This is a genomic window from Agrobacterium sp. CGMCC 11546 (assembly GCF_013365515.1).
GTDB lineage: Bacteria > Pseudomonadota > Alphaproteobacteria > Rhizobiales > Rhizobiaceae > Agrobacterium > Agrobacterium fabrum.
In genome coordinates, this window is sequence record NZ_CP047389.1 from 57314 (window position 1) to 114477 (window position 57164).

Genomic DNA, 57164 nt, shown 5'->3' on the forward strand with positions numbered 1-57164 from the left:
GACATTACTGCCCGTAAGGATGCCGACCGGCTGAGATCCATTCTCGTGAATGAACTCCACCACCGCGTCAAGAACATCCTTGCGACAGTGACCGCAATCGCAAGACAGACGATCGGTCGCGACAAGGCAAATCACGAGGATATGGAAGCCTTCACTAGCAGGTTAGGGTCGCTCAGCAGAGCGCAAGACCTTTTGGTGCACGCCGATTGGCAGCACGCGGATTTAAGAGCCGTCTTGCAGCAGGCCCTGTCGCCCTATCCTGCCGAATCCTTTCAAATAAGCGGACCGGGCGTATCTTTGCCGCCACGAGCAGTTGTGTCGCTTTCCCTCGCGCTTCATGAACTGGCAACGAACGCAGCCAAATATGGTGCCCTGTCTGTGCCTGAAGGCCAAGTATCCATCTCGTGGCAACGCCAGGGGACCGATGGTGAACGCCTCCGGGTAGTCTGGGAGGAGCGAGGTGGTCCGGAGGTCATGTCACCCCAGCGAAAAGGCTTCGGTTCGACACTTGTCGAGCGGCTGCTATCGGCCGAATTGAACGGGGAGACAAAATTGTTCTACGAGAAGAACGGCGTGATCTGTGTCATTGAGGCGGAGATAAATCACGTATGATTCCTGGTGCACGAGCGACAGCAGACAAATTGAGTTCCAATTCGATGTTGGTCCCGGAATCCAGCTTCCCAAACAATCCGCCAGCCTCCATCCGGCGATAGGCTTCTGATGTGGCCGTAAGTGGGTATACCGCCCTAATTGGCAGCTTAAGCTCGCAACCACGCCTAACATCGTCTCCCCGACAAGCTTCATAGGCGCGCCGACAGGCGAGGCATTCGAGAGCGTCTCAGTCTGACAATTTTGAAGTGCTGAACGGTGCTGCGACGCCGGGATGGGTGTGTCGCTCCTGCCGAACTGGCTCTCTGGGCCCTCCGTCCACGCGGGGTGATCTCATACGCTTTTCGCCGGGCGAAGAGTGGAATGAAGGCCTCTCGGAACCCACCTTCCCCACGCACTTCAGGTGGCATTTACGAGATTCGGGACATTTGCCGAAGCGCTCAAAAATCATATCGGGTCTCCGCCGCGCTGGAGCTGAGAGAGGCAGTGACCGGAAAAGCTCCTCACACTACCGATTAAGCCAAAGCAGCGGCCGATAATTGCGAGTCACACGTTCGCATGGGTTCACAACCGCGAAATTAGACGAACCCGCTCGGCGGATGACGAGGTATTAAAACAGTTCGCCGCTCAGCCCATTGCGCCGGAGAGCAAATTCACAAGATTGGTTTTCTCAAAGTGCCCTCAATTTGGAATTTGCATCTTTGATTATCTATCAAAACTATAGAAATTAGAGGCAACAAGGATGAGGCGAACGATGAACGTACTTGGTATAAGCGGCAGCGTAAAACAACCGTCACGCACGGCGCGTGTTGTCTCGGACATCCTGGCCTCGATCGAAAGACGAGCAAGCGTCTCCGTGGATACGATCGATCTGGCTGTGGCAGCGCCGATCCTGTTCAGGGCTCTTCGCGCTGATCAACTGGATGAGGCTGGCCGCAGGATTATTGATGCCGTGGAAGTTGCCGATGTGCTTGTCGTCGGCTCGCCGGTCTACCGTGCATCCTACACCGGCGCGTTAAAACATCTTTTCGATCTCGTCGATTTCCGTGCACTTCAAGGCAAGCGCGTGGTCCTTGCGGCAACGGGCGGTACGCCGCTGCATGGCCTCATGCTGGAGCATCAGTTCCGGCCACTGTTCGGCTTCTTTGGCGCCGTTACCGTGCCAACGACAGTCTACGCCGTCGAGGCGGATTTCACCGGATACACGCTCTCGAACCCGGAGGTTGAGGCGCGCATCGAGCGCGCCGTCGCCGAATTGATCGATCTTCTACCGGCGAGAGATGTCGCTGCCGCAGATCACCATTCGGCCCTTCGCGTCGTTTCGAACGAGGCGGTCGCCAACTAACATCAGGAAAGAGGAGATTTCCATGACTGAACACCATGCCGAGCCCGTGAAATTCGCCTATTGGGTGCCGAATGTTTCCGGCGGCCTCGTCATCTCCAATATCGAGCAGCGTACCAGCTGGACCATCGATTACAACCGCAAGCTCGCGCAGATCGCTGAAGCGAGCGGCTTCGATTACGCGCTGAGCCAGATCCGCTTCACCGCCGGCTACGGCGCCGAATTCCAGCATGAATCCGTGTCCTTCAGTCACGCTCTTCTGGAATCGACGACGACGCTGAAGGTCATCGCCGCCATCCTGCCTGGTCCGTGGAATCCGGCGCTTGCCGCCAAACAGATTGCCACGATCAATCACCTCACCAACGGTCGGGTCGCGATCAACGTCGTCAGTGGCTGGTTCCGCGGCGAGTTCCACGCCATTGGTGAACCGTGGCTCGATCACGACGAGCGCTACCGCCGTTCGGAAGAGTTCATCCGGGCTCTGCGCGGCATCTGGACGGAAGAAAATTTTACCTTCCGCGGCGATTTCTATCGCTTCAACAATTATTCCCTTAAGCCAAAGCCGATCGATCCGCAGCCGGAAATCTTCCAGGGCGGTTCCTCGCGCGCGGCCCGCGATATGGCCGCCCGCGTTTCCGACTGGTACTTCACCAATGGCAATACCCCGGAGGAGATCGCCAAGCAGGTTGACGACATCCGTGCCAAGGCCAAGGAAAACAACCACTCTGTCAAGGTCGGCGTGAATGCCTTCGCCATCGTGCGCGAGACCGAGGAAGAGGCGAGGGCCGTGCTCGCCGAGATCATCGAGAAGGCCAATCCCGAAGCGGTCAATGCCTTTGGCCATGAGGTGAAGAACGCCGGCAAGTCTTCTCCCGAAGGTGAAGGCAACTGGGCGAAGTCCAGCTTCGAAGATCTCGTTCAGTACAACGACGGCTTCCGCTCCAACCTGATCGGTACGCCGCTTCAGGTGGCCGAGCGCATCGTCAACCTGAAGCGCGCGGGCGCCGATCTCATTCTGTTAGGCTTCCTGCATTTTCAGGAAGAAGTCGAATACTTCGGCAAGCATGTCATTCCGCTCGTACGCGCGCTGGAGCAGGCCGAAGTCGGCGCTGCAATCGCCGCCGAATAACTAGCAAACCGGAGAGGCAGCGGCCCTAAGCCGCTGCCCGCAACGCGGGGCCTGATAGCCTTCGCGGTTGGAAATCTGTGCCCTTTCGGGCGGAGCATGGACTGAACGATGTCGGCATCGAATTTTCTGCTTGCAAGTCTTGGCGCCGAGGTGGCGGTCCCCGCGGACATCCGCGAGTACGTCGCCCTCCACGGCGAGCGCGTCGAACATGATCGCCGCGCGCCGCACCAGGCTGAAGGGCTCGCGCTGGAACTTCGCGGTATCGACCTTTCGTTTGGAGGCATCGCCGCTCTACAGGATATCGACCTTGCCGTGCGGCATGGCGAAATCCGTGCCATCATCGGCCCTAACGGTGCCGGCAAGAGTTCGCTGATCAACGTCATTTCCGGCGTCTATCGGCCGGATCGGGGCTATGTCGCGATCGATGGCACAGCCTATCGACCCGTGCCGACGCAAAAGCTCGCCCGTCTCGGTGTGGCGCGAACGTTCCAGAATCTTGCACTGTTCAAGGGCCTTAGCGTTCTCGACAATGTTGCAGCCGGACGGGCTTACGTCAGCCGCGCAAATTTTCTGAGCCAGGTGGCCGGTCTGCCGCTCGCACGCCGCGAACAGGCCGATGCCCGCGAACGGGCAGGGCGCATCCTCGAGTTCCTGCACCTGACGCCCTATGTCGACCGGCTTGCCGGCACGTTGCCCTACGGCCTGCAAAAGCGGGTGGAGCTTGCGCGCGCGCTCGCCGCCGAACCGCGCATCCTGCTGCTCGACGAACCGATGGCCGGCATGACGGCAACCGAGAAGAACGAGCTTGCCGACTACGTGCGGCTCGCACGCGACGAATATGCGATCACCGTCGTGCTGATCGAACATGACGTTGGGGTGGTCATGGGGCTTTCGGACCGTATCGCTGTGCTCGATTACGGTCGCAAGATCGCCGACGGCACGCCGGCGGAGATCGCCAGCGACCAACGTGTCATCGACGCCTATCTCGGCGTTGCGCCGGAAAATGAAGATGGGGAGGGAATATGATGGCCGAGTTCGACTGGCTTTTCTTTACCGAGGTGCTGATCGGCGGGCTGCTCTCCGGGGTCATGTATTCGCTCGTCGCGATCGGTTTCGTGCTGATTTATAAGACATCGGGTGTTCTAAACTTTTCGCAGGGAGCGCTTCTCCTGTTCGCTGCGCTGACTTTCGTCAGCCTCGTCGAACGTGGCGTACCCTTTGCCCTCGCGTTTGCGATTACGTTTGCTATCATGGTGGTCATCGGTATTGCGATCGAACGTGTGGTGCTCCGGCCGCTCACCAATAAACCGCCGATCACGCTGTTTATGGCAACGCTCGGTCTTTCTTACATCATCGAGGGTGCGGCCCAGCTCCTCTGGGGGACGCAGGTTCACGGCCTTGATCTCGGCATCGAGGATATTCCCTTTGATGTCGGCGGCGTGTTCATCAGCCAGTTTGACATCTTTGCCGCGCTCGTCGCGGCCGGCATGGTGGCGGCTCTCTCGGCCTTTTTCCGTTATACCCGCATTGGCCTCGGTTTCCGTGCTGTCGCCGATGACCAGTTCGCGGCTCTGGCTGTCGGTCTGAGGTTGCCCTGGATATGGGCGAGCGTCTGGGCGGCGGCAGGTCTCGTTGCTCTGGTTGCGGGACTGCTCTGGGGCGCGCGCGTCGGCGTGCAGTTCTCGCTGTCGCTGGTGGTGCTGAAAGCGCTGCCGGTGCTGGTTCTCGGCGGCTTCGATTCCATTCTCGGTGCGATCATCGGTGGTCTGCTTGTCGGCGCGTCGGAAAAGCTCGCCGAGGTCTATATCGGCGAATATTTCGGCGGCGGCATCGAGGGCTGGTTTGCCTATGTCGTGGCGCTTGCCTTTCTGCTGATCCGTCCCTCCGGCCTGTTCGGTCAAAAGCTCGTGGAAAGGGTCTGAGATGTCCGCCATTGCAGCCGATCTTTCATTTCCTTTTTCCCTACCACGCCGTGCCGGAACGGTCGCGGTGCCTGCCATCGCCTATCTTGTCGTGCCGTTCGTCGGCACCAGTTATCTCTTCGAGGCAATCCTCCTGCCGTTCCTTGCCCTCAGCCTTGCCGGGGTCGGTCTCAATCTGCTCACCGGCTATGCGGGTCAGGTGTCGCTCGGTTCGGCCGCTTTCATGGCCGTTGGTGCCTTCGCGGCTTACAATTTCAACCTGCGGGTCGATGGGCTGCCGCTCATCGTTTCTATCGTGCTCGCCGGTCTTTCCGCGGCAATCATCGGCATCGTCTTCGGTCTGCCCAGCCTTCGCCTGCGTGGTTTCTATCTCGCCGTTTCGACCCTTGCCGCGCAGTTCTTCGTGCAATGGGCGTTGACGAAATTCAGCTGGTTCTCGAACGAATCCGCATCGGGCGTCATCGATGCGCCGACGCTGTCTCTGGCCGGGATTTCCTTCGAGGGACCGGTAGGGCGTTATCTCTTTGCGCTGACGATCGTCGCGGTCCTCACCTTCCTCGCCTACCGCCTGGTGTCGTCGCAGACCGGCCGTAACTTCATCGCGGTGCGCGACAACGAGACCGCCGCGCGCATCATCGGCGTCCCGGTGCTGCGCACGAAGCTGCTCGCCTTTGCGATCTCGTCCTTCATCATCGGCGTTGCCGGCGTGATCTGGGCCTTTGCCTATCTGCGCACGGTGGAGCCGGCTGGCTTTAATCTCGACCGTTCGTTCCAGATCCTGTTCATCGTCATCATCGGCGGGCTTGCCTCGATCCGCGGCGCCTTTTTCGGTGCGGCCCTGATCGTCGTCTTTCCGCTTGTCCTCTCCCGGCTCGGCTCTTTGTTATTGGGGGACGTGTTCGATTCCGGGGTGCTCGACATGACGCAGCGTATCGTTATCGGCGCCTTGATCATTTTATTTCTGATCCTCGAGCCCGACGGCCTCGTGTCGTTGTGGGATCGCTTGAGGTCACGCATTGCGGCCGCCGTCAGGCGGGCGCGAACCCCTCGAAGCCTGGCCCTGAAGGCTAAAGGGCTTCCAACAAGAAAAGCCTGACAGCCATTGAAGTCCTGAAACCAACGCGGATGGCAAAGCGCCAGCCGACAGACGGAGTGTGTCCAGATATGACCCTTTATACCAAGATCAAGGCAGCAGCCTTCGCCGCCGGCATCAGCCTTTCAGCCGTTGCCTTCCCGGCCGTGGCAGACGAACAGCACTTTCCCCTGCAGAGCTATCGCGTCGGCCCCTATGCGGCTGGCGGCACGGGCTTCTTCGGTGGTTTCATCGACTATCTCAACCTCATCAATATCAGGGACGGGGGCGTCAACGGCGTCAAGTTGACCTGGTCAGAGGCCGAAACCCAGTACGAGGTCGAACGCGGCGTCGAGGCCTATGAACGGCTGAAGAGCAATCACGGTATCGCAGCCTGGAACCCGCTCTCGGTTGGCATCGCCTATGCGATGATCGACCGCATCACGCAGGACAAGGTGCCGCTCATTACCATCAACCATGGCCGCACGGATTCGACCGACGGTCGCGTTTTTCCCTATGTTTTCCCGTTGTTGCTCAACCCCTATAGCGAGACCTCCGGTATCGTGAACTACATCGCCTCCAAGGAAGGCGGACTTGAGGGTCTGAAGGGCAAGAAGATTGTCGTTCTCTATCACGGCTCTCCCTACGGCAAGGAAACGATCCCGATCTACGACCTGCTGGCTAAGAAATATGGCTTCGATCTGCAGCAGATCGAAGTTCCACATCCGGGCAATGAGCAGCAGTCACAGTGGCTGACGATCCGCCGTGCCAAGCCAGATTACGTCGTGCTGCGCGGTTGGGGCGTCATGAACCCGGTGGCACTGAAGACGGCCGCAAAGACCGGCTTCCCGGTCGATCACATCATCGGCAATGTCTGGTCCAACTCGGAAGAGGACGTCATTCCCGCCGGCGCCGCGGCAAAGGGCTATACCGCCATAACCACCCAGGCATCGGGTGCCGAATATCCGATCGTCAAGGAGATCGTCAAGACGCTTTATGACCAAGGCAAGGGCAACCTCGAAGACAAGAGCCGCATCGGTTCCGTCTACCACAATCTCGGTATCGTCAATGGTATCCTGAATGTCGAGGCGGTGCGGATCGCCCAGGACAAATTCGGCAAGCGGACGCTTACCGGCGACGAGGTTCGTTGGGGCTTCGAGCATCTGCAACTGGATCCGGCCCGCGTCGAGGCTCTGGGCGCCAAGGATCTCTTCCACTCGATCAACGTCACCTGGGATAACCATGAAGGCAACGGCTACGTGACGTTCCAGCAGTGGGACGGCAAGAAGTGGAAAGTGGTTTCCGATTGGATCGCGCCGGATTGGGCCTTGCTGCGCCCGATCATCGAGAAGTCGTCCGAAGCCTATGCGGCTGAAAAGGGCATCAAGCTTCGCACCTCGGAAGACGCGGCTTCCGTGACGAATTGATGCTTGCGCGGCCGGGCAAGGGCTTTTCCTCCTGTCCGGCCACGACATCCGAAAAGCGCCAAGGAGATCGAGATGACCGAGGATAACAGGCTGCTCACGGTGGAGGGTCTCCATGCAACCTACAATCATGCCATCACCGCCTTGCATGGCGTCACGCTTTCGCTTGGGCGAGGGGAAATCCTCGCCATTCTCGGTGCGAACGGCGCGGGAAAGACCACGACGCTGAAGGCGGTTTCGAACCTTTTGCCAGCTGAACGAGGGCAGGTGGTCGCCGGCCATATCCTGTTCGACGACCGCGCTGTCACGCACGAAACCCCGGCACGCCTCGTCCGTCTCGGGCTCGTGCAGGTGCTCGAGGGCCGCCATTGTTTCAAGACGCTGACGGTCGAAGAGAACCTGGTGTCCGGCGGTCTCGGCCGTTCCGCCTCACGTGCCGAAATCGCGGTTGATCTTGAGAAAATTTATACGCACTTCCCGCGACTTAAGGAAAAACGCCGGGTTCTGTCCGGCCTCACGTCGGGCGGCGAGCAACAGATGACAGCAATCGGCAGGGCGCTTATGTCGCGACCCCGGCTGCTGGTGCTCGATGAGCCATCGATGGGGCTTGCGCCGCGTGTCGTGCAGGACATTTTCCGCACGCTGAAACACCTCAATCGCGAGGAAGGCCTGTCGATCCTCGTAGCCGAGCAGAATTCGGCGGTGGCGCTCAACTATGCGGACAGGGCCGTCATTCTGGAGAATGGCGTCAGCGTGCTTTCGGGCACGGCTGCCGAACTCAGGGCGCGGGATGATGTGAAGGCTTTTTATCTCGGCCAGAAACCAGCGGCATCTGCCGCCGCGCATATTCATTGAAAACCAGATCGAAGAGGAGACATGAAATGACCATTTCCAACGTCAATACAAAGGATGCCGTCGAGGGCGTTCCGGCCGTGCCGCGGCCAACCGAGCCCGCGCACATCATCAGGAGTGATGCCGAGGCGATCGAAGTCGCGAAGATTGTGGCCGCCGAAATCGCGCCGGGCGCTGCCCTTCGTGACCGCGACCGTATCTGGCCGGTGAAGGAACTTGATGCGTTTTCGCAAAGCGGCCTCTGGTCGATCAACGTACCGAAAAAATTCGGCGGTCCGGAGGTCTCCTATGCAACACTGGCCAAGGTGATCGAGATTGTCTCTGCGGCCGATTCCTCCATTGGCCAGATTGCGCAGAACCATCTCGGCGTCGTTGCGGCGATCCGCACGGTTTCCGACGAGGCCCAGCAAAAGTTGCTGTTCGCAGAGGTGCTGCGCGGTACGCGCTTCGGTAATGCCTTTTCCGAGTTCGGCTCCAAGCGGGCCGCGGATTTCGAGACGAAGTTCGTGGATGCCGGCGACCATGTGATCGTCAACGGACAGAAATTTTATTCCTCCGGCGCACTTCTCGCCCATCTCGTGCCGATCGTCGCGCTCGATGATGAAGGCCGTGCATGGTACGCTATCGCCGAGCGGGACGCACCCGGATTGACCGTCATCGACGACTGGTCGTCCTTTGGCCAGCGCACGACGCTATCCGGCACCGTGATCCTCAACAACGTCAAAGTGCCGAAGACCTATCTGGTTCCCGGCTACAAGGGTTATGCCGAGCCGACGGCGGATGGCGCGATCTTCCAGATCATCCAGGTCGCGGTCGATACGGGGATTGCGCGGGCAGCTATTGATGAAACCGTCTCTTTTGTCCGCACCAAGAGCCGTGCCTGGGTGGATAGCGGTGTCGATCATGCCTGGGATGATCCCTACACGATCCAGGCCGTCGGCGATCTGACGCTACGCCTGCATGCGGCTCAGGCGTTGCTTGAGAAAGCCGGTTATGCCATCGACCGCGCCATCCAGAACCCGAATGCTGAAACGGTCGCCGAGGCGCAGGTCGTTACGGCGGAGGCGAAAATCCTCGCGACCGAGATCGCGATTGCGGCCACCAACAAGCTTTTCGAGCTAGCTGGCACCCGCTCCACGCTTGCTGAGCATCATCTTGATCGCCATTGGCGCAATGCCCGTACCCACACCCTGCACGATCCGGTCCGGTGGAAGTATTCGATCCTCGGCAAGTATTTCCTCAATGGCGAGAAGCCACCTCTTCACGCCTGGAGCTGAGAAACTTTTGGAACCCGGGGCGCGCAAAGGCGCCCCGCCTCGCATTCTTTTAGCTACCTCGGCCAAACCAATGAAAGAGATTGAACAAATGGCGTGGAAGCCGCCTCGATCCAATTTTCAATCGAAACGCTTTAGGGCGAAGTGCTTTGCCGGGAACCGAAGAAAAATAGAACAGTAATCTTGAGAGGATGACCCAGAAGCCTTCCCTCGCGAAGCTGTACACCTCAGCAGAAGAAAAACGTGACATGCCGACCGGTTTCAATCTGCTTTCGGTTGATCCGTTCAAGGTATTTTGAACCGGGTGAACATTTGCGACATCGCAAGCGGCTATCACAATAACGAGCGATATCATGAGCAGGAAGCGGAAAGTGCCTATTGGCATCTCGCTTATTACCTTGTCATATAACCCATAGCTCTCCTAGGGGAGAACACAGAGGCAATGAGTTCTTTTGTTCCTATAGCGTCTGCCCGTGTAACCGTGGCCGTTGTTGGCGGCGGCTTTACAGGCGCTGCGATGGCAGTACATCTGGTTGCGGGCAAGGCAATTCCGGCTGATATGTCCGTCGTGGTCATCGAGCCCCGACCGGAACTGGGCCGTGGCTTGGCTTATAGCGCCACTGATCCAGCGCATCGGGTCAACGTCCCCGCAGGAAGAATGACGTTGTTTCCGGATATACCTGATGACTTCGAGAGTTATCTTAATGGTGTTTCCGGCGATGATGACACCGAGCTGATGGGTCACGATGGTTCGCCTTATCCGAAGCGGTCTGTCTTTGGCGACTACGTCTCTGCACGGATCCAACCGTTTTTAGATGACGGCCGTATCCGGCACTGGCGGACAAAAGCGATTTCCGTTTCACAAAGAGGGAGCCGTTACGAGATTATCGGGTCTGACGGGACGGCGCTTATTGCAGATATTGTCGTGCTGGCCGTCAGCCATCCTCCACCCCTTCTGCCTCGGGTGCTTCAACCATTTAAAGATGATCCAAAGCTGATTGCGGATGTCACCGTGGCCGATGCAATCGACGTTGTCGAGCGTGGAGACCATGTTCTCATCGTTGGAAACGGCTTGACATCTGCCGATGTGGTTGCCTCTCTCAAGAGGCGCGGACATGTCGGCCAGATAACGTCTATCTCTCGCAGAGGGTTGCGGTCTCGCGGCCATGGACCGGCAGAGCAGGGGCCTTTCGGCGATTTCCTGTCTGAGCCGTTCAACTCTGCAAGCAAGCTGCTTCATCACGTTCGCCACCTTCTGCGGGAAGCAGAACAACAAGGCATGACGTGGCATAGCGTCGTGGATGCGCTGAGGGGGCAGGGTAACGAAATATGGAAAAACCTGCCGGTCGTTGAGAGAAGGCGCATTGCACGGCACCTTCGACCCATCTGGGATGTGCATCGCTTTCGCATCGCGCCGCAGGTCGAGGCTGCTGTGGAGCAGGCGATCGCAAGCGGCCAAATGGATGTTCGGGCTGCCTCGCTCTCATCCGTGGTGCGGATTGATGCCGGCTACAGGGCGATGTTGCGACCCCGGCGCGGCGGCATTGCCCAAGTGCTTGATGTCCATGCGATCGTCGTCACCACTGGCCCGGCGCATGGCGGCATTCTTCAAAGCCAAGCCTTGCTTCGAGACCTTGAGGAGGCCGGTCTGTTGCAACCCTGCCCGACCGGACTTGGCATTTTGGTCGATGCCAAATCCAATCCCGTATCGGCTTCAGGCGTAAGCACCACTTCACTGTTTGTTGCCGGGCCGCTTGCGCGCGGAACCTTTGGAGAGCTGATGGGGTTGCCGCAGGTTACCGAGCACGCAATCTTCGTCGCGGAACAAATTCGCGGCTCGCTCGATGAGCACAGGATTTCGTATCCCCCGGCTCAGGTGGCCGAAACGCATCCAGAGAGCGATCGGACAACAGGCCTCCGGCAGTCTAAGTCGCAAACGATTGTTCCGTAGGTTTAACCGCGCCTGAAACCGCAGTCATCAAGTGCGATGTCCTTTATCCCGTTCGGGCTTCTCGCAGTGACGGCGCGATATTGCGTTGTACAGGGCTATCGTCTTGCGTCCATCTCGATTGTCGGCCCGGTTGATTATTCATTGTTGATTTTTGCCTGCCTGATCGGCTTTCTGTTTCTTGGCGAGCAACCGAGATTTTGTGTCGTGGCAGGATCTATAATTATCACCATAGGCGATATCACGGTTGCGATCGTCAAGTCGCGGCGCAGGGAACATGGAAGCACATCGCAGGCGTAAAGCGTGACCACAATCCGGCTGGCTCTGTATCGGGAAGCAGGGCTTTTGCCATGATGGGTTTGCAAGAGTCCGCTTCTAGATCCATCACGGAATGCTTGGAATGGCTGGTGTCGGTCGGATTCCGAAAGTCGTGAAAGCCTTCATACTGGCCGTTCACACCACGCGCATTTGTTCCTGGAATCTGTCGGTGGGGCCGATCTCCCACGGCCTGGCATTTCCCTGGATTGTAGGAGCAACAGAGACTGACTTCACGTTTTGAAATGAACAGTCACCGAAAATGAGTTCCAATTCTGCGCCAACACGGTCATGTCTTTGTGAAAGTTCGTAAGAGCCATTGCTCGACGACACACGAATTAAAGAGCTGACAGTATGGAAAATCCCGTTGCACTGAATCATCTTTCCGAGAACACGGTCTTCCGTAAGGGCGATGTTTTCGTACTCTTCGGCGAACTGTTCGGTCGCGGATACGCCACCGGCTTGCTTGACGAAGCCAGACGGGCTGGAATGGAGATTGTGGGGATCACCGTCGGGCGGCGCGACGAGAATAACGCACTGCGGCCGCTTAACGCCGAGGAACTGTCTTCGGCGGAGGCCCAGTTGGGCGGCAGGATCATCAACATACCTCTTATGGCAGGCTTCGATCTTGACGCGCCCGCAGGCGGCCCAACTCCCACCGATCTCCTGGCAAAGATGACGCTTGAGAGCTGGGAGCACGACAAGCTCGACTGGGACTATGTCGAGCAGTGCCGCGATATCGCCACTGCGCGTTTCACGGAGTCGCTTTCTAAGGTCATGACCGTCCTGGATGGAATGATCCCCGACGGCCGCAATGTATTCTTCGCTCACACAATGGCCGGCGGCATTCCGAAGGCGAAGGTATTCCTGGTCATCGCCAATCGAATCTACAAGGGAACTGGTACTCGCCACATGTCGTCGCAGACCCTGATCGACAGTGACCTGGGGAAACTCATTCTGCAGAATTTTGACGATGTCTCCGCGAACACCTTTCGCCATCTGATTGATTTCAGCGCAGCGATCCGCGAGCGCGTGGAAGCTTCGGGTGGTCAGGTGCGATATACGGCCTATGGTTATCATGGATCGGCGGTCCTCATTGACGGAAGCTATCGTTGGCAGACCTACACCAACTACACCCAGGGTTACGCGAAGATGCGGCTCGAAAGCATTGCAGAGGAAGCCTGGGCGAAAGGGATCAAGGCAACTGTCTATAACTGCCCCGAAATCCGGACCAATTCGTCCGATGTGTTCACGGGTATCGAGCTGCCCCTGATACCGCTGCTGCTTGCGTTGAAGAAGGAAAACGGGAGTGAATGGGCAGACGAACAGTGGCAAGCCTGCGAGCAGTTGCTGGTTGATGGCTTAACCATGAAAGACGTCTTCAGCAAGATCGCCACCATGCAGGCCAGCGATGTCATGCGCCCGTTCTATGACTTTTCGGCATGGCCGATGGCAAACAGTCAGGCACAGGCCGATCTGACCATCGGCACGTCAAACGAGATCACCCGGATGCATCGGGATGGCAAGGTGATGATCAGCGACCTCCTGAGCGGTCTTGTTGTGAAGGCTACCGGGCAGCTAATTTTTCGCGAATCCTCCAAACCCTCCGGTCCCGTTCTGTGGCTCAACCACGATATCGTGGCTCAGCGACTTAACGCTTCCCACCAGCATTCGAAGTCTCCCGCGTCGCTCGTCGCGCAGGGAATGGAACCCTCACAAATTGAGATGGCGTGAAGGCTTCCCAGCCTAGCTTGGAGGCAGTTCAAATACCGACCAAAGACATAGCCGCCTCATCATCGATGACCCCATGGCGCAGGTGAACCGGCGCGTCTGTTTTATCGCGCCAGATTCATGGCGTGGCTGCCGGATGGCGCAGCTATATGCTCCACCAGTCGGTCGATGATTTCCGCATAGGTGATCCGCTCACAGCCATCGCCTTGGGATACATGCTAATGTCGACGGTCGTCATGAGAACCACAGCTTATACGAATGTTTTAGGAAACCACAGTGGCTGAGATGTCCACGCAGCAAAAGGCGATAGGGGGTCGGCCATCACTTCCGATTGAACGTTCTGGCCAGAACAGGAAATCGGATAACCTTCAAGGCGGGTATCATGAGCTGTCAAAAAGGTTTCAGCAAAAACCGTTCAGTTTAAGGATTCTATACGCCTCGATCGAGGCGCGAAGTGCGTCCTCTGAATTGCGATCGCCGTCGTTGGCGTCGGGATGGTGCATTTTGAGCCTCTCCTTATAGCGGCTCCTGATTTCGCTGGATGTCGCGTCTGGCGAAAGGCCAAGCGTGTCGAAAGCCTTGGCTTCAAGCACCTTCAGTTTTCTCTGCTGGGCACCGGCCTTTGCCTGTCCCGACCTGTCGGCCCTGCGCGCATTCAGCGTCTTTGCCGAGCCCGAACGAACCGAAGACGGTAGCGGAGTTTCGGTTGCTTCACTCACCCGGGTTCCCCAAGTCGGGCGAGCGCCGCTTGTCGCCTCCTTCTGGTAACGGGCGACGTTGGGATTGGGTGGGGCCGTGGTGAAGCTGTATCCCTTGTTATAGGCCGTCACATGCTCAAGACAGAACATGAGATAAAGACCTTCTGCACCCGCGCCCACGGGCGCGCGGTGAACGCCGGTCTTTTCACACCCGTCCCATTGGCATTTTGGACCTGTGGATTCGCTGGCCGAAGGCGATCTTTTGCGAGCGGACCGAAGGCCTACGAATATTTTCGAATCATGCGTCATTGTAACTGTATGGACGCAGAGGACCGCTTGGGCAACTGCGGTGGTCTTTTGAAATGCCATTCGTGGATCGTCTCTGCGGAATCCAGTCCCGCAGCTCAGGATCACGACAGCTTTCCTGTCAACGTGGCCGTAGGCTGAGACACTCCGGGAGGGCGGTTTTGGCCATGGGAGGCAGGATCGCGTAACAGGCGCCGAGAATTGAACCAGGTTGCATTCCGGTCGCGCCCGAGGGATGCAACCAATGGACGTAAATTGCGATTTTGAAAACTAAACGTTGACGTGGCGACCGCAGTTCCGTATAGATGCGGCATCGATCTTTTGCTTGCCGAGCTTTGTCTACCGCGCGATTGGCACCGCGCTTTAAGCGAACTTCCCTCTCAAAAATAGTCGGTTTTCCTCTGCGTGGCATCAGCTTCGCGGTTCCTCAATCTATGCTTTGAAAGGGTTCATCATGACCACTGGCACAGTAAAATGGTTTAATTCCACCAAGGGCTTCGGCTTCATTCAGCCTGACAACGGCGGCGTTGACGCTTTCGTTCACATCTCGGCTGTCGAGCGCGCCGGAATGCGCGAACTCGTGGAAGGCCAGAAGATCGGCTTCGATCTCGAGCGCGACATGAAGTCGGGCAAGATGTCGGCCTGCAATCTGCAGTCCGCATAATCGGTATCTGCTTCCCTTTGACCACGGATGTACTGGCACTGCCGGAAGCACGTTATCATTTAAGGCCAGGCGGTTTGCCTGGCCTTTTTGTTTCGACTCCAAGCCTCTGAGGACCTATGACAGAGAGATACAGTAAATCCCGCCAACAGGCAGAGATTGCCTTCAGCAATCTGCAGACAGAGTTCTTTTCCAAGAACAGCGCTGTGGAAGAGCTTGAATCGGCAACGCAGGTCAGGGATGCAAAGACTTTAAGACTTCGAGCGGCGCGTCTTTCCAAAGAGCACGCCGAGCGGACATCGGCGACGAATGCCTTGCTTGCCAAACGTGCAAAGAAGGGCTGATCAGTCCCGTCTGCTGTCGTGGCTTCAGGCCTTATCGAAGAGCGTGGCGCAAAATGCGACACTCATTCCAACGCAGGAGATTTCATGGCATCGGATACAAACGAACTGCAGACGATCAACACCGCTTGGCAGATCGCGATCCAGGAGATCCTGCGCATGGTCGTCCGCGACATGTATCATGCCGGCGGGGAGGCAGCCTTCAGCGGCCACATCAAGCGGATCGAAGAAGCGGCCGTTGACAGCATCTACACGGACTTGAGGCTTCGTGACACCGACGAATGGACGGAAACACTGGTCAAGGAACGAGCCAGCAATTTCGTAACGTCCCTTCTGACGTCCTTTACATATGACCGGGCCTGATTGCACCACGCAATCACTGCGATCATTGTTTTCCTGGTAAAGAGGACGATGCCGCTCATTGGCGAACCCGTGTCGCTGAAATTAGCTTTGCAGATAAACCTCCTACCTCCAAAAAAAGGAAAGAAGGCCTCTAAAAAATCCAGGGGCTACTCTCCACCTTCTGACCCACGGGCTCTATCTCCACACTGAATGGACGCTTACAATCGTGCCCGCTCCGGGGCAGCGTTTGCCTGTGATAGTGGAACGAATCTCCCGGTTCCAGCGTCTTCTCGTATAGGAAACCAGAGCGTTTACCGTAATTCAGAGGTAGCCATGGAGGATGCATGACAGATAATTCAGGTGCAAAAGCAAAGACCGGGGTAGAGGGCCTCGATGACATTCTCTCCGGCGGCCTCTCCCGGCGTCATGTCTTTCTGCTTGAAGGGGCTCCCGGCTCCGGCAAGACGACGATTGCGTTGCAGTTTCTTTTGGAGGGAGCCAACATTGGCGAGCGCTGCCTCTACATCACGCTTTCGGAAACGGAGGAGGAACTGCGCGACAGTGCTTTCTCGCACGGGAAGGACATAGGCGATCAGGTCGAGATTTTTGAGCTCGTTCCGCCGGAAAGTCTTCTGGATGCAGACCAGCAACAAAGTCTCCTGTATTCTTCCGACCTGGAACTCGGGGAGACGACAAAGCTGATCTTCGAAGCCTTTGAACGGGTAAAGCCCCATCGTGTGGTGATCGACAGTCTCTCGGAGATCCGGCTGCTGGCGCAGAGTTCGCTTCGCTATCGCCGCCAGATACTGGCACTGAAGCACTTCTTCTCGCGCTCCGATGCAACAGTTCTACTTCTCGATGACATGACCTCGGACGCAATGGACAAGACGGTCCACAGCGTGGTGCACGGCGTAATCCACCTTGAGCAGCTGGCTCCAGACTACGGGTCGGAGCGTCGGCGGCTTCGGGTTCTGAAATATCGAGGGCAGGCGTTTCGTGGTGGTTATCATGACTTCACCATAAAGACTGGTGGCGTCGAAGTCTTCCCGCGACTCCGCGCACTTGAACACAGGGTGGCGTTTGAGCGGACTCTCGTGGCGAGCGGCATCAGTGAGTTTGACGATCTCCTGGGAGGCGGCGTTGCCCGCGGCTCCAGCACGCTTCTGATCGGCCCCGCCGGCACCGGCAAGAGCCTGTTTGCGCTACAGTTTGTCGAGGCCGCCGTCAGTCGCGGCGAGCGGGCGGCAATCTTCGTCTTCGATGAGGAATTGGGACTACTATTTGACCGCACAAAGGAGATGGGGCTTGATCTGGAGGCCATGCGCAACAAGAACCTGCTCCATATCGAGCAGCTGGATGCGGCCGAACTGTCACCTGGCGAGTTCTCCCAGCGCGTAAGGGACAAGGTCGCCAGCTTCGACGCCAAGACAGTCGTGATAGACAGCATAAACGGCTATCAGGCTGCGATGCCGGAGGAGAACGCACTTATCCTTCACATGCACGAGCTGTTGCAATATTTGAACCGGCAGGGTGCCAACACCTTTATCACTGTCGCGCAGCACGGCCTGGTCGGCGACATGAAATCCCCGGTGGACGTGACGTATCTTGCCGATACAGTCATCCTGCTGCGCTACTTCGAAGCGGAGGCCCGAGTTCGCCGGGCGATCTCGGTCATCAAGAAGCGTACTGGACGACATGAAGATACCATTCGCGAATATAAAATTGGAGCCAATGGGTTGACGCTCGGCGAACCGCTCTCCGCGTTCCAGGGAATCCTGCGTGGTGTTCCTATCTTCGTGGGAGACCGACAGCCCCTTTTGCAAACACTTGACGAGGATGGCAGCCATTCCTGAGCGCGATATATTTGGCCTTATCCACACTCCTATCGGTCGCGACGCGCCGATTGCGGCAGCTTTGCTGCAAGAAGCCGGCCTGCGTGCAAACATTGTCGCGACGTTGGACGCCCTGGTGGCGGACTTGAACGAGAATGTCGCTTTCGCCGTGATGACGGAAGAGGCTTTGCGGTCGGTTGATCTGCGCCCGCTTGTCTCGTGGATCGAGACGCAGCCGAGTTGGTCCGACCTTCCCATCATCATTCTGACCGCGCGCGGCGGTGGCCCCGAGCGCAACCCGGCCGCCGCCCGTCTGTCGGAAGTTCTCGGCAATGTCAGTTTCGTCGAGCGGCCCTTCCATCCGACAACTTTTATCAGCGTCGCTCGTTCCGCAATGCGCGCGCGACGCCGACAATACGAGGCGAGTGCCCGTATGGAGGCACTGGACGAAGGGGAACGCCGTCTTCAGACAGCGCTCGAGGCCGGCCGCCTCGGTGCTTGGGAACTCGATCTTTCCACAAATGTCCTGACGACCTCGGCGACCTGCAGGGGGATATTTGGTCGTTCGCCGAACGACGGTTTCACCTATGAGGACCTGTTGCAGGCCATTCACCCGGATGACGCTGCACGGATGAAGGATGCGTTGCGAAACACGATCGAAACGGGAGCTGACTATTCCATTACCTATCGGATTGTCTGGCCTGACGGCTCTATTCATGGCGCGGAAATCCGTGCACAACTGCACCGCGACCGTACGGGACGGCCCATCAGGCTGGTCGGCGTTTCGGCCGACATAACTGAGCGTATGCAAGCGGAAGAACAGCAGCGCCATCTCAACGAAACTCTTGAGGAACGCGTTGCGGAGCGGACACGTGAGCTGGAAGAGGCGCACAGTCTCGTGCTGGCCGAGGTCAGTCAGCGGGAACGGGCCGAGGAGCAGCTTCGTCACGCCCAGAAGATGGAGGCGATCGGCCAGCTCACTGGTGGGGTTGCCCACGACTTCAACAATCTCCTGATGGCTGTTCTTGGCAACCTTGAACTGCTCCGCAAACATCTGACAGGCGATGCGAAGGCAACTCGACTGATTGATGGAGCCCTCCAGGGCGCGCAGCGAGGCGCCTCGCTCACCCAGCGGCTTCTTGCCTTCGCGCGTCGGCAGGACCTTCAGGTGGGCCCGGTTGACCTTGCCGGTCTCGTGACCAATATGCAGGACCTTCTGCAACGGTCCGTGGGATCGAGGATTGCCATAGAAGTGGTCGCTCCTGAGCGCCTCCCGGCCGTATCGGCCGATGCCAACCAGGTGGAGCTCGCCCTCTTGAACCTTGCCGTTAATGCCCGTGACGCGATGCCGGACGGCGGAACGATCAAGATCGGGCTAAAGGAAGCGGTACAGCCGACGGTATCGGATCTCCTCGCACCCGGACGTTATGTCGTGCTGTCGGTGATTGACCAAGGCCAGGGCATGGATGCGGCAACGCTGCAAAAAGCGATCGAGCCGTTCTTTTCCACGAAGGAACTCGGCAAGGGCACGGGTCTTGGGCTATCCATGGTTCATGGTCTTGCGTTGCAGCTGAACGGCCAATTGAAGCTGGCAAGCGCCGTGGGCGAGGGGACGACGGCGGACCTCTGGATTCCGGTATCGACATCGCAGAGTCTGGAAAAAGAGCAGGATGTCGCCGTAGCCGATGCCCGGGATGATGCTGGTCCCAAGCGAATCCTTCTCGTGGACGACGACGCACTGATTGCGATGAGTTCGGCTGACATGCTGACTGACCTCGGCCACGAGGTTGTGGAAGCCCATTCCGGCAAGGAGGCGCTCTCCTTGATTGACGGCGGCGCCACTTTCGACCTGGTAATCACTGACTATTCCATGCCGGGCATGACGGGCGCGGAACTGGCGAAAGCAGTCAGGGACCGCCTGCCGAGCCTGCCTATCGTGCTGGCCTCAGGCTATGTCGACTTTCCGTCGGGCTTGGAACTTGAGGTGGCCAGACTGTCAAAGCCATATTCCCAGGACGAGCTGGCCCTCATGCTCAGCAAGATTTCATAGCACGTTGGCATCGTCCGCCAAACGCAAGCCGGCAGTTTTGCTGATCGGTTCATTCACGCATCAGGTGGGTGAGTGAAAACCTCATTATTCGCTGCTACGTCCTGTGACCAAGTGCAAGTTCGGTCAGGAGCGCAGGAAAAACCACGAAGATATTGCGCTGCCGTTTGAGGACGAGACTGTCTTCCACCACGAAACCCCATACTTGGTCGAACATGATAGAGTGCTGAAAATTCCAACGCCCTCAAGACCTTGGACCCGCAGATGTAACTCAACTTGCTACCTTTCGGAGCGATTTCTCAATTTCTCCGCCGCAATAAGCGTTGCCATATTCTTCGAAACTTTTACTGTTCAGAGCAGCCAGCGGAGCTGTAGCTACCACTCTCCTGGAGAGACCCCAGATTATGGGTGAGGTGTCCTCGATGATGCCCTTAATGGCCGGGAATCGGTCAGCTACAGTTGTCCAAAGGATTGCTGTCACTATATCTGCAACCCCGATCTTTTCCGTCCCCAGCATAAAGCCCGAAGCAGCGCTCAAGCCGTTCCGTGCTCCGGTATCCGCGAAAATACGGATCCATTTTTGAATACGCGGGACGAACTCCTGCCACTTTTCACGCGTCCACATCTCGCGCCCGCCGTTGAGGGTTAACTCATCGAGGACGTCATTGGCGTCATTGACGATCTTGGCACTGAGCGTGCGACCCTCAACAGTTGTCGGCAGGATATCCAGCCGCTCACCGAGGTAGATGGCGATCGCCGGCATCTGAGAGATCGCGAAATTGCGCTCGCGGTCAATCAGAACCGGTGGCCCCATGAAGGCAACCGGCTGCTTTTCCGCCCCGCAATCCATAAGACCTTCAATCGCATCGACATCGTGTTCATCCCAGGAGCACCCACAATGGGCCAGAATTCCGCGGATGAGCTGGCCTCGAAACGGAACTGGCCAGTAATAAAGGTCGAAGGTGTTCATGCCGTCCTCCATTGGTCAATCTCCCGAGGTCGCCGTCTTTCCGCGGTCGGAGCGTTCACTCCCCCATAACGGCTCCCTCACGCCTTGGATCGGCGCTACCTGCCAAACCTTGCGCAGTGATCTCGATTGCATGCAAACCGGAATTCAACTCACCCGGTTTCACCTCGTAACCGAGCGCCTTCAGCGGCTCGACCAGATCTTCCGCGCTAGTGCCGGCCTCGATGTCGTAGGTGCCGAAGCGGTTGATGAGGTGCGGCTGGGCGACGATCGCCTCAACCGGCATACCCCAGTCAATATAGGCGATCAGCGCCTGCGCCACGTAGCCGATGATCTGGCTGCCGCCGGGCGAACCAATGGCGAGTAGCGGCTTGCCATCCTTCATCACGATAGTCGGCGCCATGGAGGAGCGCGGCCGTTTGCCAGGCTCGACGCGGTTGGCGATCGGCAGGCCGCCGTCATGTGTCTTGAAGGAAAAGTCCGTCAACTCGTTATTGAGCAGGAAGCCGTTCGTCATCAGACGCGAGCCGAAGCCGCTTTCGATCGTCGTCGTCATCGAGACCACGTTGCCCTCCTTGTCGACAATGACAAAATGGCTGGTAGAGGGCAATTCGAGTGCGGCATCCCGGCCGAAAAGCAGCGCGTGGTCCCATTCCGGTTCGCCGGCCTTGACGGCATCCTTGGCCAGCGCCCTGTCGCCGTCGAGCAGTTTTGCCCTCTCGCCGAGATAGGTCTTGTCCAGCAGGCCCTTGATCGGTAGCGGCACAAAATCGGTGTCAGCGACATAACGCTCGCGGTCGACGAAGGCGAGACGCTGCGCATCGCCGATAAGGCGCCAGCTTTCGACGTTTTCCGGCCCCAGGGACTTGAGATCAAAATTCTCCGCCATGCCGAGCATCTGGCCGATGGCTATGCCGCCCGACGATGGCGGCCCCATGCCGCAAACGTCAAGAGCACGATAGATGAAGCAGACCGGCTCGCGCTCGATGACGCGATAGTTGGAAAGATCGGAGAGCGACAGCACGCCGGGATTGTCGGTCGCCTCGCGCACGGTCTTGACGACCGCCTCGGCAATTCTCCCCTTGTAAAAGGCATCGGCGCCGCTTTTGGCAAGCGTTGCAAGCGTCTCGGCATAGGCCGGGTTCTTCAATAGGGCACCGGTCTGCAGGGCGGCCCCGGAGGTGTCAAAGAAATAGGACCGGGCCTCTGGATATTTTTTCAACCGGTCGCCCTCGGACGCGATGAGGGAGGCAAGGCGCGGCGACACTTTGAAACCCTCGGTCGCCAGCGTTTCCGCCGGCTTCAGCAGGCTTGCCCAATCCGCCTTTCCATAACGTTTATGGGCCTCCTCCAGAAGTCGCACCGTTCCGGGCGCGCCAACGGAACGGCCGCCGACCACGGCGTCCATGAATTTAAGCGGCTGACCTTTGTCATCCAGGAAGAGCTTTGGCGTGGCGTCCATCGGCGCCGTCTCCCGGCCGTCCAACGTCGTCAGCTTGCCGCTTTTTGCGTGATAGTAGACGAGGAAGGCACCGCCGCCGAGACCGGAACTCTGCGGTTCAACGAGGCCGAGCACGGTCTGCACCGCCACCATCGCATCGATGGCGTTACCGCCCGCGGCGATCACGTCGCGCCCCGCCTCGGCCGCTAGCGGATTGGCCGCTGCGACCATGAAGCTCCGGGACTCGACACGTCTGGCAGTCGCAACAGCAGTCGCTTTTTCGGGTGCCACCGTGTCAGACGCCTGCTGGGCTGAGGCGATCGCGGTGGAAAGCATTAAGGCGAGAAAAGCCTCACTGAGAAATCTCATTTTCATTAGCCTTATCCTCCAAAGCGGCACGACCCGTTAATGCGAGAAGGGTATCCAACCGGGCCAGCAGGCAGGTCGCCCCCCGATGAGTGAGGCGCGGATGACCTTACGAACTCTTCCTTCGCTCCCGCAAAGGCCTGGCCTTCGCCTGTATTTCGGTCCAGTGCGCGATAAGCGTTTAATCTCTTCTATTATCTTGCCGCTTTGTTTCAATGACAACCGGCGTTGATGAATTTGCTTGAAGGGCGGCGATCAGACGGGAAGGGGAAGCCTGACGATCACAAGAGTGCCCATGCCTTGCCCGCTTTCAAAGGTGATAGAGCCGTGGTTTATCGCGAGAATTTCCCTTGCAATCGCCAACCCCAGTCCAGAACCACCAACGCTTTCATCGAAGCGCTGGCCGCGTTTCCCTATGAGCTCCGACTGGGATTGCCCGATGCCATGTCCGTCATCGTGGACGCGCAACTCCGCAACATAATCTTGCATCGATGCTGACACATGCACTTTCGAAGTCGCCCACTTCGCCGCATTTTCCAGCAATATACCGACCAGCTCAACGAGATCGTTTTCATCGAGATCAACGTCGATGTTCTGCGCCATCTCGATTTGCCAGTGCAGTTGCTCGCCTTCTTTGGTCTTTTTGAGAACGGCGACGGCACGATTGACGATCGATCCGAGAGGAGCCCGCAAGCTGTGCAGCCTCGCTCTTTGTCTGAGTTTCGACAACTTCAATTGATAGTCTATCCGGCTGTTCATTTCGTCTGAGAGATCGAACAAGACAGACGCAGCGGATGTCTCGCCACGATTTTCTAGCTCATAGGCAATCGTTGCAAGAACGGACAAGGGCGTTTTCAACCCGTGAGCAAGATCGGAGGCGCGCGCCCGTGCAAATTCTATCGATGTCTCCTGCAGTTTCAACAGTTCGTTGACTTCGGCAACAAGCGGATACACCTCTGTCGGATATTCGCTCCCTAAAGAGGAAGCGGCACCTTTGCGGATAGTCTCGACTTCGCTCTTCAACTGTCGGAACGGCAGAAGGCCAAAACGGACCTGAAAGAGGGCGGCAAGGACAAGCGATGCGCCCAGCACGGTCAATGCCGCAGCCATTTCCCACGCGAATTTACGAATAGTTTCGTCCAGAATTGAACGGTCTTGTGCAACGACGATCTGATAGTGGCGTTCAAGATTTCGGGCCTTGAACGTCGTCGTTAACGACAGCGCTAACAGGGATTGGCCTGCTGGACCCTGAACACTTGCGAAGTGCTCCCCGTCCGTATTCTTCGCTCCGGTCTGGAGATTTTTATCCCACAGAGAGCGTGAGCGCAGTGCTTGTTGATTGTCCACGTCAGTGATCTGCCAATAAACGCCGCTGAATGGGGTCTCATACCTCGGGTCTGGCAACTGACGTGTCAGGCGGGGCCGATCTTGTTGTGCGTCAAGATCGATGATGGCAATGAGACGTGAGAGCGTCGCGGTAAGATCGGAGCGAACCCCCTTTTCGACGTTTTCGATGAACATGTAGGATATTGCTGATCCTGCGAGTATGAGCGCGAAAAAAATCCATACCGCGCCTGCTACTATCATGCGGGATTTCAGTGATTTTGATTTCATGCGGCATGGCCACCCAGGAGATATCCCAACCCCCTTCGCGTAATGATGATATCGGCACCCAGTCGGCGACGAAGCCGACCAACCAGCACCTCGACAGCGTTGGACAGACGATCGTCATCCTGGGCATAAAGATGTTCGGTAATTTCCAACTGGGAGACGACCTTACCCGGCCTGTGCGCCATGAAGGCCAGAAGGCGATACTCCTGCGGAGAGAGCGCAACGGGCAATCCTCCCATGGAGACCTGTTTCAGACGTGTGTCCAAGGTGTATTGACCTATCGTAATAATCGGCGAAGAAAACCCGGCAGCGCGCCTCACCAGCGCCCGGACACGCGCTACAACTTCCTCCATCCTGAACGGCTTCACGACGTAGTCATCCGCACCGGATTCGATACCTTCGACCCGTTCACTCCAGTCTCCACGGGCTGTGAGGATGAGAACTGGAGTAGCGCGCCCGTCGCGGCGCCACCGCTTGAGAATGGTCAATCCATCCAGGCCAGGAAGGCCGAGATCCAGAATGACTGCATCGAATGCCTCCGTTTCTCCCCTAAACCAGGCGTCCTCACCGTTTGCCGATAGCTCTGTCACGAAACCGGCCGCCGCGAGTGCGACGGAAAGGGACTGAGCTATACGTTTGTCATCTTCAGCGACAAGAACGCGCATAGGTCATTTCACTCCAATGAGGCGGCCATCATGCGCGTCGAATGAGTATCGCCGCAACCGGTCGTCGTTTTCCAGGACTTTGAGTTCGTACCGGAGACCGTCATGGCGCGGTTTAAGCTCAGCGTCCAAAATGCGACCGTCCGTGAGTGCCTGGGTTTTCGCAGTAATGCTGTCGAGTGAAAGGATATGTTCTCCCTGGAGACTGTTTAGCCCCCCGCGATCCTGCTGTTCATCATCCTCGATGTCGTTTGAAAAACCTCGCATCGAACCCGCGGCGTCACTGCCATCATAGACGCCCTCGGCAACGCCGTCGTCGCTTTCGGTCTGCGAGGACGTTTCGCTTTCGGCGCCTCCGTCGGTGTCATCTTCGGCATAGGCACGGGCGTGAAATGCAGCTGAAAGCATCAACGCCAGAACGACGGAGTATCGGACGTATCGCTTTGGGCTCAAGGGTTTCACATTGACCTCCCTGGTCACAGAACCTTTAGACGAGTGAAGATGACAATTCGCTGACAACAGCTTCAAGGGGCTGTCAGGTCCAGTCGAATATATCACTGCCCGACGGATTTTTGCTCCGTTGGGTTCAGTGAGGTTCACAGATGTTCATCCGCCTGCTTCCAGCCGCCGTATTTGTCGCCGTCTTCTGGATGGTTGCTCTCACGATCCTGGCAACACGAAACGCGCCGGGATGGTCCGTAGACGGGCCCTTAAAGTGCCGCGACCGGACATACACGGATTGCGCCCTCCTGCGCTGAGACACGATTGAGACACGATTGAGACAGGAGATCTGAAAATGCCTAGAAGCAAACTGAAACTTGTGTCGCTCACCCCGCTGTTCGCCGCGCTTGCGGCCAGCCCTCTGGTCCAGCAAACCGTCGCGGTGACCGCGATCGTATCGCTGTCGATGGGGCAGGCGGTTGCCGGCTCACCTGTCCGCATGAATGCGCAAGCCCTTCTTGGTGACATGCGCAGGTCGCTGGCGGAAATCGCTTTCTCGTTCAGTGAAGCGAAGGGGGACAGCAAGCGTCGCAGCGGGGTGGCAGTGCTCGCTGCTCTGACAGAGGCAACCCGGGCCGTCCAGAGTCTGGAAACCGCAATTGCAGCCCATGACGCGTCGCGCATCTCGCGGGCGACCAAGGCGCTGTCCCACGCGGTCGGTAATCTGCAGACCCGCTATTCACTGTCATCCGCCAAATGCGATGCTGTAACGCGCGCGCTCCAGCGGTTCAACGCAGCCTGGGCAGAATATTCGAGCCGTTTCGTTCTCGCAAAACATAAGGCGTCTGCGGCAAATGCAACGGCGTCGGATGTGCAGGCGCTCAGAAGGAAAGTTGCCGACTTGTCGTATAGAATGCAGCAGCTGGAGGACGATGTCGCCGACAATGCAGCTCTTCGCGGTGAAGTGATCAGGATGCGGCGTGAAATTGCGATAACGCAGAGCACCCCTGCAAACGCATACGACTATCAACGCCTTTCATTTACGCTGACCGTCCTGTCTGGATCCTTCGCAGCTCTTTCACTCACCACGAGGGAGTACTACCCAAGCTACTATGTGAGTGTCGCCCCTTTTGAGAGCTACCGGTCGATCGACACCTACTGGGACGGATATTATGACGGGTACTATCAAGGTGTCGCCGACAGCTATTACAGCGAACCGATGGTCATCTCGAGCCCGGTCATGACCGAAAGCCGAACTGAGACCTACCAGAACGTCACTTATGAAACGATATACAGCGTCACGAACGAGACGACGAACATTTACCAGACGATGCCCGAAGAGGATTTATCGAACGTCGCCGTGGTGCCCATTCCTCAAGGTGTGAACTTCAGCGTCGAAGACATTTCCGCAAACCAGAAATCGGGCTCACCGGAGGTTGATGAGTTCAGCAACACAGGTCTTCCCGCCTCTGAAGCAGCTTCCGGGACCATGCCGGAGGTGCTGCCTGAGAGCAACTCAACGGATCAGGCTCCCGATGTTCCTGATGATCAGGACGAACCGCCGCCGGCTATTCCGTCACCGCTGGACCATCACTCGAACGATGGGAACGCGGGCACTTTTGATGATACCGCAGGCAGTGTATCGCCGGACCATGACGATAAGCCCTGGGCGCCTGAGGACCGGTTATCGCGCGATCATTCAACACCCGATACTTTGCCGTCCAATGAAAGCACCGGCGAGCCACGCGCGGCTATGCGTGTTCCGGAAGATGAGGCCTCGGGAGAAGAGCCAGTGATGAAGGCCACACCATGAACCGCAGGGAGAAGCGGCGCATTGAACGCCCTGTCGCCCTGTTCCAGTTTTATGCCCGCTGGTGCCTCCCAGTAGACCCCACAAGCGCGAAATGAGCGAGACGAAAGCATGATCATCAAAACCATTGCCGCCACACTCACGGTGTTTGCCACGACAACCTGGTGTGCATCTTCTTCCAACGCGAGGGAAGGCATCGTTCGAGTTGCGGTTTACCGCGGGCCAGCCAGCTGCGAGGATTGTTCCGAAACCATGCGCAAATCGATAATGGCGCTCGGACCGGAATACCGTGTCGATTACGTCGGCGCGGAAGAGAAGATCGATATTCGCGATGAGACTCTTTCAAAATTTGACATCTACGTTCAGCCAGGCGGAGGTCAGGATATTCCCGCCGCTTTTGAAAGCCTTGGTGAGCAACGGGTGGAGGCGATCCGGAGATTTGTCGAGGCGGGAGGCGGCTTTTTCGGCTCGTGCATGGGCGTCTACCTCGCGAGCGGATCAGGGATAGGCCTCATCGATGATGAGCTTGAATCTGAGGTCGGCCGTCCCGGTTTTCCTGTAAGCTCCATCATCAGCACGGCAGTGTCGACGAGCTGGAACGGGGAAAAGCAGACGGTCTTCTTTCAGGATGGTCCGTACATGTCAGAACCGAAAGATGTACGCGGGTTCAAAAAGATCGCCACCTATCAGAACGGCGATATTGCCGCGGCTCGTTACCATTTTGGCAGTGGAATCGTCGTTCTGACAGGCCCGCATGCAGAGGCAGATGGATCGTGGTTTCGCGAAGCGGGCATACCGATTGACAAAATGCCTGATCACAGTGTGCTCCGTTCCGTTATGGACGAGTTTCGCAGCGAACCGAGGTGATTTTTGTGTGCAACTCTGCCGAAAAATCGCGTGTGGCCCGCAAGCCGCAGATTTACATTCATCGGAGATCATTATGAATGGTTCGTGAGAAACATGAACGTGGGAGGATGGATGATGAAAATTGAGACGCGCCCATCCCCGCAAGATAAAGCGGAGGGGAACCGTCGGCCGGTGACCGTCGCGGCGATCATCCTCGCTGCTGGGAAAGCCAGCCGCATGGGCGACGGCGGGGCTCACAAGTTGCTGGCCGAATTCAATGGTAAGCCGCTTGTCCGCCGTTCAGCAGAAATCGCGCTCACCGCTGACGCAGCATCCGTCATCGTTGTGACTGGTCACAGGCGGCGCGAGATAGAGGCTGCGCTCCTCGGGCTGGGAGTAACCACCACCAATAACCCGGATTATGCGTCTGGCATTGCAAGCTCGCTGATCGCGGGATTTTCAGCCCCGGCAGCGTGTGATGCGGATGGTGTGCTCGTCATGCTCGCCGATATGCCCGGCGTGACGATCGGCGATCTCGACACGCTGATCTCGGCCTTCCGCATGGCCTCCGGGCGGGCAATCGTTCGCGCGGTCTCGCGCGGCAAGCGTGGCAACCCGGTCATCCTTCCGAGATCACTAAACGGTGCCGTCATGCGCCTTGAAGGCGATGTTGGCGCGCGGCAGATCATCGAAACGTCGGGGTTGCGGATCCTCGATGTCGAAATCGGGGATTCGGCGCATCTGGACGTTGATACGCCAGAGGCTGTTGTGGCGGCCGGAGGCATTTTAAGAACATAAAGTCCACGGCGCGGGGACGCGGCGCTGCTTCCTACTTTTCTTGTAGGGGCCTAGAGTCGCTGTCCGGCAACGTGGACTGCCCTTCGACCGACTGGACTGCGATAAGGCGGCTGATGTGAGATCCATCTCGCGTAGGGCGAAAGTTGCGTGACTTGACTGTCTCCATCCACCTCTAACGGATGCAGGTAGCAACCAGGTGAACATCGGCGACCATTAAGGCCGTCGGTGTAGTCTTCGCCCTCAAGTTTGTGGATCAATCAATCACGCCTTCGCAGCGAGCGAACCAAAGTTCCCTCGCTGGAAAAGATGTCAGTCCAGTCCACCAGTCAGTTTGTCCAGAGTAATGGGCAAATCGCGGACGCGAACGCCTGTCGCGTTGTAGACCGCGTTGGCGACGGCCGCGCCAACTCCGGTGATGCCGATTTCTCCGATGCCGCGTGCACCCATGGGGGCTTGGGGGTCGGGCTTGTTGGTGTAGAGGATTTCGATTGCTGGTACGTCCATCTGCACTGGCACATGGTAATCCGCCAGGGAGGCGTTGACGATGCGTCCCGTTCGCTCATCGAAGTTGGTTTCTTCGGTCAGAGCGAGACCGATGCCCATGATGATACCTCCTTTGAACTGACTGGTGGCCATTTTGCTGTTCAGTATCTGCCCGGCATCGAAGGAACCTAGAAAGCGCGAGACGCGCGTCTCACCGGTGCGTGCGCTGACATGCACCTCGCAGAACTGCGCGCCGTAGGAATGCATGGAGAAGGCCTCCATTTCGGCTGGTGCAGGTGCTTCCGCTTCGCAAACGAGTTCTTCTCGGCCGGCCCGGCGGAGAATCGATTGGTAACTTTCAAAAAGGCTGTTGTCGCTTATGTGTGAAAGCCCCCCGTCTCTTGCCTCGACTTCAAGCAGCGAAAGCCCGGCAAGGGGAGAGTCATTTCCGGAAAGCTTGATTAACTCCTCCACCAAGACCTCAGTTGCGGCGATGACCGCGCCGCCGATGGAGGCGGTTTGTGTCGAGCCTCCGGCGATCACACCACGTGGCAGCTTGCTGTCGCCATATTCGAACGTCACATGATCGAAGGACAAGCCCAGTCGGGCCGCAAGGTGTTGCATCTGGGCAGTGGCCGTTCCCATGCCCATGTCATGGACTGCGGTCGACACAGTGACACGGCCATCCGCCGTCAGTTTGATCCGTACGGCCCCACCGGGAAACCGATGGTAGGGATAGGTCGCGGTGGCGCATCCCATGCCGATGAGCCATTCGCCTTCACGTTTTTGGCGTGGGGTCTGGCTCCGTCTGCTCCAACCGAACTGCTCTGCGCCCTTCTCATAGGCTTCAATCAGATAACGTGACGAGAATGGCTTACCTGTCGTCGGATCCTTTTCTGGTTCGATCCGTCGTCGTAGCTCGATGGGATCCAGTCCCAATTTCTCGGCCAGTTCATCCAATGCACACTCAAGCGCGAAGGTCCCGACGGATTCACCGGGAGCGCGCATGAAGGTATTTGCCAGCATGTCCATGTCGGCGACATCCTGACCGATGTGAAACGTTCTGGCGGCATAGAGGTGGCGGGCGGGGAAGGTGAATTGTTCCGGGCAAGAATTATGCAGCGTCATGGCTGCCGTCCCGGTGTGGATCAGCGCATCGAGCGTTCCATCGGCCTTTGCGCCCAGCGCCACGCGCTGTTCCGTTACCGTTCGACCACCGATGATCCTGAAGACTCCTTCGCGCGATAGCATGATCCGCACGGGCCGACCGGCAAGTCTGGCTGCGGCACAGGCCAGGATTTGATGGTCCCAGAAGCATTTCCCACCAAAGCCACCGCCGACATAAGGCGAGGTCACGTGAACCTTGCTGACATCGAGACCGAAAATATCCGCGAGCTGACCTGTCGTAAGGTCGAGCAGCTGGCTGGCATCATGCACGCGAAGCTCATCATCCTTCCAGACAACGGTTGCCGCATGCAGTTCAATGGCATTGTGGTTGTGGCGCGGTGTGCGGTAGACGAGGTCGACCTTGACCTCCGCATTGGCAAGCGCGGTCTCGGCATCGCCGACGTCGATGAAAGGCGGCTGGCCGAGCAGGTTGTCGAGCTGCCTGGGCGATTTCTTCGCGTCATCGAAAGATGTGACCGCTGGTAACAGTTCATACTTTGCCGTTACCAGCGATGCTGCGTGATCCGCCTGTTCCTGCGTCTCTGCCAGCACGAGTGCGATAGGCTGCCCATTCCAATGGATTTCGTCGCTTTGCATGACCGGCAGATTGCTGGCCCCCGCTGCTGTCGGAGAGGACATCATCAAGGACGGCGCCTTCATCCGCGGCGCGTTCTTATGGGTCATGACGAGGATAACCCCGGGTGCGGCTTCCGCTGCACTTACATTCAATTCGATGACGCGGCCGCGCGCGACAGTACTGAAAGCGAGTGCCGCATAGCTGATATTGTCGTAGGGGAACTCCGCCGCGAAACGCGTCTTGCCCTGAACCTTCATGGGGCCTTCGATGCGGGATATACCTTGCCCAAGCGCCCCATGTTTGCGCAGCAACGGATCGGATGTAACAGCAGGCTGCCAGCGGCCTTGTTTGCCTGCTTCCGGCAATGTCTGGCTATCGGTGCTCATGCGCTTTCTCCCTTCAGTTCCTCAAGAACCGCGACAATGGTCCGTTTTGCCAGCTCGATCTTGAAAGCGTTGTCTTGTAAGCCGACAGCGTCTGCGAGCTCGGCCTCGGCGGCGGCCCGGAAACTCTCGGCATTTGCCTGCTGGCCTTTGAGACGCGATTCAGCTTTCAGCGCACGCCACGGCTTATGGGCAACGCCACCGAGCGCCAACCTCACATCTTTCACGTTGCCAGCGTCATCCACATCCAGCGCAGCAGCAACGGAAACGAGAGCGAAGGCATAACTCGCGCGATCCCTGACCTTCCGATAGGTGGACCGACCTGCGAAAGGCAGCGACGGAATTTCAACGGCCGTTATGAGATCATCCGTATCGAGTTCGGTTTCTATCTCCGGCGTGTGGCCTGGAAGACGGTGAAGATCGCGCAGCGGCAGGCTGCGCGTGCCCGCGGGGCCCTGGAGGTGAACCGACGCGTCCAGAGCGACAAGTGCCACGCACATGTCGGACGGATGTGTCGCGACGCAGCTTTCAGATGCACCGAGGATCGCGTGATAGCGATTGAACCCTTCCAGTGCATCGCAGCCGGAATTGGGCTGACGCTTGTTGCAGCGGGCGGCATTATCATAGAAATATCGACACCGGGTACGCTGGAGGATATTGCCTCCGACTGTTGCAACATTTCGAATTTGCGCGCTGGCTCCCGCAAGTATGGCACGGGACAGCAACGGAAATTGAGCCCGCACCGCATCATGCGCTGCAAGCGCCGTGTTCTTCACACCTGCGCCAACCAGCAGACTACCATCGGTGCGTCGTTCAATGATGCTGGACAGATGCGTGACGTCGACCAATGTTTCCGGTCGTTCTACGGTCTCCCGCATGAGGTCGACAAGATTGGTGCCTCCGCCCAGATATTTCGCGGTCGGCCCCGCCTGTTTGAGCGCGATTGCCGAAGCGGTATCCGAAGGCTGATGATAGGAGAAGATATTCATGCCCGTGCCCTCTCTTCGCTCGGCACCGCCGTCTGCTGGACCAGCGTATCGGAAATGGCCTCAACGATGCCGTTATAGGCCCCACAGCGACAGAGATTGCCGCTCATGCGTTCACGGATTTCGGTATCATCGACCGTGATGCTGTTACTCGAAAGATCGGCGGTGACGATGCTGGGGATGTTGCGTTCGATTTCGCCTGCCATGCCGATAGCGGAACAGAGTTGCCCGGGCGTGCAATAGCCGCATTGAAAACCGTCATGCTCGATGAAGGCTTTTTGCAGGGGATGAAGGTTGCCATTTGCTGCAAGGCCTTCGACAGTTGTAATGCTGCGGCCCTGATATTGAACCGCGAGGGCCAGACAGGAATTGATACGCTCGCCGTCCACCAGCACGGTGCAGGCGCCGCAAGCCCCCTGATCGCACCCCTTCTTCGTACCCGTAAATCCCAGATAGTTTCGCATGAGATCGAGCAGCGAGGTACGGATATCCGCTTCTACCTCCACTGCCGTGCCGTTAATTGTAAATTGCATTGGACATCTCCCTCATCTGAAAGTACGCGCCAGACACCTGCGAGCGGCACTTGTGGAACTTCTGGTGATGGTTTGCCTGTGGCTATCCGTCGAACCTGTCGATGCAACGGCTATTTCTGTTCTTGATCTAGCTGTGCATCACGCAAGACTGGCGTGATGCCGCAATGTCAGCGACGACCGAAAAGGCCAGAGACTGCGCGTCTCTCGCCCGCCCGAAAAGTCCAATCGGTGCCTTGATGCGAGCGATTGCTTCCTCCGAATGACCAATTTGCCGCAGGCGCTCGACGCGCTTTTCATGCGTGCGGGAACTGCCGAGAGCCCCAATATAAAAGGGCGTCGCAACAAGTGCGGCGCCGAGGATCGGTATTTCCAGATCCAGGTCATGCAGCAGAAGCGCAACGGCTGTATCAGCATCAATCAGGGAGCTATCGAAGCTGTCGCCGGCCGTGTGATCGAAAAAGATGACCTCGTATCCTCCGGCTTTCGCAACATTTACGGCTGTTTCCACCTCGAGTGAGCGCCCCGAAAAAATGACGCGCGGTTTTGGCCGATATGACGTGAGAAAAATATCCCCATCCCAGCCAGTTCGCGCACCTGGGGAACCGAGCGAAAGCTCCTCCAGGCCAGGTGAATAGCAAAGCGTTGCACTCCGGCGCCCATCTACCAGCATGTTGACGGAACAGAGAGGGTCCACGTCTTTCAGAAGATGAATGGCAACTGTAATGCCGCCTCCGCACGGAAGGACGATATCGAAGAAGGGCGAACCTTCACCCAGCAACACGAAGCGATCATGGCCACTTTTCATAGCCTGCAAGGCTTCAGCGGCGACGGCCGCTTCCGTGCATCCACCAGACACGTAGCCGCAATAACGTCCATCTTGGGCGACAGCCATATGGGCACCGAGCGGACGCGACGAGCCGCCACGTATCTCCACCAGCGTGCATAGGCCCACCTGAAGCCCAGCCTTTATATTCGCGATGGCGAAGCTCAGGATGTCGCAGGCGGTATCGGTCGAAAAAGCCTTTTGCGGCACAGCCACCGTTGGAATGTCGGCGTCGCGAGGCAACCAACGTGGTGCGCCGCCGTTATGTCGGATGATATCGGCCGATTGCGTCATAAGCGCCTCCCGTGTGAGGTCAGAATGAGCGGCAGGCCGTTAAGTTCCTTGAGACCCCTTAACTTGCCAGGGCCCGCCAGCCCCATTCTTTGATTTCGGCATGACATTCGCCTCTCATATGATTTAAAGAAACGAAGGGCGCACCGATAAACGGAGGCGCCTCCGTTTAACTTAATGACTTGCGATCATTCGTCAAGCAATTTCTCATGGAGTGCCCTTCACGTGCCCAAGAAGCGAACGCAGCCACCGCTTTCAGAGGCCCCGTTGCGTGCGGACGCCCGGCGAAATCGAGAAAAGCTGATAGAAGTTGCGTCGCTGGCATTTTCAGAGCAGGGCGCGGCCGCCTCACTCGAGGATATTGCCAGAAGAGCTGGCGTTGGTATCGGCACGCTGTATAGGCATTTTCCGACACGTGAACATCTGGTCGAAAGCGTGTATCGCCGCGAACTGGAACTGTTGGCAACTGCTGCGCGCGACCTGATCGCGGAGGAGGAGCCAGCAGAGGCCGTTGAAGAATGGATGAACCGCTTCGTCAACTACATGGCGGCAAAGCGGGGTATGGCCAATAGCCTGAAACTGCTGTTCACATCCAATTCCACCCTCTTTGCCGAGGGCTCGAAGTTGCTGCATACCGCATTTGAAGGGCTGCTGGACAACGCCGTCAAGGCTGATGCCGTCAAGGGAGACATCGAGGCTGCAGACGTACTCAACGCACTTTTCGGTATATACTCCATACCCGAGGGACCCGAATGGCGCGATCGTGCGCACAGGATCGTCCGGCTGGTCATGGATGGGCTACGGCGTTAGCATCAACCCAACATGCCTTGAACATGCGAAGGTCGACCAGACCCGAAAAGCGGTGGCCGTGAGACGAGCCTCAACATGGAACGGCGATCGCGTCCATCATTATGCGCGCATTTATATCAAGCTAAGAAGAATGATTTAAGCTCGCGCGCAACCTCCAGGGGAGCTTCTTCGGCCATGTGGTGCCCAGAATCGATCCCCAGACCAGACACTGGTAATTCCGCCCAAGGTTGCCATACTGCCAACACATCGTTGTAGAGGTCTTCAAGATCATCCCGGAGGGACCATAGGACACGAAGAGGACATTGAAGCTTCCTCCCCGAATTTCGATCTTCACGGTCATGAAGGTGGTCTATGCGGACACCCGCTCGGTAATCACCCAGCATGCCCTGAATAGTCGAGTGGTCTTGGACTGCTAAGCGAAAATCGGCATAGTTCTCCTTTCCCATCAAATCTTCCGTTCCGCCGTACCATCTCAACGGATCAGCGGATATCGCCTGCTCGGGTTTGTCGTGCTGGGCGAAAAAGAACCAGTGCCACCATTGAGTGGCGAACCGAGCATTGCAATGCTCCAGCGCCTCCAGGATCGGAACTCCATCGAGGATCGCGAGCTTGGCTACCCTCGCGGGGTGGTCCATTGCTGTGCGGAATGCCGTGTAACTGCCCCGGTCATGCCCGGCCAATGAGAATTCATTAAAGCCGAAGTGATCCATCAGTGCGACGCAGTCCCGGGCCTTGGCACGCTTGGAGGAAGCTTCATAATCATATGGGTCATCTGGTTTACCCGACTGACCGAAGCCGCGTAGGTCGGGGCAAATCACCGTGAAATGCTCAGCCAGAATTGGAGCTACCTTGTACCAAGTGGTGTGCGTTCTGGGGTGACCATGGAGCAGCAGAAGAGGCGGACCGGAGCCTCCATGGCGCACTCGCAGCTTTGTCTCAGGTAGCTTGACCATCTCCAAACGAAAGTTCTCGAACATGACACTCCTAGGCACACCGAAAGAACGAGCTCTCTGGCGCATTTTTGAGTTTTCTCGATCAAATGCTTCGCGGAGCGCATAGGTAGTCCCGCGCCCAACAAAACCTCCGAAAAAGCTTGCCCTCATCTGACGAATAGGGGCAACGGTGTCATTCGCAACGGGTTCCCGCACGGTCTGGTACACCCACCCGCTTGGGCAGCCGCATTTCATCGGAAACCGCGGCTGGGCGCGAACTGGGCATGGAAAGAATAGCATTGCAAATATCAAGCGTCGTAGCGCGATGGCATTGCAAACGTCGTTAAGGCCTCATCCAAGGAGGCACTTCTGCCCCGTTGCTCACCATGATGGTAGGCATGGTTCAGTCTCAGATTAAAACCAACAGTAACGACCAGGGCTAACGTCCAGATCGCCCCATATCAAGGTAAGAATTCGATCGATGTCTGGATCAGACGACGCCAGCGCAAGCGCCGACCTACGCGGCAAATCTGACGCTGTACCATCCATTTTCCAGGCATTTCTCCTATTTCGGCCGACGATAAACCAAGGCGGGGATGGCCTGTGCGAGCCGAGTCAAAAAGAAGGCCGTCAGAACCGCGGGGGAGGTGGATAAAACGTACAGCTATGATGAATCCACGACTAGCCCTTTTAAAAATGGCCTCCCCGATCTGGGGAGACCTGCTAAGAAAAACCACACGTCACCTTATGCAGCCTTCTTGGCGGCAGAGGTTTTATTGACGGTCGTCACTGCGAGATTGGTCAACTTGTTGTTCGTCGCTTTTTCCTGATCGAGAATTTCGCTCAGGAGTTTGTGAGCCTCGTCATGGCCAAGATCCTTGGCCCACTCGCGGAGCGAACCATAGCGAGCGATCTCGTAGTGTTCGACGGCTTGGCACGCTGCCAGAAGGCCGGCATCGAGCGCAGTTCCTTCTGCTTCCTCCATGAGACCTTCGGCTTCCTTGATCAAACCTTCAATGGCATCGCACTTTTCGCCGGAAGCCTTTTTACCAATGGATTTGAAGACCTCATCGAGCTTCTTGATCTGATCCTTTGTCTCTGCAAGATGATCTTCGGCGGCCTTTTTCAGTTCGGCGCTCTTCGCTGACTTCGCAACCTTGGGGAGTGCCTTCGTAATGGCGTTCTCTGCATAATAGACGTCCCGCAACGTATGCTCGAAAATGTCTGAAAGTGTTTTCATCGGTTCCTCCGGTCGTTGGTTTCCTCGGAGAAAATGCACAGTTGGAGGCTTGGTTCCCTTGCCTTCGCCATCCGGCCGCCGAAACACGACACACAATGACACTCCAAGCCCGCTTCCAACTTCATTCTCCAAAGGGTTTCCTCGGTGGTCGGAAATGAGGACGGAGCTCATCACAGCGGAAATTTTTCAGGCTCTGAATAATGTCGGCCTCATAATTACGACAAATCTGGGCTGAACGCCCGAAGGACGGTCAATATCCCGGCAGCAAAGCCCTGAGAGCACCACTGCGCGACAAGTGACCCGCGCGAGCGTGTCGTATCCAACGCCGTTTTCGCTCTTCCGGCCACGCACCGTCTGACGTTACGTCGGCGATCATCGGGCGAACAGCTTCACCAACCAAAATAATTTTTGGGAACTCTCTGCATTTCGGTTTGTTTGAGAGGCGTTCTGCCGGCCCGAGATGGATTTCCTTTCGCGGAAGTCATCTCGCAAATGGGAGCTAGAAATCCATGAAAGCGGAGGAAAAATCCAAATGAAAAAAACTGTTCTCGTTGCGTTGTTCTTCGGCGGCAGTGCGCTGTCGGCTTTCGCCCAACAGGCGCCAGCCGCCAATCCCGGAGGAGACATGCCGGCTATTGCGACACCGGATCTCAAAAATCCGACTGCGCCGGTGGAAGGCGCCAATAGTTTCACCGAGGCACAGGCCAAGGAACGCATTGAGGCGGCCGGTTACACCCAAGTCAAGGACCTGAAAAAAGATGACAAAGGCGTGTGGATGGCATCGGGAACAAAGGGCGGAAAAGCTGTGACCATAGCGCTGGATTACCAGGGCAATGTCGTCGCCAAGTGAGGCATTTTTTGTGGGAGAAATCATATGAGAACCGTAACCGGGCTTTTTGACAATTACGATGACGCAAGTGCTGCTGTCAGCGAACTTGAGAGAGCGGGCGTGCCGTCAAACGATATCAGCATTGTGGGCAATAACGTCGACAGACGACACGGAGAAGATTCAAATGCGGCCGAGGGTGCTGGCACCGGCGCAGGAATTGGCGCAGTCGTTGGTGGTGCGGGCGGTTTGCTAACCGGTCTTGGATTAATGGCGATTCCGGGCCTGGGACCGGTTGTTGCCGCCGGCTGGCTTGCTGCAACGGCCGTGGGTGCAGCCGGCGGAGCCGTTGCCGGCGGTGCAGCCGGCGGGGTGATCGGAGCCATGACACGCTCCGGCGTTTCCGAGGAGGACGCCAACGTCTATGCGGAAGGCATAAGAAGGGGTGGCACGATCGTTACGGCCAGAGTGGAAGAAAATCTTGTGCCGGAGGCAGAGGATATCCTCAAACGGTCAAATTATGTCGACTTGCCGGAACGCCGTGCTGCCTATCGTGACCAGGGCTGGACGCGTTTCGACGAGGCGGCGAGACCATACGCGCCTGAAGATGTCGAACAGGAACGGAACCGGTATCGCCGTTCAACGATTTGATTGATACGCCCGTTATCGTTGACCAAGGACATGAGTTCGCCTCGGCCCTTTGGTCAACTCCATGTAGGGAGCTAACATGGCCAGAAAACCAAATTCCACCTCGTCCGTTACCGCCACCATCCATGACCAGCAGCTTATCCGGGGAGCAGGTGGCGAGCTGCACCAGATTGCCACCGGCGACGAACCCGTTTTGACGACCGCTCAAGGGGCTCCAGTTGCAGACGACCAGAATTCGCTTCGGATCGGTCCTCGCGGGCCGCTCGTGGTGGATGACTTCCATTTTCGCGAGAAGATCTTCCATTTCGATCACGAGAGAATTCCCGAGCGCGTCGTCCACGCCCGCGGATATGGCGCGCACGGCTATTTCGAGACTTATGATTCCCTTGCCACCCATACCAAGGCGGATTTGTTTCAACGGGCAGGGGAAAGAACCCCGGCCTTTGTGCGGTTCTCGACTGTTGCCGGCAACAAGGGCTCGGCCGATCTCGCACGCGATGTGCGCGGTTTTGCCGTGAAGCTCTATACCAAGGAGGGCAACTGGGATCTCGTCGGCAACAACATCCCGGTATTTTTCATTCAGGATGCGATCAAGTTTCCGGATCTCGTCCATGCGGCCAAGCAGGAGCCCGATCGCGCCTTTCCACAAGCTCAAACGGCACATGACACCTTCTGGGATTTCATCAGTCTCACGCCCGAAAGCATGAACATGGTGATGTGGATCATGTCCGACCGCACCATTCCGCGTTCCTTCCGCTTCATGGAAGGCTTCGGTGTGCACACCTTCCGCTTCATCAATGCGAAGGAGCAATCAACCTTTGTGAAGTTTCACTGGAAGCCAAAACTTGGGTTGCAGTCGGTGGCGTGGAACGAGGCGGTCAAGATCAATGGTGCCGATCCCGATTTTCACCGGCGTGATCTCTGGACCGCAATCCAGTCGGGAAATTTCCCGGAATGGGAGTTGCAGGTCCAGCTCTTCGATCAGGATTTCGCCGACAGCTTCGATTTCGACGTTCTTGACCCTACCAAGATCATTCCTGAAGAGATATTGGCTCCAAAGCCTGTCGGCCGACTCGTGCTCGACCGTATGCCTGACAATTTCTTCGCCGAGACGGAGCAGGTGGCGTTCATGACACAAAACGTCCCGCCGGGCATCGATTTCAGCAATGACCCACTGCTGCAGGGCAGAAATTTTTCCTATCTCGATACGCAGTTGAAGCGTCTTGGCGGTCCCAACTTCACGCATTTGCCGATCAATGCGCCAAAGTGTCCTTTCGCGCATTTCCAGCAGGACGGTCACATGGCGATGCGAAATCCGACAGGACGGGCCAATTATCAGCCGAATTCATTCGGGGAAGGCCCGCGGGAATCGCCGACGCGTGGTTTCCAGCATTTCGCGGCTGAGGAGCAGGGGGTCAAGGCAAGGTTGCGGCCGGAAAGTTTTGCCGATCACTATAGTCAAGCACGGCAGTTCTACATCAGCCAGACGCCACCCGAACAACGTCATATCGCATCGGCCCTGACTTTCGAACTCAGCAAGGTCGAAACGGTGGAGATTCGAGAGAGGATGGTTTCACATCTTCTTAATATCGACGAAACCCTCGCTACGACGGTGGCGCAGAAGCTCGGCCTTCAGACAATGCCGGAGCCGGCGAATACGGCCATTCCTACCCGTCAGGATCTGGAGCCGTCGCCCGCGCTCAGCATCGTTGAACGGGGTCCCAAACGCTTCGAAGGCCGCAAGCTTGGCATTCTCATCACGGATGGCGTGGACGCAAAACTGCTGAAGGGGCTGACCCAGGCAGTAACAGCCGAAAAAGCCGTCTTCGAGTTCATCGCGCCCAAGGTCGGGGGCGTAACGGCGTCGAACGGCACCCTTATCGAGGCACATCACATGATTGATGGGGGCCCTTCGGTGCTTTTCGATGCGGTGGCTCTTCTGACATCGGAGGCGGCCATCGCTGAGCTGACCGAGGAGGCAACTGCCCGGGATTTCGTTGCAGACGCGTTCCAGCACTGCAAATTCATCGGATACGACCGGTCAGCGTTGCCGTTGCTGGAAATCGCCGGAATTGCCGACGCCATGGATGAAGGCGTGCTGCCCTTACCCGGCGAGGAAGGGCTTGCGGCCTTCGTGGCAGAACTTGGGAAATTGCGTGTCTGGGCTCGGGAACCCTCGCTGAAACTCGGCAAGGCATCCGTTCCAGTCGACAAGGAATAACGAACACTAATCCCCCAACGCTGACCGCCAGGAGACCGAAATGGCTGAGAAGACATTGGAAGACCTTTTCCTCGACACGTTGAAGGATATATATTTCGCCGAACGTCAGATCTTGAAGGCGCTGCCTGCACTCCCAAGTGCATTGGTCGAGCAAATCCAACGACGCCGGTGTGGGTGAGGTACGGAACGTTCGTTCTACGATAGCGAAGCAAGCCGCCAATCGTGTGCGGTCAACATCCCGGACCGCATAATCGAGCAGAGACATCGCAGTCCCGATCAACGCCCGCAGGTGGATGTCGCAATTGTACGTTGGCGTACAGCAACCAAGCCGACACGTAGGCATTTCCCACTTAGTGAAAGGATGGGAAAATGGCCAAGCACGCTGTGAGTGGAGCGCCTGGGAACACGTTGACCGAAGGGCAGCTTGAGGTTTTGCGGAGCGGCATTGCGGATCTGGCACCAGCCCTGACGGCTTTTGCGCGTCGCTTCGTCAGAAACGAAGATGATGTCAACGATCTTGTGCAGGAGACAATGTTGCGGGGATTTCGATCGTTGCAGGGCTTTACCCCCGGCACAGCACTGAAATCGTGGCTCTTCACTATTTTGCGCAATACTTTCTGCACTCGCTACAAGGTGTCCAGACGGGAATGTGTTGGTTTGCCGGTCGGTATAGAGCAATCAATGTCTATTCCTGCCGACCAGGAATGGCGTCTGCAGCACCAAGAAGTGATGCGAGCCATCCTTGAACTCGACAAAGATCAGAAAAAAGCGTTGCTGCTCATAGCCGGAGGAACAAGTTATTCCGATGCCGCGGCCATTTGTGGTTGCCGCGTGGGCACTATCAAAAGTCGTGTCAACAGGGCAAGGGAGTCGCTACGGCAAAAGCTAGATCGAGTGGGAACACCCCATTGACCTGTGCCTGCGAGGCACCCGAAAACTGGGTAGTAAAACCAGAAAAAAGGATCGGGCTGTCCCGAAAAAGTAGAAACGCCTTAACGAGAAACCGCCTCTGAGTTGGGCGAGATGGTTGCCTGCCATCAGCCGACACGTAATTTTGTTCGAAAATAGAGAACTGCGAGCCCTTGAAGTTTCGAGGGGTCAACAACACCACGATCATACATTTTCAGGACATAACGGGCGACGTCCGTTGCCGATAAAGCGGAATCTGGCTCGGCGGACAGAACAGTTTCGTACGCAGACTTCACGACATTAATGTCTTCGTTCAGAAAAATTCCGGAACGTTGATAATAGTGATGCTCGTGCATTTCACCTCCTTGAAACGCGCTCGGCGCTTCACAGCGTGAAGGATGATGCATTTATATTATAGAGAAAAAAGTAAAGGTAAATGTACGGAAGCGTACCAATGATGAAAGCAGCGAAGGTGCGGTCTATTGACCCTCGCCGTTCTAGGAAGCGGTTAAGTCGCCGAGCGCAACGTCGGACCGGTATTCGCGCAGAAAGTGGGCGAGCATGCGATTATTCTCCTCCTCGGGCAAACCATAGAGATCATGTGCATATATTTCGAGAGTCTCGCGGTTCCTAATCGTGATTCTTCCTCTTTCGGAACGGATAAACCCCTGGCTTTCGAGAACGTGCAGGGCATCTGTCACACTAGCGCGTCTCACCGCCAGCATGGTGGATAAAAAGTCGTGGGTCAGGTGCAAGAAATCTCCGTGTACGCGGTCGTGGCACATCAGAAGCCACCGGGCGAGTCGCTCCGTTACAGACTGCGTAGCATTGGAAGAAGCGGTGCATTCCACCTGTGTTCTTGAGGCGTGTACAGCGCAGATCAGGATGTCCGAAAAAATTCTATGTCGTGCGCGAAGTGCGTCAAACGATCCTCTTTCCACGAAAAGCGCTTCGCCCGGGGCCTGCACTACTATTTCGGTCAGATTTGTTTGTGCGCCAGCCAAGGCTCCCGTTGGCACAAACCCCTCTTTTCCAACGAGTCCCGCTTCGGTCTTACGCCCCGATCTGGAAACCACAACAATGGAGGCTATGCCGGATGACGGAAAAAAAACACGCTCGATAGGTGCACCTGCTGAAATCAGCATATCACCCAAGTTTAACTTGACCGGTCTGCACACGCTCATAACGTCATGTCGAACATCATCGGGCAAAAGAGACAGCAAAATATTTGCTTCATCATGGCCGTCAGGTCGTTTCAGCATAAGATGCCTCGCTTTAGTGCCGAACGCCTCCGCCTTGCGCGGTTAAGGCGGAAACAATATTCGCGATGTCTTCTGAACGTCCGGATAGGACAAAAGGTCCAGGCTCACTGTCGATTACCGTTTCCGGCACGAAAAAAAGATACGGGATGGCTTCTCCGTCAAGTTGCTCGGTCAGGCGCAGCATGACGTCCGCCTCATAGCGAACGTCGATGATCGCGGCGACGAATTTGAGAACAACTTCACGTTCTATGAAGCTGGCGGAGTAAGGTCCCTCAAGGTCGATCTGGGCGTGACACCAGGCTGTCCTGATCTGCGATGTTAAGGTATCGGCCATGCCGATGATTGCGACGGTGAGGCGTTTGACAGTCTCCACGCTTTGCTCCTCGGATACTACGGCATGCGTGTGCCTGTTACCAACCATAACGCTCGATCGATGAGATTCCAGCTTCTGTCACCCAATTTAATCGAAATAAGTACGAGGGACGACTGTATCAGAAAGACTATTGCGCCGCGAAGAGTAGCAAGTCGCGCAGGTTGGGCGCCGACGATTGAAGGGCTCGATCTGAAATTCTCGCCCCTTCGCCATAGATTATGGCGGTCGAGGCGGCACGACCGCACGTGGAAAACGGTCAGGATCTGTGAGTTCCTCATATTTCCCTCCTGCCATCGTGGTGCATTCTGTTTTTCTACGGGAACCCGGACACGTTTGGACAAGGCACCTCCGCCGCCCAACCTAGCCCCTCCCGGCTCTCAGATATGGTCCAGCGATCAACGATGGAATGCTGACTTCTCCGCTTCCGCGTCGCAAGGGAGATCCACCTGATAAGACACAGCCACCGTCATCTGGCGCGAGATTCGCAACCGGTCGGATGCGACTGCATCAGTTAGGGTCAGATGCGCGACTGCACCCAAGTGCTCCGCTTCTTCCGTCGAAACTACGTCGCTCTCCAACTGCTTTGCAGCCGCAAGAGCAAGGTGTCTGCTGGGGTAAGTGCCCCTTATGACGTCACAGACGACAACGGCCCACCCGTTTTCATGGGCCATGATCTGGTATTCGATGTTCTTTTGCATGGTGTTCAAACCTCCCTGTCCGGTGGTCCCTAACCATGATGGGAACAGCTTGTTCCTTCTGCAGCTCGGCTTGGCTAAGTCGTCTCAGAGGAGTTCTGCGACAAAAGCTATGACGTGCTGACGCTTCCGGACTGGAAGCAGGTGGCAGACGTTGCGGGTTGGCCAAGGCGTTAGGCCCGCTCGTCCGGCCATCAACCAGAATTTCGAGCGGGGCGGGGAGACCCGACGACAGTTCAGTTGTGATGTTGCGTCGAACATGCGCCTGAGTTTGGAATTTTGGCACGTCTCGTCACTCATACAATCGAGTTCCCGCGCGTTTGTACGGAAACGTACTCACTGTTTTCATTCGATTTTCCGCTGCTAATATGATTGCAGGTTGATGTTTTCGAGCAGAGGGGCGAACCAGACTAACCGCTATGCTTGAATCAGGTTTTTGCGTTTATAATCGACTATTGCAAATCATCGGCAAAGAAGGGCTCGCGCGGCTTGTATCGCGAATGGAGCCCGTTGATTTGCCCATGGGACATCGGCTCGTCACCTCTGACATGCTTATTTCACATCTCTGTTTTATCGAAAGCGGCTTGGCATCGACCGTTGTCCGTGACGACGGTGGCAAGAGCATTGAAACTGTGCTGGTCGGGCGAGAGGGTATCACGGGCTGGCCCGCTCTGCTGGGCGCGGAAACGACGCCGAGTGAAACCATCATGTGTGTGGGCGGTCGGGGCTTCCTGATCACGACTGTTGAAATAAGACAGGCAATGGACGAGGACACGCGCTTACGCGAGCTCTTGCTGGGCTATATCAATATCTGCCTGCTTCAGGTCGGGCATCTTGTCCTTGCAAATGGGCAATATGGTCTGCGGGAGAGGCTCGCGCGCTGGCTGCTGATGTGTCATGATCGGCTCGATACGGATGATCTGCCCATTACCCATGAATTTCTCTCGACAGTTCTTGGGGTAAGGCGGCCGGGGATCACCAACGAATTACATGTTCTAGAAGGCATCCATGCTATTCGTGCCAGACGCGGAAACGTCCGGATCATCAATCGCAGCATTTTGGAAGAGGTCGCCACCATAACCTATGGCGCTCCGGAAAAAGAATATGAGAGGCTAATGGCCCGTATGCAGGCGGATGTTGCCACGCCGTCACTCTTTTCTGCCTAGCACTTCGGCGAAGCGGATGGTTTTAAGCATCTCCTGTTGCCCGTGCTTTTTATCGTCTTACGGTTTATTGCTTCTAGTCGGACTTCGGATAGTGGCGTGCGGCTCCCCTTGCAGCACTAAGATGATTTAACATCAGCTTCGATGCCCTTAACCTGTCGCCCTCTAAGATTGCAGCGATTATATCCAGATGCTCGCGGCACCAGTCCCGGACGCGACGACGGTTTGAATATCCGCCAAATTCGAGAAGTCGCCTCAGCCTGTTCTGTTGCTGGATGGCTTGCAGAAAGAACATGTTGCCGCTGAATGCCGCGATCATTTCATGAAACTGGGCATCCGTTTCAAATAACTGGCGGGGGTCGACGCCCGCGATTTCGGGATGGCCTTCAAGATAGAGATGCTCGAGGCGGGAGCGTTCCAAAAGGCCGGCGTCGATCTGGAAGCTGCCAAGAAGCAGGCCGGCCGGCTCCAGGGTGCTGCGGTAATCATAACTGTCACGCAACGCCATCTCGGAATCGAGGGTCGGTCGAAAAGTCCAGCCGCGTCCGCGATTGCGCGAAAGCAGGCCGTCATTGACCAGATGGGCGAGCGTCCGCTGCAAAAGGGAGCGATCGACCATGTAACGCCTTGTCATTTCAACCTGGGTGATGCTGTCGCCAAGCGCGCCCGAAAGCCTGTCCTCGACGATGCGCGTGTAGAGATCCTGATCCGCGGTGGCGGGTACCTCCACTTCGGTGCGGTGGAGAGCGCCCTGCTGGGCCTTCAGAAAGAATCCCTGGTTTTTCCTCGCCTCGACAATACCGCGTTCGGCCAGCAGGTTGAGTGCCGCTCTGACTGGTGTGCGCGACACACCCAGCATATCGCCGAGCTGCTGTTCGCGCAGGTGATGCCCGATCTCGAATTTCGCGTCGCGGATAAGGTCGAGAATCTGGTTGGCAAGGCGATGTCGACCCTGCTGCGCATTGGTGGTTATGGCTGGCGTCAGTTTTGTATCTCTATTCGACATCTTGTACAATCGTGAGGCTCTTTCTGGTGAGGCCAAACTAAAAGCTATTCGTGATAAAAAGTCCATCACCAATAATCGCCTCAGTGGTGGAGGGGCCTGGAATACAGGTATAGGTCTAAATTATGCGATTTTGCCATGATTTTAGCCTTTTGTTCAATAAATAGGCAAAGTCTAGAATTGCGCAATATTTAACATTATTGCTTGACTCTCGAATTTTCCGAATTGTATTGTTGTGCTCATAAAATGCAATGTTGATACAACAGTAAGGGAACGCGCATGCTCAAGACCATTCTCGCCGCATTGATTGTACCGCTTGGAATTGCCGCTTCGGCAACTGCTGCTGAACTGCCCGGCACCGGGTTGGTGGAAAAGGGCGCCCTGACATATGGCGTCGCCGCGACGTTCGCTCCATTCGAATTCCAGAAGGGCGATCAACTCACCGGCTTCGACATCGATCTCATTTCGGCTCTTTCCAAGAAGCTGAAGGCTGAGGCGAAGCCGATGAACATGGAGTTCAAGGGGCTTATTCCCGCGCTGATCGGTGGACGTATCGATCTCATCAATTCGGCCATGTACATCAATCCGGCCCGCTCGGAGCAGGTCGATTTCATTCCCTACCTGAAGATCGGCAATATGGTGCTGGTAAAGGCAGGCAATCCGAAGAAGATCACCGGCCGGGATGACAGCCTGTGCGGCAAAACCGTTTCCGTAACCCTCGGCGGCATTCAGGAAAGCCAGGCGCGCGCAGACGATACGCGGTGCAAGGCAAAGGGCCTTGAAGGTGTGAAGGTGCTGACTTTCCCGACAGCCCAGGACTCGGCGCTAACCCTTCGTCAGGGGCGTGCAGATGCCACCTTCGATTCCACCCCCGGCGCCGTTGTCCTGCAGAGTTCTGTTCCCGGTGTTTATGAGACCGTCGGCGAGGAGTTTGAATCGAATACCAGCATCGGCATGGCGACACGCAAGGGTGATGCCGCCGTGCAGAAGGCGATCAAGGATGCGCTGGGCGAGGTCGTCGCAGACGGCACCTACAAGTCCCTGATTGAAAAGTGGAAGCTGCCCGCATCGGTAGCGATCTTCAACTGACCTGTTCGGCAATAAAGAGAAAAGGAGAGCGGGATGTCACTTGATCTGGTCTTCGACTATGTCTTCTCGCCCGCTTTCTTCCATGGCGCATTGCTGACACTGGTCATCACGGTGACGTCGTTGTTCTTCGGAATGATCGCGGGCCTCATCGTGGCGCTTCTGCAGGAATCCCGCATCAGGCCACTGCAGATATTCACGCTCGTTTATCTGTGGTTGTTTCGCGGTACGCCGGTCCTGTTCCAGATCATATTCATTTACAACGTCCTGCCGACCTTCGGTGTGATGTTGTCGGCCTTTGTCAGTGCCGTCATCGCGCTGTCCCTGAATGAAGGTGCCTATATGGCAGAGATCATTCGCTCGGGCCTGCAGGCGGTCAAGAAAGGTCAGCGCACGGCGGGCCTTGCGCTCGGCATGACCCGGTTTGCCGTGATGTGTTACATCGTCATACCGCAGGCCGCCCGCATCGTCTTGCCGCCGACCGGCAACCAGATGATCGGGATGCTAAAGACGAGCGCCCTCGTATCTGTTGTTGCGGTCGAGGAACTGCTGCTTGTCGCCAATCAGACGGCGAGTTCCAACTTCAAGTATTTCGAGGCTCTGACAGCTGCGGGTATCTATTATCTGGCGCTCACCTCCATCTTCATGGGCTTTCAATATCTCCTCGAACGAGCACTCGACCGCAAACGTCCGCGTGGAAAACGCCGTTCTGTTTCATTGATGGCGCGTCTTGCCGCGCTCACCGCAAAGACAGATGCGCGATGAAGGAAACATCCATGAATAGCCGCGAAGAAAAGCCTTTGCTCGAGATCATGGGGATCAACAAAAGCTTTGGCGACCTTAAAATCCTCAAGTCGTGCAGCCTCAACGTGCACAGCCGCGAAACCATGGTCATCATTGGCCCCTCGGGATCCGGCAAGTCGACGCTGCTGCGATGCATCAACCTGCTCGAGCCTGCCGATGACGGCAATATCTTCTTCGAGGGCGACGATATCGCCCGGGAATTGCGTCAAGCTCCGAAAATCCGCCGCCAGATCGGCATGGTATTCCAGAATTTCGAACTTTTCCAACATCTGACCGCTATCGAAAACATCATGCTCGCACCGATGAAGGTACTCGGCATGAGCCGCAGCGATGCCCATGATATCGCCATGGATCTTCTGAAGAAAGTACGCATTCCCGAACGCGCCGATTTCTTTCCTGACGAACTGTCCGGTGGCCAGCAGCAGCGTATCGCGATTGCAAGAGCCCTCGCCATGAAACCGAAACTGATGCTCTATGACGAGCCGACCTCGGCGCTGGACCCGGAAATGATCCGCGAAGTGCTGGATGTGATGGCCGAACTCAGCAGCGAGGGCATGACCAGCATCGTCGTGACCCATGAAATGGGCTTTGCCAAGCGCGCCGCGGACCAGATCGTCTTCATGGAAAATGGCGAGGTGATTGAAAACGCACCGCGCGATTCCTTTTTCGGCGGAACCGTGAACGAACGGGCCACTCGCTTCCTCGACCAGATATTGCACTAGGTGAAACGTTATTATGACCATTATGCCAGATATCGCGCGCATGAAACGCGAGCTCGCCGAAATCATCGCGATCCGCAGCGAAAATCCGCCCGGCGGTGAAGCGGATGTTGCCGTCTACGTTGAGCGCCTTTTGAAGGACGAAGGGTTTTCGGTGTCGCTGACCGAATACAAGCCGGGCCGTTTCAACGTGGAGGCGAGGATTGAGAACGGCCCCGGTCCGGTTTTCGCCTTCAACACGCATATGGACACGGTTCCAGCAGGCGACGGCTGGACAACCGACGCTTTTATCCTGCGGGAGGACGATGGCAAGCTCTTCGGTCGCGGCGCCTGTGACTGCAAGGGGCCTCTGATCGCGATGATCGAAGCGATGCGGATGCTGGCGGCAGACCGCACGGCATGGTCCGGCACACTTCTCGGCGTTTTTGTCGGGGATGAGGAGATCGCCAGCGAAGGCGCCAAATATTACGCCGCCGCCAGACCGAAGATCGATTTTGCCGTGGTCGGCGAACCTACGTCCAACACGACCTATTCCGCACATAAGGGCAGTCTGCGCCCGGTCGTGCGTGTACACGGTGTCACCGCGCACTCCGGCACGCCGCAGCTCGGCGACAATGCGATCTATCGGGCCGGCCAGCTTCTGACACTGGTCGAGGCGTTCCACAACAATGTCGTCCGCAAGCGGACGCACCCGCTCGTCGGCGAGGCGAGCCTGACGGTTACGCGTATTTCCGGTGGTCATGCGGATAACGTTCTTCCCGGCTCCTGCGACCTACTGCTCGACCGGCGTATGGTGCCGGGCGAAAGCGAGGACGCCGTCAAGCAGGAATTTGCCGCGCTTCTGAAGGATGCCTACGACCGGTTTGGCGTGAAGGCGGAAATCGTTGATTACAAGGCGACGACCGGTAGCGCCACGGAAACGGGGGCCGACCAGTCTATCGTGGCCGCAAGTCTGGAGGCCTGTAGGGCGAGCGGCACCTCCGACCCCGGCCCATTCGGGTTTCAGGGTGGCTGCGACCTCGTGCATTTCCGCTCGCTCGGCGCGCAGGGCACCGTCATTGGACCGGGCAGCCTTTCGGTTGCCCACAAGGCTGACGAATTCGTGCCGCTGGATGAGTTCGTCACCTGCAGCGTCATCTACCGCGACGTTGCCAGAAAGATGCTGCGGCCAAACCCATGAGAGCCTCTCTGCACAGGGCCACGCTCCAATATTGCGACGGGCTCCTCCTCCATACGGCTGCCTCCGGCCCTGTTGCCGGGCTCGATACGCTTTATCTGTGGCTTGAACATGGTGGCCACATCGGTATCGGCGAGGTTCGTATTAATATCGCCTATCTGAACGGGATCAGCCCGGAGGTCTGTGTCGAGCAGGCATTGCTGACCCTGGGTGATATGGACTGGTCGCAGGAACCGGCGGCGATGCAGGCCGAACTGGCGGCGCGCACGGACATGATCGCTCCGGTGTCCATGCTGATCGATATCGCCCTTCACGATCTCGTTGCCCGAAGCAACGGCGTTACCGTTTGTGCCATGCTCGGAGGCAAGGCGGGATCGATGGTGCGTTACGCCACCAATCAGACGCTCTTCATATCTTCGACCGAGCGGTTTCTGACTCACGCGGGAACCTATGTGGCACGCGGTTTCCGCGACCTGAAGGTGCGCGTCGGTGGTGGAGACTTCTCAGCCGACATCGCGCGTCTTGAGGCCCTCCGGCAGAATTTCGGTGACGAGGTCAAGCTTGCAATCGATGCCAACGGGGCATGGAGCGAGACGGAGGCCAGTGAAAACCTGCTGGCGCTCGCTCGTTTCGGGCTCGCCTATGTGGAGCAGCCGGTTGCGCCGGGCGACTGGGATATTTTGGGCCGTCTGGCCGAGGCCAGCCCGGTGCCGCTGATGCTGGATGAAAGTGTTGCGACATCGGCCGATATCGATGCGATCGTGGCCTTGAATGGACGTCTCTGGGCGCACCTGAAACTGGTGAAACTGGGGGGTATCGCGGCAAGCCTTGCTGCGGCAAGGCAGCTTTCGAATGCGAATATTCCGTTCATGGTGGGTCAGATGAACGAAGGTGCGGTCGCGACGGCGGCAGCGCTTCACCTTAGCGCGGCGGTCAGTCCCCGCTTTGCCGAGCTTTACGGTGCCGACGGACTTGAAAACGACGCTGCCGACGGACTGGTCTATCGGAATGGCGGCGTCGAGGGACCTGCCACAACGGGTTTGGGTTTGGAATTTGATGCGGCAAGGACGCATCTCGTGAAGGAGTTTGGAGCATGAGCATACCGAGCGATATCGTTCAGGGGCAGGAATCTGCTTTCCCCAGGGAAGAATACGCGCGCCGTCAGGCGCTCGCCCGCGAAGGTCTTTCGGCAGCGGGCCTCGATGCGCTGATCGTGACCGGGCCTGAGAATATCTTCTATTTGTGCGGTCAGCAGACACCGGGTTACTATACGTTTCAGGCGTTGATCCTGCCGGCCGATGGCGATCCGGTTTTCCTCATCCGCCAGCTGGAATATTTCAATTTCATCGCCAATACCTTCATTTCTGATGCGGTCGCGTATCAGGACGGCGAGGATCCGCTTGCTCTCCTGGTGAAGCTTATTGAAAGCCGGGGGCTGGCCTCCAGGCGCATTGCCATAGACAAGCGTGGATGGTTCCTGCCGATCGCCGTCTATGAAGCACTTCAGGCCCGTCTCGGCACAATCGGCGATGGGGCAGGCGTGATCGAAAGGCTCCGTGCCATCAAGTCGCCGCTCGAGGTGGAAAAGCTTGAGAAGGCCGCAGCCTATGTCGACGATGGCATGCGGGCCGGTCTCGCAGCGGTTCGCGTCGGTGCCACGGAAAACGATCTCGTTTCCGCCATGTTGGGGTCCGCAATTGCGGCCGGGTCGGAATATCTCGGCATGGAGCCGCTCGTTTCCGTGGGTCCGCGCACGGGGGTTCCGCACGGAACCTGGCGCCGCCGTGCCATCACCGACGGTGATCCGGCATTTCTGGAGATGGCCGCGTGCCATGATCGCTATCATGCGGCGCTGATGCGCTCGGCCTGGATCGGCGAACCGCCGAGGGAGGCAGTTGACATGATGAAGGCCTGCCAGGAGGCCTTGCAGGTCTCGCTCGATACGATCCGCCCGGGCGTCGCCTGCGAAGTACCGCATATCGCCTGCCAGAAGGTCATCGACCGCGCCGGCTATACGGAAAACTTCAAGAAACGCCTCGGCTACAGCGTCGGCATATCGTTTGCCCCGGATTGGGGCGAGGGTGCCATTCTAAGCCTCAACGCCGGCGTCAAGACAGAGCTGCAGCCGGGCATGACCTTTCACCTTCCGCCGGCGCTGCGCATCTATGGCCGTTTCACGGTTGGCGTCAGCGAGACGATCGTCGTCACCGAGACAGGCTATCGCGCCCTCGGCTCGATCGATCGCAACCTGCTGATCGTCTGACGCCACAGCATCGAAAGGATCTGACGATGGGCTTGATCCTCGTTCACCATGATACTGGCAGTCCGGCACTTTATGGCGCCGCTGCAGCAGCGGTTGCGGTCAGGCGCAATTGCGGGTTCATGCATTTGGCGTCGCGCTTCGATACCAAACGTCATGCGGACGCGGAACAGCATGTGGTCGCGTCCGGCGGGCTTGCCGCAAGCGGGCTTTGCTGGTTCGAGCGGCTTTCGGGAAAACCGATCGAACCTGTCGCAACGGTCGAGGCAGTGATCGATGCCGCCCGCGAAGCCGATATCGTGGTTCCGATCCATCCGGCGTTCCTGGCTGACGCCAACGCGGTGGCAGGCCTTTTTGCCGCGGCGCAACTGCAAGCGGTGTCGGTTGAAACGATCAGGATTGCCGACGGCGTTCACCAGTTTGCGGATGAAGCGACCGGGACAGTGATCACCTGGCGCGATCAGTTCGGCCGCATCAGGCTGGACAAACCGAAGGCGCCGACCGAGACGGCCCTGACGATCGCGCTGGTTGGTGCAAGGAGCGACCATGTGGATGTCTACCCGGCGGCCTTGGCAAGCCTTGCCGATGCGGCAGACAGTTTGCGTCTGCCGCTGGCTATAAACTTCATCGATCCTGTCGGGTTCGATGAGGCCGATGCCGAACAGACGCTTCGACCCTATGCGGGCATTCTGCTGCCAGGTGGCGCCGACATGAAAAACGTGGCCGGGCAGACGGCTGTCGCCGCCTTCGCCCTTGAAAACCAGCTTCCGATCGTCGGCCTCTGCCTCGGCATGCAAACAATGGCGACTGCCGTCGCGTGGAGGGCCTTCGGTCGCCGCAATGCAAATCTGGCGGAGGCGGATCCGGATGCCGGCATCAAGACTTTTCTGGCCATGGCCGGCGGGACGACAGCCGATGGCGGGCCGCTTCCCGAGCATCGCACCGGTGATCAGCAGACCGAGCCCACTGCCGGCACGCGACTGGCCGGTCTGATCCCTCACGGCACCATCGTGCGATGCAACCACCGCTACAGGCTCAATCCGGATCTAGTCAGGGAGATGGAAACGCACGGACTTCGGGTTGCGGCACGCGGGGTGAACGGCTCTGTCGTTGATGCAATCGAAGTCGTCGGCCATCCGTTTTATATGGGCATGCAGAGCCATCCCGAACTATCGTCCCGCCCAGATGCGCCGCATCCACTCCTTGTCGCCTTTCTTGAGGCGGCGCTTCGCAGGCAGTCACAGGCTTCGTGAGCCGATATCATTCAACAGAAAAAATGAGAGGAAACATCCATGCGTTCGCTTTTCCACCTTGCCTATCACGTCACCGACCTCGACGAGACCCGCCGCTTTTATGGCGGCGTTCTGGGATGTCAGGAGGGACGCAGCACCGACACCTGGGTCGATTTCGATTTCTTCGGCCACCAGATTTCCATGCATCTCGGCAAGCCTTTCGAAACGACGCGCACGGGCAAGGTCGGCAATCACATGGTGATGATGCCGCATCTCGGCGTGGTTCTTGAACTCGAAGCATGGTTTGCCCTTGCAAGACGTCTCGAAGATGCCGGCATTGCCTTCGACATACCGCCGGTCGTTCGTTTTGAAGGTGAGCCGGGCGAGCAGCGCACGATGTTCTTCTTCGATCCAAGCGGCAACCCAATTGAAGTCAAGGGTTTCAGGGATTTCGACAGCGTCTTTGCGCACTGAACTCGAAGGCAGCGAAAGAGGAGATCATTCGATGATTGTGCTGGTGACACGTATGAGCGAGGACGCGGAGAGGCTCTGGCTGACGTCGCTTTCACGGAAAATGCCGGGTGAAACGATCGTGCCGTTCCGGCAACTCGATGAGGCGGCACGGGAAAAGGCCGACATCGCGATCGTCGCCAATCCCGATCCGGCGGATATTGCAAGATTGCCGAACCTGAAATGGATTCACAGCGTCTGGGCGGGTGTCGAACGCCTTGTTGCAGAGCTTGGTGAAAGCCGTATGCCGATCGTGCGTCTGGTCGATCCGCAGCTGAGCCAAACCATGGCGGAAGCGGTGCTGGCCTGGACATATTATCTGTTTCGCGACATGCCCGCCTATGCGAATTTCCAGCGCCAGCGCGTCTGGCAGCAACTGGCCTATCGCCGGCCCCAGGATGTCACGATCGGCCTGCTCGGATTGGGCGCTCTTGGCGCGGAATCCGCGGCTCGTCTCAGGCATGCCGGTTTCAATGTGATCGGTTGGAGCCGGTCCCACAAGGAGATTGACGGCGTGCAGACCTTCCATGGCGATCGGGGGCTCGAGGAGCTTCTCGGCCGCTCGGAAATTCTGGTCTGTCTCCTTCCTCTCACCGGCGAGACCCGTGGACTTATCGATGCCGTGCGCCTTTCCATGCTGCCGGAGGGCGCATCTCTGATCAATTTCGCCCGCGGACCCATCGTCGTCGCAGACGATCTGATCAGGGCGCTTGATTCCGGCGCCATGAAACATGCGGTGCTTGATGTCTTCGATGTGGAACCGCTGCCACCGGACAATAAGCTCTGGGGTCATCCCGCGATCACCGTGCTACCGCATATCTCGGCGCCGACGGATCGGGAAACGGCGGCCGCTATCGTGGCTGGCAATATCCTGACCTACCGCAGCAGCGGAGCACTTCCCCCGACCGTCGATCTGGCGCGCGGGTACTGATGCACGTAGCGCCAGTACGAACGTCACATCATTACAACGTCACCTCTTTCCCTGGAACTGTATGAACATGAGCTCTCCTGAACGTATCGTCTATGTCAACGGCCAATATTGCCCGGAATCAGAAGGCAAGGTTTCGATCTTCGACCGCGGTTATCTGTTTGCGGATGCCATCTACGAAGTGACCTGCATCATTGGCGGCAAGCTCGTTGATTTCGATGGCCACATGATCCGTCTTGCTCGCTCCCTCAAGGAGCTCGACATGCCCACGCCGATGAGCACGGAAGAACTGCTGGCCGTTCATCGCAAGCTGGTCGCCGACAATAATGTCGAAGAAGGCCTGATCTATATGCAAATCTCGCGCGGTAACGCCGATCGCGACTTCAACTTCCCGTCGAAGGATACGCCGCCCGTCGTGGTGATGTTCACCCAGGCTCGTCCGGTGCTCGAAAGCCCGCTCGCCAAACGTGGTCTCAAGGTTATCTCGCTTCCCGATATCCGCTGGGGCCGCCGTGACATCAAGACGGTCCAGCTTCTCTATCCGTCAATGGCAAAGAATGCGGCCCATGAGGCCGGAGCCGACGATGCCTGGCTGGTGCAGGACGGGCTGGTCACCGAAGCCTCGTCAGCCAATGCCTATATCGTCACTGCCGACGGTAAAATTGTCACGCGCAGCCTGTCGTCCGATATCCTGCATGGCATAACACGCGCCGCCGTCCTGCGCTTCGCGGAGGAGGCTGGTTATGCTCTCGACGAGCGCTCCTTCACGATCGCCGAGGCACTCGAGGCGAGGGAAGCCTTCATCACCTCTGCGACATCCTTCGTCACATCGGTCGTGTCGATCGACGGTCAGATGATCGGCGACGGGACGATCGGTCCCGTCAGCCGGCGGTTGCGAGAAGTCTACCTGGAAAAAGCCGTTGGTGCCCGCATCTAGTGGGCATTCACGTTAAATCGGCGATGCGGCATATGGCAACATTGCCCTGCGGGACATCGCGGAATAAAAGTTCCATAAGATAGATTATGCGATCTAAATATGTAAGGGCTATTTAGTAATGCGACAGTTGGGCCAGTTAGAGATGCGATAGTCTCGCCTCTCGACGACTGGTCAATGCCAATGTCGGGAGCAAGGATGACGATCTTCAGCCTGGTCGAGACCATGAGCGGTCGGAGTCGTCATGTCCTGTTTGATCACTATGTCGCAGAAAGAATTGCATCGCCTCGAACTCATCCAGAAGATCCGTGACGAACGCCTGAGCGTTGTCCAGGCCGCCGAGCGGCTCGACCTCAGTCGAAGTCAGGTCCATCGGCTGCTGCAGGCTTATGACCGGGATGGTCCGGCCGGGCTTGTTTCCAAGAAGCGATCGCGACCGAGCAACCGGCGCCATAGCGAGGAGTTCCGCAATGCGGCGCTGGACCTGATCCGCGAACGCTATCTGGATTTCGGTCCGACGCTGGCGCGTGAGAAGCTGATCGAGCTGCACCGGATCTCGGTCGCCAAGGAGACCCTGCGGCAATGGATGACCGAGGCCGGCATCTGGGTCTCGCGTCGGGAAAGCAAGAAGCGGGTTTTCCAGCCACGCGGCCGACGTGATTGCTTTGGCGAACTGGTGCAGATCGATGGCTCGCATCACTGGTGGTTCGAGAACCGTGGGCCCAAATGCGCCCTGCTCGTCTATATCGACGACGCCACCGGCAAGCTGCTGCATCTACGGTTTGCCGGCTCGGAGAACACCTTCGACTATCTGCACGCGACCAAGGCCTATCTGCAGCAATGGGGCAAACCGCTGGCCTTCTACAGTGACAAGCACGGTGTCTTTCGTTCGACCCATGCGTCGGAGAAGGACCGGACGAGCGGCCTGACACAATTCGGCCGCGCGCTTTATGAGCTGAACATCGATATCATCTGTGCCAATACCCCGCAGGCCAAAGGCCGCGTCGAACGTGCGAACCAGACACTGCAGGATCGGCTGGTCAAGGAAATGCGGCTGCGCGGCATCGACACGATCGAGGAAGCCAACGCCTATGCGCCTGAGTTCATTGCGGATTTCAACGCGCGTTTTGGCAAACAGCCGCGTAATCCGAAGGACATGCACCGGCCGTTGGCCGACCACGAGAACCTCGATGGCGCCATGTGCCGCAAGGAAGTTCGCACGCTGTCGCAGGCTTTGACGCTGCGCTATGACAAGGTGCTGTTCATCCTTGATCCGATAGATCTTTCCAGGTCCCTGGCGGGTAAGAAGGTCGTCGTTTGCGACTATCCGGACGGGCGCCTCGAGATCATGCACGAGAGTTTTGCCCTGCCCTACAGAACCTTTGACACGTTACGCTCCGTG

Annotated in this window: 53 protein-coding genes and 1 pseudogene (2 of these 54 running past the window's edge); 37 read left to right on the forward strand and 17 right to left on the reverse strand. The window is 57.5% G+C overall.

The window, feature by feature from the left end; translation table 11 throughout:
• From GSF67_RS23605 to GSF67_RS23655, 11 genes are all read left to right on the forward strand, one after another.
• On the forward strand, positions 1 to 612 hold the 3' portion of the coding sequence (locus GSF67_RS23605) for a PAS domain-containing sensor histidine kinase (protein WP_006313572.1). 1230 nt of this gene lie to the left of the window's left edge; the window shows 612 of its 1842 coding nt (coding positions 1231–1842); its start codon lies off the left edge, out of view; its stop codon occupies positions 610 to 612.
• A 751-nt stretch (positions 613 to 1363) separates the two neighbouring features.
• Positions 1364 to 1954: an FMN reductase gene (gene msuE, locus GSF67_RS23610; RefSeq protein ID WP_006313573.1), complete on the forward strand. Its 591-nt coding sequence runs from the start codon at positions 1364 to 1366 to the stop codon at positions 1952 to 1954.
• A gap of 22 nt (positions 1955 to 1976) precedes the next feature.
• Positions 1977 to 3080: a dimethylsulfone monooxygenase SfnG gene (sfnG, locus tag GSF67_RS23615; RefSeq protein WP_006313574.1), complete on the forward strand. Its 1104-nt coding sequence runs from the start codon at positions 1977 to 1979 to the stop codon at positions 3078 to 3080.
• A 108-nt stretch (positions 3081 to 3188) separates the two neighbouring features.
• Positions 3189 to 4106, forward strand: a complete 918-nt coding sequence (locus tag GSF67_RS23620; RefSeq protein ID WP_006313575.1) for an ABC transporter ATP-binding protein — start codon at positions 3189 to 3191, stop codon at positions 4104 to 4106.
• Entirely contained in the window at positions 4106 to 5002 is an 897-nt protein-coding gene (locus tag GSF67_RS23625) for a branched-chain amino acid ABC transporter permease (RefSeq protein WP_035215694.1), read from the forward strand. Before GSF67_RS23620 ends, GSF67_RS23625 begins: the two co-directional genes overlap by 1 nt.
• A 1-nt stretch (position 5003) precedes the next feature.
• A complete protein-coding gene (locus GSF67_RS23630) occupies positions 5004 to 6098 on the forward strand; it encodes a branched-chain amino acid ABC transporter permease (RefSeq protein ID WP_006313577.1) in 1095 nt (364 codons plus the stop codon).
• Between the two features lie 68 nt (positions 6099 to 6166).
• Entirely contained in the window at positions 6167 to 7501 is a 1335-nt protein-coding gene (locus GSF67_RS23635; RefSeq protein WP_006313578.1) for an ABC transporter substrate-binding protein, read from the forward strand.
• 72 nt (positions 7502 to 7573) lie between these two features.
• Positions 7574 to 8353 carry an ABC transporter ATP-binding protein gene (locus GSF67_RS23640; RefSeq protein WP_006313579.1) on the forward strand — a complete coding sequence of 260 codons (780 nt, stop codon included), beginning with the start codon at positions 7574 to 7576 and terminating at the stop codon, positions 8351 to 8353.
• A gap of 26 nt (positions 8354 to 8379) precedes the next feature.
• A complete protein-coding gene (locus GSF67_RS23645) occupies positions 8380 to 9627 on the forward strand; it encodes an SfnB family sulfur acquisition oxidoreductase (protein ID WP_006313580.1) in 1248 nt (415 codons plus the stop codon).
• 439 nt (positions 9628 to 10066) lie between these two features.
• Positions 10067 to 11575 (forward strand): FAD/NAD(P)-binding protein, encoded by a 1509-nt coding sequence (locus tag GSF67_RS23650; protein ID WP_006313583.1) that lies wholly within the window; start codon positions 10067 to 10069, stop codon positions 11573 to 11575.
• Positions 11576 to 12241: 666 nt separating this feature from the next.
• A complete protein-coding gene (locus GSF67_RS23655; protein ID WP_006313585.1) occupies positions 12242 to 13621 on the forward strand; it encodes a hypothetical protein in 1380 nt (459 codons plus the stop codon).
• 398 nt (positions 13622 to 14019) lie between these two features.
• On the opposite strand, the gene GSF67_RS23660 is transcribed toward GSF67_RS23655, so the two are convergent.
• Positions 14020 to 14625 carry a J domain-containing protein gene (locus GSF67_RS23660; RefSeq protein WP_035215700.1) on the reverse strand — a complete coding sequence of 202 codons (606 nt, stop codon included), beginning with the start codon at positions 14623 to 14625 and terminating at the stop codon, positions 14020 to 14022.
• A gap of 451 nt (positions 14626 to 15076) precedes the next feature.
• Here GSF67_RS23660 and GSF67_RS23665 point away from each other — a divergent pair, with 451 nt between their 5' ends.
• The 5 genes from GSF67_RS23665 (at position 15077) to GSF67_RS23685 (ending at position 19848) form a co-directional block, all read left to right on the forward strand.
• Complete coding sequence (locus tag GSF67_RS23665; RefSeq protein WP_006313588.1) at positions 15077 to 15286, forward strand: cold-shock protein; 210 nt, start codon at positions 15077 to 15079, stop codon at positions 15284 to 15286.
• A 116-nt stretch (positions 15287 to 15402) separates the two neighbouring features.
• Complete coding sequence (locus GSF67_RS23670) at positions 15403 to 15627, forward strand: hypothetical protein (RefSeq protein ID WP_006313589.1); 225 nt, start codon at positions 15403 to 15405, stop codon at positions 15625 to 15627.
• An 84-nt stretch (positions 15628 to 15711) separates the two neighbouring features.
• A complete protein-coding gene (locus tag GSF67_RS23675; RefSeq protein WP_006313590.1) occupies positions 15712 to 15987 on the forward strand; it encodes a hypothetical protein in 276 nt (91 codons plus the stop codon).
• Between the two features lie 323 nt (positions 15988 to 16310).
• On the forward strand, positions 16311 to 17819 hold the full coding sequence (locus tag GSF67_RS23680; protein ID WP_006313592.1) for an ATPase domain-containing protein: 1509 nt from the start codon (positions 16311 to 16313) through the stop codon (positions 17817 to 17819).
• A complete protein-coding gene (locus tag GSF67_RS23685) occupies positions 17803 to 19848 on the forward strand; it encodes a response regulator (protein ID WP_006313593.1) in 2046 nt (681 codons plus the stop codon). Before GSF67_RS23680 ends, GSF67_RS23685 begins: the two co-directional genes overlap by 17 nt.
• A gap of 268 nt (positions 19849 to 20116) precedes the next feature.
• Here GSF67_RS23685 and gst read toward each other — a convergent pair whose 3' ends face one another.
• The 5 genes from gst to GSF67_RS23710 form a co-directional block, all read right to left on the reverse strand.
• The gene (gene gst, locus GSF67_RS23690; protein ID WP_035215703.1) at positions 20117 to 20815 is read right to left on the reverse strand and encodes a glutathione S-transferase; all 699 of its coding nucleotides are present in this window, start codon (positions 20813 to 20815) and stop codon (positions 20117 to 20119) included.
• 55 nt (positions 20816 to 20870) lie between these two features.
• Positions 20871 to 22628 (reverse strand): gamma-glutamyltransferase, encoded by a 1758-nt coding sequence (gene ggt / locus GSF67_RS23695; protein ID WP_006313596.1) that lies wholly within the window; start codon positions 22626 to 22628, stop codon positions 20871 to 20873.
• Positions 22629 to 22874: 246 nt separating this feature from the next.
• Positions 22875 to 24233 (reverse strand): HAMP domain-containing sensor histidine kinase, encoded by a 1359-nt coding sequence (locus GSF67_RS23700; RefSeq protein WP_035215656.1) that lies wholly within the window; start codon positions 24231 to 24233, stop codon positions 22875 to 22877.
• Positions 24230 to 24895: a response regulator transcription factor gene (locus GSF67_RS23705; protein ID WP_006313598.1), complete on the reverse strand. Its 666-nt coding sequence runs from the start codon at positions 24893 to 24895 to the stop codon at positions 24230 to 24232. The genes GSF67_RS23700 and GSF67_RS23705 overlap by 4 nt, the downstream gene beginning before the upstream one ends.
• 3 nt (positions 24896 to 24898) lie before the next feature.
• Positions 24899 to 25354, reverse strand: coding sequence for a PepSY domain-containing protein (locus tag GSF67_RS23710; protein WP_006313599.1), 456 nt, complete (start codon positions 25352 to 25354; stop codon positions 24899 to 24901).
• A gap of 334 nt (positions 25355 to 25688) precedes the next feature.
• Here GSF67_RS23710 and GSF67_RS23715 point away from each other — a divergent pair, with 334 nt between their 5' ends.
• The 3 genes from GSF67_RS23715 to GSF67_RS23725 all read left to right on the forward strand — a co-directional run bounded on the left by GSF67_RS23715 (position 25689) and on the right by GSF67_RS23725 (position 28787).
• Positions 25689 to 27146 (forward strand): hypothetical protein, encoded by a 1458-nt coding sequence (locus GSF67_RS23715; RefSeq protein ID WP_006313600.1) that lies wholly within the window; start codon positions 25689 to 25691, stop codon positions 27144 to 27146.
• Between the two features lie 108 nt (positions 27147 to 27254).
• A complete protein-coding gene (locus GSF67_RS23720) occupies positions 27255 to 28010 on the forward strand; it encodes a BPL-N domain-containing protein (RefSeq protein ID WP_006313601.1) in 756 nt (251 codons plus the stop codon).
• A gap of 111 nt (positions 28011 to 28121) precedes the next feature.
• Positions 28122 to 28787 carry an NTP transferase domain-containing protein gene (locus GSF67_RS23725; RefSeq protein WP_006313602.1) on the forward strand — a complete coding sequence of 222 codons (666 nt, stop codon included), beginning with the start codon at positions 28122 to 28124 and terminating at the stop codon, positions 28785 to 28787.
• Positions 28788 to 29096: 309 nt separating this feature from the next.
• On the opposite strand, the gene GSF67_RS23730 is transcribed toward GSF67_RS23725, so the two are convergent.
• The 4 genes from GSF67_RS23730 to GSF67_RS23745 form a co-directional block, all read right to left on the reverse strand.
• Positions 29097 to 31400, reverse strand: a complete 2304-nt coding sequence (locus GSF67_RS23730; RefSeq protein ID WP_006313603.1) for a xanthine dehydrogenase family protein molybdopterin-binding subunit — start codon at positions 31398 to 31400, stop codon at positions 29097 to 29099.
• Positions 31397 to 32386, reverse strand: a complete 990-nt coding sequence (locus tag GSF67_RS23735) for a xanthine dehydrogenase family protein subunit M (RefSeq protein WP_006313604.1) — start codon at positions 32384 to 32386, stop codon at positions 31397 to 31399. The genes GSF67_RS23730 and GSF67_RS23735 overlap by 4 nt, the downstream gene beginning before the upstream one ends.
• Positions 32383 to 32916, reverse strand: coding sequence for a 2Fe-2S iron-sulfur cluster-binding protein (locus tag GSF67_RS23740; protein WP_006313605.1), 534 nt, complete (start codon positions 32914 to 32916; stop codon positions 32383 to 32385). Before GSF67_RS23740 ends, GSF67_RS23735 begins: the two co-directional genes overlap by 4 nt.
• A 127-nt stretch (positions 32917 to 33043) precedes the next feature.
• The gene (locus GSF67_RS23745; protein WP_006313606.1) at positions 33044 to 34033 is read right to left on the reverse strand and encodes an XdhC family protein; all 990 of its coding nucleotides are present in this window, start codon (positions 34031 to 34033) and stop codon (positions 33044 to 33046) included.
• Positions 34034 to 34255: 222 nt separating this feature from the next.
• On the opposite strand from GSF67_RS23745, the gene GSF67_RS23750 reads away from it, so the two are divergent.
• Positions 34256 to 34840 carry a TetR/AcrR family transcriptional regulator gene (locus GSF67_RS23750; RefSeq protein WP_006313607.1) on the forward strand — a complete coding sequence of 195 codons (585 nt, stop codon included), beginning with the start codon at positions 34256 to 34258 and terminating at the stop codon, positions 34838 to 34840.
• A 116-nt stretch (positions 34841 to 34956) separates the two neighbouring features.
• Here the strand turns inward: GSF67_RS23750 and GSF67_RS23755 are convergent, their stop codons facing one another.
• Positions 34957 to 35817, reverse strand: a complete 861-nt coding sequence (locus tag GSF67_RS23755; protein WP_035215708.1) for an alpha/beta fold hydrolase — start codon at positions 35815 to 35817, stop codon at positions 34957 to 34959.
• A 700-nt stretch (positions 35818 to 36517) separates the two neighbouring features.
• Complete coding sequence (locus GSF67_RS23760; protein WP_006313609.1) at positions 36518 to 37012, reverse strand: ferritin-like domain-containing protein; 495 nt, start codon at positions 37010 to 37012, stop codon at positions 36518 to 36520.
• Positions 37013 to 37544: 532 nt separating this feature from the next.
• Here GSF67_RS23760 and GSF67_RS23765 point away from each other — a divergent pair.
• The 5 genes and pseudogenes from GSF67_RS23765 (at position 37545) to GSF67_RS23785 (ending at position 41619) form a co-directional block, all read left to right on the forward strand.
• Positions 37545 to 37862: a hypothetical protein gene (locus tag GSF67_RS23765; RefSeq protein WP_006313610.1), complete on the forward strand. Its 318-nt coding sequence runs from the start codon at positions 37545 to 37547 to the stop codon at positions 37860 to 37862.
• Between the two features lie 24 nt (positions 37863 to 37886).
• On the forward strand, positions 37887 to 38489 hold the full coding sequence (locus GSF67_RS23770) for a general stress protein (protein ID WP_006313611.1): 603 nt from the start codon (positions 37887 to 37889) through the stop codon (positions 38487 to 38489).
• 76 nt (positions 38490 to 38565) lie between these two features.
• A complete protein-coding gene (gene catE / locus GSF67_RS23775) occupies positions 38566 to 40707 on the forward strand; it encodes a catalase C (RefSeq protein WP_006313612.1) in 2142 nt (713 codons plus the stop codon).
• Positions 40708 to 40747: 40 nt separating this feature from the next.
• Positions 40748 to 40849, forward strand: a pseudogene (locus GSF67_RS23780) (DUF892 family protein); the annotation flags it as partial.
• A 227-nt stretch (positions 40850 to 41076) separates the two neighbouring features.
• Positions 41077 to 41619: a sigma-70 family RNA polymerase sigma factor gene (locus GSF67_RS23785; RefSeq protein WP_006313614.1), complete on the forward strand. Its 543-nt coding sequence runs from the start codon at positions 41077 to 41079 to the stop codon at positions 41617 to 41619.
• A 125-nt stretch (positions 41620 to 41744) separates the two neighbouring features.
• On the opposite strand, the gene GSF67_RS23790 is transcribed toward GSF67_RS23785, so the two are convergent.
• From GSF67_RS23790 to GSF67_RS23805, 4 genes are all read right to left on the reverse strand, one after another.
• A complete protein-coding gene (locus GSF67_RS23790) occupies positions 41745 to 41972 on the reverse strand; it encodes a hypothetical protein (protein WP_006313615.1) in 228 nt (75 codons plus the stop codon).
• 141 nt (positions 41973 to 42113) lie between these two features.
• On the reverse strand, positions 42114 to 42878 hold the full coding sequence (locus GSF67_RS23795; RefSeq protein WP_006313616.1) for a Crp/Fnr family transcriptional regulator: 765 nt from the start codon (positions 42876 to 42878) through the stop codon (positions 42114 to 42116).
• Positions 42879 to 42891: 13 nt separating this feature from the next.
• Positions 42892 to 43251: a hypothetical protein gene (locus GSF67_RS23800; RefSeq protein ID WP_035215711.1), complete on the reverse strand. Its 360-nt coding sequence runs from the start codon at positions 43249 to 43251 to the stop codon at positions 42892 to 42894.
• Positions 43252 to 43646: 395 nt separating this feature from the next.
• A complete protein-coding gene (locus GSF67_RS23805; RefSeq protein WP_006313618.1) occupies positions 43647 to 43949 on the reverse strand; it encodes a hypothetical protein in 303 nt (100 codons plus the stop codon).
• 416 nt (positions 43950 to 44365) lie between these two features.
• On the opposite strand from GSF67_RS23805, the gene GSF67_RS23810 reads away from it, so the two are divergent.
• The gene (locus tag GSF67_RS23810) at positions 44366 to 45112 is read left to right on the forward strand and encodes a Crp/Fnr family transcriptional regulator (protein WP_006313619.1); all 747 of its coding nucleotides are present in this window, start codon (positions 44366 to 44368) and stop codon (positions 45110 to 45112) included.
• Positions 45113 to 45185: 73 nt separating this feature from the next.
• On the opposite strand, the gene GSF67_RS23815 is transcribed toward GSF67_RS23810, so the two are convergent.
• Complete coding sequence (locus GSF67_RS23815) at positions 45186 to 46115, reverse strand: GntR family transcriptional regulator (RefSeq protein ID WP_174021984.1); 930 nt, start codon at positions 46113 to 46115, stop codon at positions 45186 to 45188.
• 276 nt (positions 46116 to 46391) lie between these two features.
• On the opposite strand from GSF67_RS23815, the gene GSF67_RS23820 reads away from it, so the two are divergent.
• The 11 genes from GSF67_RS23820 to GSF67_RS23870 form a co-directional block, all read left to right on the forward strand.
• Positions 46392 to 47201, forward strand: coding sequence for an ABC transporter substrate-binding protein (locus GSF67_RS23820; protein WP_006313621.1), 810 nt, complete (start codon positions 46392 to 46394; stop codon positions 47199 to 47201).
• 33 nt (positions 47202 to 47234) lie between these two features.
• Positions 47235 to 47963: an amino acid ABC transporter permease gene (locus tag GSF67_RS23825; protein WP_006313622.1), complete on the forward strand. Its 729-nt coding sequence runs from the start codon at positions 47235 to 47237 to the stop codon at positions 47961 to 47963.
• Entirely contained in the window at positions 47960 to 48724 is a 765-nt protein-coding gene (locus GSF67_RS23830) for an amino acid ABC transporter ATP-binding protein (protein WP_006313623.1), read from the forward strand. Before GSF67_RS23825 ends, GSF67_RS23830 begins: the two co-directional genes overlap by 4 nt.
• A gap of 13 nt (positions 48725 to 48737) precedes the next feature.
• The gene (locus GSF67_RS23835; RefSeq protein ID WP_006313624.1) at positions 48738 to 49901 is read left to right on the forward strand and encodes a M20 family metallopeptidase; all 1164 of its coding nucleotides are present in this window, start codon (positions 48738 to 48740) and stop codon (positions 49899 to 49901) included.
• The gene (locus tag GSF67_RS23840) at positions 49898 to 50995 is read left to right on the forward strand and encodes a mandelate racemase/muconate lactonizing enzyme family protein (protein ID WP_006313625.1); all 1098 of its coding nucleotides are present in this window, start codon (positions 49898 to 49900) and stop codon (positions 50993 to 50995) included. The genes GSF67_RS23835 and GSF67_RS23840 overlap by 4 nt, the downstream gene beginning before the upstream one ends.
• A complete protein-coding gene (locus GSF67_RS23845; RefSeq protein WP_006313626.1) occupies positions 50992 to 52161 on the forward strand; it encodes a Xaa-Pro peptidase family protein in 1170 nt (389 codons plus the stop codon). Before GSF67_RS23840 ends, GSF67_RS23845 begins: the two co-directional genes overlap by 4 nt.
• 26 nt (positions 52162 to 52187) lie before the next feature.
• Complete coding sequence (locus GSF67_RS23850) at positions 52188 to 53411, forward strand: gamma-glutamyl-gamma-aminobutyrate hydrolase family protein (RefSeq protein ID WP_006313627.1); 1224 nt, start codon at positions 52188 to 52190, stop codon at positions 53409 to 53411.
• A 39-nt stretch (positions 53412 to 53450) separates the two neighbouring features.
• Complete coding sequence (locus GSF67_RS23855) at positions 53451 to 53864, forward strand: VOC family protein (RefSeq protein WP_006313628.1); 414 nt, start codon at positions 53451 to 53453, stop codon at positions 53862 to 53864.
• Between the two features lie 31 nt (positions 53865 to 53895).
• Positions 53896 to 54831, forward strand: coding sequence for a glyoxylate/hydroxypyruvate reductase A (locus GSF67_RS23860; protein WP_006313629.1), 936 nt, complete (start codon positions 53896 to 53898; stop codon positions 54829 to 54831).
• Positions 54832 to 54892: 61 nt separating this feature from the next.
• The gene (locus tag GSF67_RS23865) at positions 54893 to 55765 is read left to right on the forward strand and encodes a D-amino-acid transaminase (protein ID WP_006313630.1); all 873 of its coding nucleotides are present in this window, start codon (positions 54893 to 54895) and stop codon (positions 55763 to 55765) included.
• A 241-nt stretch (positions 55766 to 56006) separates the two neighbouring features.
• On the forward strand, positions 56007 to 57164 hold the 5' portion of the coding sequence (locus GSF67_RS23870; protein WP_035216922.1) for an ISNCY-like element ISRel10 family transposase. 264 nt of this gene lie beyond the right edge of the window; the window shows 1158 of its 1422 coding nt (coding positions 1–1158); its start codon is at positions 56007 to 56009; the stop codon falls past the right edge of the window.

Excerpts from the sequence above, each read along its gene's own strand:
- msuE (WP_006313573.1), top strand. The coding sequence starts at position 1,364 with ATGAACGTACTTGGTATAAGCGGCAGCGTAAAACAACCGTCACGCACG.
- sfnG (WP_006313574.1), top strand. The coding sequence starts at position 1,977 with ATGACTGAACACCATGCCGAGCCCGTGAAATTCGCCTATTGGGTGCCG.
- GSF67_RS23620 (WP_006313575.1), top strand. The coding sequence starts at position 3,189 with ATGTCGGCATCGAATTTTCTGCTTGCAAGTCTTGGCGCCGAGGTGGCG.
- GSF67_RS23625 (WP_035215694.1), top strand. The coding sequence starts at position 4,106 with ATGGCCGAGTTCGACTGGCTTTTCTTTACCGAGGTGCTGATCGGCGGG.
- GSF67_RS23630 (WP_006313577.1), top strand. The coding sequence starts at position 5,004 with ATGTCCGCCATTGCAGCCGATCTTTCATTTCCTTTTTCCCTACCACGC.
- GSF67_RS23635 (WP_006313578.1), top strand. The coding sequence starts at position 6,167 with ATGACCCTTTATACCAAGATCAAGGCAGCAGCCTTCGCCGCCGGCATC.
- GSF67_RS23640 (WP_006313579.1), top strand. The coding sequence starts at position 7,574 with ATGACCGAGGATAACAGGCTGCTCACGGTGGAGGGTCTCCATGCAACC.
- GSF67_RS23645 (WP_006313580.1), top strand. The coding sequence starts at position 8,380 with ATGACCATTTCCAACGTCAATACAAAGGATGCCGTCGAGGGCGTTCCG.
- GSF67_RS23650 (WP_006313583.1), top strand. The coding sequence starts at position 10,067 with ATGAGTTCTTTTGTTCCTATAGCGTCTGCCCGTGTAACCGTGGCCGTT.
- GSF67_RS23655 (WP_006313585.1), top strand. The coding sequence starts at position 12,242 with ATGGAAAATCCCGTTGCACTGAATCATCTTTCCGAGAACACGGTCTTC.
- GSF67_RS23660 (WP_035215700.1), bottom strand. The coding sequence starts at position 14,625 with ATGACGCATGATTCGAAAATATTCGTAGGCCTTCGGTCCGCTCGCAAA.
- GSF67_RS23665 (WP_006313588.1), top strand. The coding sequence starts at position 15,077 with ATGACCACTGGCACAGTAAAATGGTTTAATTCCACCAAGGGCTTCGGC.
- GSF67_RS23670 (WP_006313589.1), top strand. The coding sequence starts at position 15,403 with ATGACAGAGAGATACAGTAAATCCCGCCAACAGGCAGAGATTGCCTTC.
- GSF67_RS23675 (WP_006313590.1), top strand. The coding sequence starts at position 15,712 with ATGGCATCGGATACAAACGAACTGCAGACGATCAACACCGCTTGGCAG.
- GSF67_RS23680 (WP_006313592.1), top strand. The coding sequence starts at position 16,311 with ATGACAGATAATTCAGGTGCAAAAGCAAAGACCGGGGTAGAGGGCCTC.
- GSF67_RS23685 (WP_006313593.1), top strand. The coding sequence starts at position 17,803 with ATGGCAGCCATTCCTGAGCGCGATATATTTGGCCTTATCCACACTCCT.
- gst (WP_035215703.1), bottom strand. The coding sequence starts at position 20,815 with ATGAACACCTTCGACCTTTATTACTGGCCAGTTCCGTTTCGAGGCCAG.
- ggt (WP_006313596.1), bottom strand. The coding sequence starts at position 22,628 with ATGAAAATGAGATTTCTCAGTGAGGCTTTTCTCGCCTTAATGCTTTCC.
- GSF67_RS23700 (WP_035215656.1), bottom strand. The coding sequence starts at position 24,233 with ATGAAATCAAAATCACTGAAATCCCGCATGATAGTAGCAGGCGCGGTA.
- GSF67_RS23705 (WP_006313598.1), bottom strand. The coding sequence starts at position 24,895 with ATGCGCGTTCTTGTCGCTGAAGATGACAAACGTATAGCTCAGTCCCTT.
- GSF67_RS23715 (WP_006313600.1), top strand. The coding sequence starts at position 25,689 with ATGCCTAGAAGCAAACTGAAACTTGTGTCGCTCACCCCGCTGTTCGCC.
- GSF67_RS23720 (WP_006313601.1), top strand. The coding sequence starts at position 27,255 with ATGATCATCAAAACCATTGCCGCCACACTCACGGTGTTTGCCACGACA.
- GSF67_RS23725 (WP_006313602.1), top strand. The coding sequence starts at position 28,122 with ATGATGAAAATTGAGACGCGCCCATCCCCGCAAGATAAAGCGGAGGGG.
- GSF67_RS23730 (WP_006313603.1), bottom strand. The coding sequence starts at position 31,400 with ATGAGCACCGATAGCCAGACATTGCCGGAAGCAGGCAAACAAGGCCGC.
- GSF67_RS23735 (WP_006313604.1), bottom strand. The coding sequence starts at position 32,386 with ATGAATATCTTCTCCTATCATCAGCCTTCGGATACCGCTTCGGCAATC.
- GSF67_RS23740 (WP_006313605.1), bottom strand. The coding sequence starts at position 32,916 with ATGCAATTTACAATTAACGGCACGGCAGTGGAGGTAGAAGCGGATATC.
- GSF67_RS23745 (WP_006313606.1), bottom strand. The coding sequence starts at position 34,033 with ATGACGCAATCGGCCGATATCATCCGACATAACGGCGGCGCACCACGT.
- GSF67_RS23755 (WP_035215708.1), bottom strand. The coding sequence starts at position 35,817 with ATGTTCGAGAACTTTCGTTTGGAGATGGTCAAGCTACCTGAGACAAAG.
- GSF67_RS23760 (WP_006313609.1), bottom strand. The coding sequence starts at position 37,012 with ATGAAAACACTTTCAGACATTTTCGAGCATACGTTGCGGGACGTCTAT.
- GSF67_RS23765 (WP_006313610.1), top strand. The coding sequence starts at position 37,545 with ATGAAAAAAACTGTTCTCGTTGCGTTGTTCTTCGGCGGCAGTGCGCTG.
- GSF67_RS23770 (WP_006313611.1), top strand. The coding sequence starts at position 37,887 with ATGAGAACCGTAACCGGGCTTTTTGACAATTACGATGACGCAAGTGCT.
- catE (WP_006313612.1), top strand. The coding sequence starts at position 38,566 with ATGGCCAGAAAACCAAATTCCACCTCGTCCGTTACCGCCACCATCCAT.
- GSF67_RS23785 (WP_006313614.1), top strand. The coding sequence starts at position 41,077 with ATGGCCAAGCACGCTGTGAGTGGAGCGCCTGGGAACACGTTGACCGAA.
- GSF67_RS23790 (WP_006313615.1), bottom strand. The coding sequence starts at position 41,972 with ATGCACGAGCATCACTATTATCAACGTTCCGGAATTTTTCTGAACGAA.
- GSF67_RS23795 (WP_006313616.1), bottom strand. The coding sequence starts at position 42,878 with ATGCTGAAACGACCTGACGGCCATGATGAAGCAAATATTTTGCTGTCT.
- GSF67_RS23805 (WP_006313618.1), bottom strand. The coding sequence starts at position 43,949 with ATGCAAAAGAACATCGAATACCAGATCATGGCCCATGAAAACGGGTGG.
- GSF67_RS23810 (WP_006313619.1), top strand. The coding sequence starts at position 44,366 with ATGCTTGAATCAGGTTTTTGCGTTTATAATCGACTATTGCAAATCATC.
- GSF67_RS23815 (WP_174021984.1), bottom strand. The coding sequence starts at position 46,115 with ATGTCGAATAGAGATACAAAACTGACGCCAGCCATAACCACCAATGCG.
- GSF67_RS23820 (WP_006313621.1), top strand. The coding sequence starts at position 46,392 with ATGCTCAAGACCATTCTCGCCGCATTGATTGTACCGCTTGGAATTGCC.
- GSF67_RS23825 (WP_006313622.1), top strand. The coding sequence starts at position 47,235 with ATGTCACTTGATCTGGTCTTCGACTATGTCTTCTCGCCCGCTTTCTTC.
- GSF67_RS23830 (WP_006313623.1), top strand. The coding sequence starts at position 47,960 with ATGAAGGAAACATCCATGAATAGCCGCGAAGAAAAGCCTTTGCTCGAG.
- GSF67_RS23835 (WP_006313624.1), top strand. The coding sequence starts at position 48,738 with ATGACCATTATGCCAGATATCGCGCGCATGAAACGCGAGCTCGCCGAA.
- GSF67_RS23840 (WP_006313625.1), top strand. The coding sequence starts at position 49,898 with ATGAGAGCCTCTCTGCACAGGGCCACGCTCCAATATTGCGACGGGCTC.
- GSF67_RS23845 (WP_006313626.1), top strand. The coding sequence starts at position 50,992 with ATGAGCATACCGAGCGATATCGTTCAGGGGCAGGAATCTGCTTTCCCC.
- GSF67_RS23850 (WP_006313627.1), top strand. The coding sequence starts at position 52,188 with ATGGGCTTGATCCTCGTTCACCATGATACTGGCAGTCCGGCACTTTAT.
- GSF67_RS23855 (WP_006313628.1), top strand. The coding sequence starts at position 53,451 with ATGCGTTCGCTTTTCCACCTTGCCTATCACGTCACCGACCTCGACGAG.
- GSF67_RS23860 (WP_006313629.1), top strand. The coding sequence starts at position 53,896 with ATGATTGTGCTGGTGACACGTATGAGCGAGGACGCGGAGAGGCTCTGG.
- GSF67_RS23865 (WP_006313630.1), top strand. The coding sequence starts at position 54,893 with ATGAACATGAGCTCTCCTGAACGTATCGTCTATGTCAACGGCCAATAT.